General features: G+C 69.7%; 50 protein-coding genes, 1 pseudogene and 1 riboswitch (1 of these 52 running past the window's edge). Of the genes and pseudogenes, 19 read left to right on the forward strand and 32 right to left on the reverse strand.

Annotated features, from left to right (window positions below; all coding sequences use genetic code 11):
* Together ABD817_RS36080 and ABD817_RS36085 are read right to left on the reverse strand one after the other, a co-directional pair.
* The coding region (locus tag ABD817_RS36080) for a hypothetical protein (protein WP_425583445.1) at nt 1-181 on the reverse strand (181 nt) is incomplete at its 3' end.
* A gap of 154 nt (nt 182-335) precedes the next feature.
* Nucleotides 336-977, reverse strand: coding sequence for a protoglobin domain-containing protein (locus ABD817_RS36085; RefSeq protein ID WP_344922915.1), 642 nt, complete (start codon nt 975-977; stop codon nt 336-338).
* Between the two features lie 266 nt (nt 978-1243).
* On the opposite strand from ABD817_RS36085, the gene ABD817_RS36090 reads away from it, so the two are divergent.
* Nucleotides 1244-2011: an ArsR/SmtB family transcription factor gene (locus tag ABD817_RS36090; RefSeq protein WP_344922916.1), complete on the forward strand. Its 768-nt coding sequence runs from the start codon at nt 1244-1246 to the stop codon at nt 2009-2011.
* Nucleotides 2012-2120: 109 nt separating this feature from the next.
* Here ABD817_RS36090 and ABD817_RS36095 read toward each other — a convergent pair whose 3' ends face one another.
* The 3 genes from ABD817_RS36095 to ABD817_RS36105 all read right to left on the reverse strand — a co-directional run bounded on the left by ABD817_RS36095 (nt 2121) and on the right by ABD817_RS36105 (nt 3416).
* Nucleotides 2121-2588, reverse strand: coding sequence for a YkgB family protein (locus ABD817_RS36095; RefSeq protein ID WP_344922917.1), 468 nt, complete (start codon nt 2586-2588; stop codon nt 2121-2123).
* A 322-nt stretch (nt 2589-2910) separates the two neighbouring features.
* Nucleotides 2911-3279, reverse strand: a complete 369-nt coding sequence (locus ABD817_RS36100) for a hypothetical protein (protein WP_344922918.1) — start codon at nt 3277-3279, stop codon at nt 2911-2913.
* Complete coding sequence (locus ABD817_RS36105; protein WP_344922919.1) at nt 3240-3416, reverse strand: hypothetical protein; 177 nt, start codon at nt 3414-3416, stop codon at nt 3240-3242. Before ABD817_RS36105 ends, ABD817_RS36100 begins: the two co-directional genes overlap by 40 nt.
* A gap of 3 nt (nt 3417-3419) precedes the next feature.
* Here ABD817_RS36105 and ABD817_RS36110 point away from each other — a divergent pair, with 3 nt between their 5' ends.
* On the forward strand, nt 3420-3623 hold the full coding sequence (locus ABD817_RS36110) for a hypothetical protein (protein WP_344922920.1): 204 nt from the start codon (nt 3420-3422) through the stop codon (nt 3621-3623).
* A gap of 98 nt (nt 3624-3721) precedes the next feature.
* Entirely contained in the window at nt 3722-3964 is a 243-nt protein-coding gene (locus tag ABD817_RS36115; protein WP_344922921.1) for a peptide deformylase, read from the forward strand.
* On the opposite strand, the gene ABD817_RS36120 is transcribed toward ABD817_RS36115, so the two are convergent.
* The 17 genes from ABD817_RS36120 to ABD817_RS36200 form a co-directional block, all read right to left on the reverse strand.
* On the reverse strand, nt 3878-4342 hold the full coding sequence (locus ABD817_RS36120; RefSeq protein WP_344922922.1) for a nuclear transport factor 2 family protein: 465 nt from the start codon (nt 4340-4342) through the stop codon (nt 3878-3880). The genes ABD817_RS36115 and ABD817_RS36120 overlap by 87 nt on opposite strands.
* A gap of 68 nt (nt 4343-4410) precedes the next feature.
* The gene (locus tag ABD817_RS36125) at nt 4411-4683 is read right to left on the reverse strand and encodes an Atu4866 domain-containing protein (protein WP_344922923.1); all 273 of its coding nucleotides are present in this window, start codon (nt 4681-4683) and stop codon (nt 4411-4413) included.
* 197 nt (nt 4684-4880) lie between these two features.
* Nucleotides 4881-5735, reverse strand: a complete 855-nt coding sequence (locus tag ABD817_RS36130; RefSeq protein WP_344922924.1) for an MmyB family transcriptional regulator — start codon at nt 5733-5735, stop codon at nt 4881-4883.
* A 215-nt stretch (nt 5736-5950) separates the two neighbouring features.
* A complete protein-coding gene (locus tag ABD817_RS36135; protein ID WP_344922925.1) occupies nt 5951-6616 on the reverse strand; it encodes an ABC transporter permease in 666 nt (221 codons plus the stop codon).
* Between the two features lie 36 nt (nt 6617-6652).
* A complete protein-coding gene (locus ABD817_RS36140) occupies nt 6653-7696 on the reverse strand; it encodes a medium chain dehydrogenase/reductase family protein (RefSeq protein ID WP_344922926.1) in 1044 nt (347 codons plus the stop codon).
* Between the two features lie 131 nt (nt 7697-7827).
* Nucleotides 7828-8244: a Dabb family protein gene (locus tag ABD817_RS36145; RefSeq protein ID WP_344922927.1), complete on the reverse strand. Its 417-nt coding sequence runs from the start codon at nt 8242-8244 to the stop codon at nt 7828-7830.
* Entirely contained in the window at nt 8241-9350 is a 1110-nt protein-coding gene (locus ABD817_RS36150) for an MFS transporter (protein WP_425583446.1), read from the reverse strand. Before ABD817_RS36150 ends, ABD817_RS36145 begins: the two co-directional genes overlap by 4 nt.
* Nucleotides 9351-9639: 289 nt before the next feature.
* Nucleotides 9640-11778, reverse strand: coding sequence for a GMC oxidoreductase (locus tag ABD817_RS36155; RefSeq protein ID WP_344922929.1), 2139 nt, complete (start codon nt 11776-11778; stop codon nt 9640-9642).
* A 151-nt stretch (nt 11779-11929) separates the two neighbouring features.
* Nucleotides 11930-12583, reverse strand: a complete 654-nt coding sequence (locus ABD817_RS36160) for a response regulator transcription factor (protein ID WP_344922930.1) — start codon at nt 12581-12583, stop codon at nt 11930-11932.
* A complete protein-coding gene (locus tag ABD817_RS36165; RefSeq protein ID WP_344922931.1) occupies nt 12580-13698 on the reverse strand; it encodes a sensor histidine kinase in 1119 nt (372 codons plus the stop codon). Before ABD817_RS36165 ends, ABD817_RS36160 begins: the two co-directional genes overlap by 4 nt.
* A gap of 242 nt (nt 13699-13940) precedes the next feature.
* The gene (locus tag ABD817_RS36170; RefSeq protein ID WP_344922932.1) at nt 13941-14384 is read right to left on the reverse strand and encodes an SRPBCC family protein; all 444 of its coding nucleotides are present in this window, start codon (nt 14382-14384) and stop codon (nt 13941-13943) included.
* Nucleotides 14385-14443: 59 nt separating this feature from the next.
* Nucleotides 14444-14647 carry a helix-turn-helix domain-containing protein gene (locus ABD817_RS36175; protein WP_344923050.1) on the reverse strand — a complete coding sequence of 68 codons (204 nt, stop codon included), beginning with the start codon at nt 14645-14647 and terminating at the stop codon, nt 14444-14446.
* A 196-nt stretch (nt 14648-14843) separates the two neighbouring features.
* A complete protein-coding gene (locus ABD817_RS36180) occupies nt 14844-15254 on the reverse strand; it encodes a (2Fe-2S) ferredoxin domain-containing protein (RefSeq protein ID WP_344922933.1) in 411 nt (136 codons plus the stop codon).
* Entirely contained in the window at nt 15251-15799 is a 549-nt protein-coding gene (locus tag ABD817_RS36185) for a DUF7676 family protein (protein WP_344922934.1), read from the reverse strand. The genes ABD817_RS36180 and ABD817_RS36185 overlap by 4 nt, the downstream gene beginning before the upstream one ends.
* Nucleotides 15796-17595: an ATP-binding cassette domain-containing protein gene (locus ABD817_RS36190; protein ID WP_344922935.1), complete on the reverse strand. Its 1800-nt coding sequence runs from the start codon at nt 17593-17595 to the stop codon at nt 15796-15798. Before ABD817_RS36190 ends, ABD817_RS36185 begins: the two co-directional genes overlap by 4 nt.
* A gap of 2 nt (nt 17596-17597) precedes the next feature.
* Complete coding sequence (locus ABD817_RS36195) at nt 17598-18608, reverse strand: FecCD family ABC transporter permease (protein WP_344922936.1); 1011 nt, start codon at nt 18606-18608, stop codon at nt 17598-17600.
* Nucleotides 18609-18667: 59 nt separating this feature from the next.
* Nucleotides 18668-19876, reverse strand: a complete 1209-nt coding sequence (locus ABD817_RS36200; protein ID WP_344922937.1) for an ABC transporter substrate-binding protein — start codon at nt 19874-19876, stop codon at nt 18668-18670.
* Nucleotides 19877-20045: 169 nt separating this feature from the next.
* A riboswitch (cobalamin riboswitch) is annotated at nt 20046-20244 on the reverse strand.
* Between the two features lie 378 nt (nt 20245-20622).
* Here ABD817_RS36200 and ABD817_RS36205 point away from each other — a divergent pair.
* The 4 genes from ABD817_RS36205 to ABD817_RS36220 all read left to right on the forward strand — a co-directional run bounded on the left by ABD817_RS36205 (nt 20623) and on the right by ABD817_RS36220 (nt 27004).
* On the forward strand, nt 20623-21330 hold the full coding sequence (locus tag ABD817_RS36205) for a TetR/AcrR family transcriptional regulator (protein ID WP_344922938.1): 708 nt from the start codon (nt 20623-20625) through the stop codon (nt 21328-21330).
* Nucleotides 21331-23895 carry an ABC transporter ATP-binding protein/permease gene (locus tag ABD817_RS36210; protein ID WP_344922939.1) on the forward strand — a complete coding sequence of 855 codons (2565 nt, stop codon included), beginning with the start codon at nt 21331-21333 and terminating at the stop codon, nt 23893-23895.
* Nucleotides 23892-25694: an ABC transporter ATP-binding protein gene (locus ABD817_RS36215; protein ID WP_344922940.1), complete on the forward strand. Its 1803-nt coding sequence runs from the start codon at nt 23892-23894 to the stop codon at nt 25692-25694. Before ABD817_RS36210 ends, ABD817_RS36215 begins: the two co-directional genes overlap by 4 nt.
* 152 nt (nt 25695-25846) lie before the next feature.
* Nucleotides 25847-27004, forward strand: a complete 1158-nt coding sequence (locus tag ABD817_RS36220) for a zinc-dependent alcohol dehydrogenase family protein (protein WP_344922941.1) — start codon at nt 25847-25849, stop codon at nt 27002-27004.
* 37 nt (nt 27005-27041) lie between these two features.
* Here ABD817_RS36220 and ABD817_RS36225 read toward each other — a convergent pair whose 3' ends face one another.
* The 3 genes and pseudogenes from ABD817_RS36225 to ABD817_RS39700 form a co-directional block, all read right to left on the reverse strand.
* Nucleotides 27042-27989: a GlxA family transcriptional regulator gene (locus ABD817_RS36225; RefSeq protein ID WP_344922942.1), complete on the reverse strand. Its 948-nt coding sequence runs from the start codon at nt 27987-27989 to the stop codon at nt 27042-27044.
* 477 nt (nt 27990-28466) lie between these two features.
* Nucleotides 28467-29948 (reverse strand): cryptochrome/photolyase family protein, encoded by a 1482-nt coding sequence (locus tag ABD817_RS36230; protein WP_344922943.1) that lies wholly within the window; start codon nt 29946-29948, stop codon nt 28467-28469.
* Nucleotides 29949-29998: 50 nt separating this feature from the next.
* Nucleotides 29999-30179 (reverse strand): annotated as a pseudogene (locus tag ABD817_RS39700) (hypothetical protein); the annotation flags it as partial.
* Nucleotides 30180-30244: 65 nt separating this feature from the next.
* Here ABD817_RS39700 and ABD817_RS36235 point away from each other — a divergent pair.
* Both ABD817_RS36235 and ABD817_RS36240 read left to right on the forward strand, forming a co-directional pair.
* Nucleotides 30245-30376, forward strand: a complete 132-nt coding sequence (locus ABD817_RS36235; protein ID WP_344922944.1) for a hypothetical protein — start codon at nt 30245-30247, stop codon at nt 30374-30376.
* A 449-nt stretch (nt 30377-30825) separates the two neighbouring features.
* Nucleotides 30826-31410: a dihydrofolate reductase family protein gene (locus tag ABD817_RS36240; RefSeq protein WP_344922945.1), complete on the forward strand. Its 585-nt coding sequence runs from the start codon at nt 30826-30828 to the stop codon at nt 31408-31410.
* 170 nt (nt 31411-31580) lie between these two features.
* On the opposite strand, the gene ABD817_RS36245 is transcribed toward ABD817_RS36240, so the two are convergent.
* Together ABD817_RS36245 and ABD817_RS36250 are read right to left on the reverse strand one after the other, a co-directional pair.
* A complete protein-coding gene (locus tag ABD817_RS36245; RefSeq protein ID WP_344922946.1) occupies nt 31581-32588 on the reverse strand; it encodes an RNA polymerase subunit sigma-70 in 1008 nt (335 codons plus the stop codon).
* A complete protein-coding gene (locus ABD817_RS36250) occupies nt 32524-33225 on the reverse strand; it encodes an alpha/beta fold hydrolase (RefSeq protein WP_344922947.1) in 702 nt (233 codons plus the stop codon). Before ABD817_RS36250 ends, ABD817_RS36245 begins: the two co-directional genes overlap by 65 nt.
* Nucleotides 33226-33298: 73 nt before the next feature.
* On the opposite strand from ABD817_RS36250, the gene ABD817_RS36255 reads away from it, so the two are divergent.
* Both ABD817_RS36255 and ABD817_RS36260 read left to right on the forward strand, forming a co-directional pair.
* On the forward strand, nt 33299-34141 hold the full coding sequence (locus tag ABD817_RS36255) for an alpha/beta fold hydrolase (protein ID WP_344922948.1): 843 nt from the start codon (nt 33299-33301) through the stop codon (nt 34139-34141).
* A gap of 354 nt (nt 34142-34495) precedes the next feature.
* Nucleotides 34496-35182 carry a GOLPH3/VPS74 family protein gene (locus tag ABD817_RS36260; RefSeq protein ID WP_344922949.1) on the forward strand — a complete coding sequence of 229 codons (687 nt, stop codon included), beginning with the start codon at nt 34496-34498 and terminating at the stop codon, nt 35180-35182.
* Nucleotides 35183-35395: 213 nt separating this feature from the next.
* Here the strand turns inward: ABD817_RS36260 and ABD817_RS36265 are convergent, their stop codons facing one another.
* From ABD817_RS36265 to ABD817_RS36270, 3 genes are all read right to left on the reverse strand, one after another.
* Complete coding sequence (locus ABD817_RS36265; protein WP_344922951.1) at nt 35396-35521, reverse strand: hypothetical protein; 126 nt, start codon at nt 35519-35521, stop codon at nt 35396-35398.
* Nucleotides 35522-35632: 111 nt separating this feature from the next.
* On the reverse strand, nt 35633-35797 hold the full coding sequence (locus ABD817_RS39705; RefSeq protein ID WP_425583447.1) for a nuclear transport factor 2 family protein: 165 nt from the start codon (nt 35795-35797) through the stop codon (nt 35633-35635).
* 123 nt (nt 35798-35920) lie between these two features.
* A complete protein-coding gene (locus tag ABD817_RS36270; protein ID WP_344922952.1) occupies nt 35921-36604 on the reverse strand; it encodes a DUF1345 domain-containing protein in 684 nt (227 codons plus the stop codon).
* A gap of 137 nt (nt 36605-36741) precedes the next feature.
* Here ABD817_RS36270 and ABD817_RS36275 point away from each other — a divergent pair, with 137 nt between their 5' ends.
* The gene (locus tag ABD817_RS36275; RefSeq protein WP_344922953.1) at nt 36742-37305 is read left to right on the forward strand and encodes a pentapeptide repeat-containing protein; all 564 of its coding nucleotides are present in this window, start codon (nt 36742-36744) and stop codon (nt 37303-37305) included.
* Nucleotides 37306-37427: 122 nt separating this feature from the next.
* Here ABD817_RS36275 and ABD817_RS36280 read toward each other — a convergent pair whose 3' ends face one another.
* Nucleotides 37428-38357 carry an NADP-dependent oxidoreductase gene (locus ABD817_RS36280; RefSeq protein WP_344923051.1) on the reverse strand — a complete coding sequence of 310 codons (930 nt, stop codon included), beginning with the start codon at nt 38355-38357 and terminating at the stop codon, nt 37428-37430.
* A gap of 139 nt (nt 38358-38496) precedes the next feature.
* On the opposite strand from ABD817_RS36280, the gene ABD817_RS36285 reads away from it, so the two are divergent.
* Together ABD817_RS36285 and ABD817_RS36290 are read left to right on the forward strand one after the other, a co-directional pair.
* Nucleotides 38497-39600 (forward strand): GlxA family transcriptional regulator, encoded by a 1104-nt coding sequence (locus ABD817_RS36285; RefSeq protein WP_344922954.1) that lies wholly within the window; start codon nt 38497-38499, stop codon nt 39598-39600.
* A 579-nt stretch (nt 39601-40179) separates the two neighbouring features.
* A complete protein-coding gene (locus tag ABD817_RS36290; RefSeq protein ID WP_344922955.1) occupies nt 40180-41091 on the forward strand; it encodes a LysR family transcriptional regulator in 912 nt (303 codons plus the stop codon).
* A gap of 190 nt (nt 41092-41281) precedes the next feature.
* Here ABD817_RS36290 and ABD817_RS36295 read toward each other — a convergent pair whose 3' ends face one another.
* Complete coding sequence (locus ABD817_RS36295; protein ID WP_344922956.1) at nt 41282-42148, reverse strand: SDR family NAD(P)-dependent oxidoreductase; 867 nt, start codon at nt 42146-42148, stop codon at nt 41282-41284.
* A 676-nt stretch (nt 42149-42824) separates the two neighbouring features.
* On the opposite strand from ABD817_RS36295, the gene ABD817_RS36300 reads away from it, so the two are divergent.
* The 5 genes in view from ABD817_RS36300 to ABD817_RS36320 are tightly spaced (at most 35 nt apart) and all read left to right on the forward strand, a layout consistent with a single transcriptional unit that may run on beyond the window.
* The gene (locus tag ABD817_RS36300) at nt 42825-43085 is read left to right on the forward strand and encodes an MbtH family protein (protein WP_344922957.1); all 261 of its coding nucleotides are present in this window, start codon (nt 42825-42827) and stop codon (nt 43083-43085) included.
* A 27-nt stretch (nt 43086-43112) separates the two neighbouring features.
* Entirely contained in the window at nt 43113-43526 is a 414-nt protein-coding gene (panD, locus tag ABD817_RS36305) for an aspartate 1-decarboxylase (protein ID WP_344922958.1), read from the forward strand.
* 35 nt (nt 43527-43561) lie between these two features.
* Nucleotides 43562-45157, forward strand: coding sequence for a (2,3-dihydroxybenzoyl)adenylate synthase (locus tag ABD817_RS36310; RefSeq protein WP_344922959.1), 1596 nt, complete (start codon nt 43562-43564; stop codon nt 45155-45157).
* Between the two features lie 33 nt (nt 45158-45190).
* On the forward strand, nt 45191-55330 hold the full coding sequence (locus ABD817_RS36315; protein ID WP_344922960.1) for an amino acid adenylation domain-containing protein: 10140 nt from the start codon (nt 45191-45193) through the stop codon (nt 55328-55330).
* A 34-nt stretch (nt 55331-55364) separates the two neighbouring features.
* Nucleotides 55365-57671: the 5' portion of an amino acid adenylation domain-containing protein gene (locus tag ABD817_RS36320; protein WP_344922962.1), read on the forward strand. Its footprint extends 17871 nt past the window's final position; 2307 of the gene's 20178 nt are visible here — the first part of the coding sequence; the start codon lies at nt 55365-55367; the stop codon falls past the right edge of the window.

A 57671-nucleotide genomic window follows, 5' to 3' on the forward strand; every position in this document is an offset into this window, starting at 1 on the left:
GGCCGAGCCACTCGCGCATCACCCGCCTGTCGCCGAAGATCCGCTCGAAGAGCGGGTTCATCGACTCGAAGTCGATCAGCGTCTCGTTGACGTCGAACACGAGCACCGACGGCTCCCCGCCGATCCATCCGGTGCCGTTTGGCCCCTGCTGAGTCGCGGAGGTCACCAGATTGTGGTTCATGGTTTCGCTCCCCTGTTGAATGATCTTCAGGCGGTCAGCCGCCCGTTCTCGGTTGGCCGGTTGCCGGAATTGGCCGACCGGCCGTTACGCGGTCCGCGTCCCGGGCCTCGCGCGCCTTCGCCGACGAAGACCGCATGTGAGCCCGTGCTGTCCGTCACCAGTCGGCGGCGGCCACGTAGGGCCGGGTCCAGACGGTGACATGCAGCATCACGGACTTGGTGAAGGCGGCGTGCATGCGGTCGACCTGCTCGGCTGGGGCACCGTCGGCCGCGAGATAGTCGCGGGCGGTGGCGATGACGACCGCGGTGAAGGCCAGCAGGTAACGCATCGGGATGTGATCGAGTGAGTCGGCGTGATCGGTGCTGTTCTTCTTGATCCGGGTGTGGCGCAGCCCGATCTCGTGCTGGTAGTTCAGCCAGTCTTGATCCAGCGGGCGGGTGCAGGCGTCGATGATGAAGCGGTCGAAGCGTGGCTTGGACGCGGCGCCGTACTCGGGGTTGGGCGTGCCGTCGGGATGGCCGGAGTAGGCGTGCATGAACGGCAGTTCCCCCAGCCGCTTACGGTAGGCGCTCACCATGTCGTCGGCCTGGTCGGCCAGTACGCGGGCGGCCTCGGTCAAAACCTGCTCGTCCTGCCGGGTCAGCCCCACCACGGCCTTGAGGTGCTCCAGGTCCTCCAGCGTCAACGGCGAGACGGCGGCCTCACCGGTGCCGTAGGTGTAGCCCGGGATCTTCTCAGGCTGCTCGGTGACCAGTTTGGGTGTCGGCGTATGGTCACTCAACGTGTGCTCATCCATGGCAAAGACCCCCTTTTCGTTGGTAGAGCGTTTTAGGTCGCTACGGTGATGTGAATCGCGCTTCGAAAGATCACGGCATGGTGGTCACGGCCATCGACGCCGCGTTTTCGGCCTGTGTGGACTCGCCCGCAGGCACGGCCGGAGACCGTCGCTCCAGGCCTCCGGCTCCCCCGGGAAGAGCTCGGTTCTCGCGGGCCGTCATACCCCGAGGCTAACCGCGGAACGCTTCGACACCGATCAAATCTCAGCGGATTTAGCCTGGTCGTATGAGACAGCCGGAATCCGCCCGTCGGGTGGGCGGAGACACCGACATCGCCGTGATCGGCGCGCTGGTCGCCGACCCACGGCGGTGCCGGATCCTGCTCGCCCTCGACGACGGCCGGGCCCTGCCCGCCAGTCGCCTGGCCGCCGAAGCCGGGGTCAGCCCCGCCACCGCCAGCAGCCACCTGGGCAAGCTGACCGAAGGAGGGCTGCTCGCCGTCGAGGCCCGCGGCCGCCACCGCTACTACCGGCTCGCCGGGCCCGCCGTCGCACACCTCATCGAGGCCCTGCAACAGCTCGCGCCCGCCTTGCCGGTCCGCTCGCTACGCCAGCACACTCGCGCCCGGGCACTGCGCGAGGCCCGCACCTGTTACGACCACCTCGCCGGGCGGCTGGGCGTCGAGCTCATGTCCGCGATGATCGAACGCGGCCATCTGACCGGCGGCGACGGCGTCTTCGACCTCGCACACGCCCGGCGGGACCAGCCCACCGGCTACGGCCACGACGTCGACTACACCCTCACCGAATCCGGCGCGGAACTCCTGGCCGATCTCGGGCTGCACCTGCCGGCGCGCCGACGGCCCGTCCGTTACTGCATCGACTGGAGTGAGCAGCGCCACCACCTTGCCGGAGCACTCGGCCGCGGCCTGCTCGACCGATTCGCCCAAGCCGGCTGGATACGACGCACCGACACCACCCGCGCCATCCACATCACCGACACCGGCAGCCAAGGCTTGCACGACCTTTTCGGCATTGACCTCACGCCATCGTAGGCGAGCTCGCCCCACGCGATGGACGGATCACGGCGAGAACGCGTACGGATCGCGACGACCGGTCAGGCGGGAGACCACTCGCCATCGCCGGCCTCCCGGAACGCGGAGGTCATGAGCGCCGGGCGTCTCGCAGGGATTCGGCGGCCGTGAGCAGAGAGGCTCCCAGCAGCACGGTGTCCTTTATCAGAAACTGGCCCACGAGAGACAGTTTCGGCTCCCGATGTCTCTGCTGCCAGGCCTCCGGCGTGGTGATCAGGAAACTGAGCGTGCTGGTGAACATCCCCACCGCCACCAGACTGCCGAACGCCGAGGCTCTGGGGGCCAGCGGTTTCGCCGCGATCAGCGATCCGATCACGATCTCCGCCGCGCCGATCAGCCTGGCCAGCCTTCGCTCACCGAACACGGCGGCAAGTCGTGAGAACGGCGGGCTCGAAGCGATCAAAGGGCGAATGTTCTCAACCTCGTAGTCCTCGAACTTGAGCCGTCCGATCACCACCAGGTTGAGCGCCAGCCCGGAACGAAGCGTAAAGACCCCCACCGTCCGAAGACTGCCGATGGCCGCAGGTGACGTTCTCATACAGGCACCCCCTCGCATGGTGCATCGCGACGTCCTGCGTGAGGCCAGTTTACGCCGGTCACCGTCGGCAGCACGCTGAGCAGGGCCTTCGATGTGTGGATTCGAGCAAGGAGATCGCCCGGCGAGCCGACCTCCTCGTCCCGCTCGGCTTCGGCCACGTAGCGAACGCGGAGGACGGATCACCACCGCCGCGCGGTGCGATCTCACGTTCTCCCGCCTCCGGCCGTCTACAAGGGTGTGAGGGGATCGTGCAGGCGGTTCCGCTCGGGCTCCGGCGCCTGCCCGAGGCTTACCACGGAACCGCTGCGGCACCCACCGGGCGTCAACAGGTCGTTGACGCGATACGTCCGGCGAGGCGATCGGCGCGCTGGCAGGCGCCCTGTTTGGTCAGGCATAGGGCGGCGCCGACCCTCGACCGGGCCACGCCGTCGGCTCGGACAGCGGTGATCAGGTCGAGCTCCCGGCCATCCAGGGCGGCGAGTTCCTTCTCCAGGTCGGCGCGCACGACCGGGGTGAGAGTCAGCGCGGCCATCCGGGCCGCCGGGGTGGCGCAGGGGTCGGCGGCCGCCGCCGCAAGGGCTTCTCGGGCGGGCATCGGCTGCAGGTGCCGCTGCCAGGCGGCCCGGTGATCGCCTGCGGCGTAGCGGTCGCTCAGGTACTCGGCCGCCCACAGCCGATCGCCCGGCCGCACCTGCTGCAGGTCATCGCCCAGCAGGGCGCCGACAGCGGGATCCGATAGAGCTCCTCGTGGCGGGTGTGGCCCTGGCGGGCCCAGTAGCCGGCGCGTTCAGCCAGGTTCCAGGCGTTGTCGGGCGTCCAGTCCCGCACAGCGTGGAGCACGCCGGGCAGGCGCATTTCGGCATCGCCGCGGCCTCGTACCACCATGTCCTGTGCGAGCGCCGCGGAGTCCTGGCCGATGTGGCCGTCGAGGACCTGGCGCAGACGGCGGCGGGCCTGACGGCGCGAACCGGATTCGAGATCACCCCCTCGGGCCAGGTGTCGCGCGGCCGTTGCCTGCGGTGCCGGACCGGCTGAGGGCCCGCGGTGGCATGCCGCACGCCCCCGCGACCAGTTGCATGAATATTGTTGTTGCGAGAAACATGCATTAGAAGCCGCAGAGGAGACACCCATGGGTGACTACACTGGCGGCCAACCAGATCGGCGTCGGCTCGCAGGTGTTCATCTACGACTGTCCCGACGACAGCGGGGAGTTCCGCGAGGACGTCGTGGTGAATCCAACTTTGATCATGTTCGGGTGGGACACCGCAGGCTGCACGAAGAGGAGCAGATCAGTTCAGCTCGATGCGTTCGACGAGCTCCCGTACGGCGATCATGTCCAGGAAGGCGTGGCAGCGCACAACGCGGCCTCTCCGTAGCCACCAGACCCAGCAGTACTCGTTGTGGTACGCGACGCCGTCGACCGCCGTCGCGTGGCCATCGAAGCGTATGACCACCGTGTCGCCCTCGGTCCAGAGGTCTCGGATCGTCATCACGAGCACCGACGCCAGCCGGTCCAGGACCGGCGCTGACCCCTCCGTCAGGAACTCGGCCTTGGACGTGTAAGTGCGCCCGTTGACGATCTTCCACTCCACGTCGTCGTGGAGGATCTCGTAGAGGTCGCCGCCTGCGTTCTGCTGCTCGAAGGCCCGGATCACCGCCGCCTTGTTGCGGCCTTCTTGGGTCGGCCGGTCCAAGCGTGGCCCGCCGACGGCCTCGCGAGATGCCGCCGAGGCGGTGCCAGCCCCGGACAACATCGTCACTCCTCCGGCGACCGCTGCTGTCATGAATACGCGCCGGCCCTGGTGCGAAGTGCTGTCTGCCATCATCGTCCCTCTCTGATCTGTTGGTGTGCGTCGCTGCCCTCGCGGTAGAAGACGTAGCCCCCGTGGTGCAGCACATCTCCGTCAAACGTCCCGTCCGCGCTGAATCCGGTGTCGTCGACGTACTCGATGCGGGTGCCGACAATCCGGTATGCACCCGTGTAGGCGCTCTCCCGCTCTCCGCGGGCCTCGTCGTAGCGGCCGTTCGCAAGGAGCATCTGACGGATGTGCCCGTCGGCCGTCACCCACATCCCGACGTATGGGTGCGGCGACATCTCTCCGCCCTCGGCCGGCGGCGTCCCCGGTGTCCGCCTGGGCGGTGTCTCCGTCGCGGACGACGGGGAAACCCCCTGCCCTCGCTGAGCGGCGTCGTCAGGAGACGCGGGTCCCCCGCTGCCCGGCCGCACCGAGAATAAGAAGAAAAGCACCGCGACGACGCCCGCGCCACCGAGCATGGTCCAGGAACGGGCCCTCATGAGACCCCCTCGCGTGAGTCGTCGCCGTGCTGGGGCTGGGGCACCGTCAGCGAGCCGAGCAGGCGCAGCGCGTCCGCTGTCCGGGTGCCCTCCTGGGCGTGGTAGACGATCAACTGCTGCCCCGGGGCGGAGCGCACGTCGAAGGTCTCCATGCGAAGGGTGAGCTCGCCGACGTCCGGATGCAGCAGGATCTTCGCCGCGTCGGACTTGCCCCGTGCGTCGCGTCGCCGCCACAGGTCCGCGAACTCGCGACTCTCCTCCATGGCCGTCCGCAGCACCTCCTGAATCCGTGGATCGTGCGGCCGTGCGCCTTCCAGGAAACGGAATCCCGCGACCACGTTGGCCGCGGCCGTCTCCCAGTCGCTGTAGAACGAACGGACCGACAGGTCGAGGAACATCGCCAGCAGCAGGTTCGTGCCGGGTTCGAGGTGATGGAAGACCGCACGCCCCAACGTGTTCGCGGCCAGGACGTCGTAGGCCCGCCCCAGGATCATCGCCGGCGTGCGGTCCCACAGCTCGGCCAACGCCAGCAACCGAGGGGCGGTACGCTCGACACCGCCTTCGCGGCGCGGCAGCGGACTCATCCCCGCGACGCGGTACAGGTGCAGCCGACCGTCGTCGTCCAGCAGCAACGCGTCGCTCAGGGCGTCCAGGACCTGCGGCGACGGTCGCCGCTCACGCCCCTGCTCCAGCCGCAGGTAGTAGTCGACGCTGATGCGCGCCAACAGCGCGACCTCTTCGCGACGCAGGCCGGGGACGCGTCGCCTCCCGTCCTCGGGCAGACCGACATCAGGCGGCATCACCTGCGCGCGCCGACCCCGCAGGTAGTCGCCCAGCCGTGAAATCGTCATGTCGACCAGGCTAGATTCCCCGCCTGCCGGAAGCCTGGTCCCAGTGCTCCCAGTCGGGACACGGCCTGAGAGCCTCCAGCAGAACGCGGTCATCGGTTCAGGCGTCGCCGGCAGACGGGAGCTGAGGCTGGAACCGTGAAGGCTTCGACCGATCCACCCCCGCGTTGGAGGCACGCCGTGGTGCGGCTGAGGCGATATCGCGTCCAGCGGGTACGTCACCGCGGGTGCGACTGGTCCGGCTGCCGTTCGAGGACGGGGTCCTTGCCGGTCCAACGGGCGGCTGCCGTGCTGAGTGCGGCGAGGCGGCGGCGTTCGAGGACGGTGGCGACGGCGTAGCCGCCGCCGGCGGCGACGGCGAGGACGGTGTAGACGCCCAAGATGTCGGTGGTGAAAAGGGAGGCGGCCCCGACAAGCGCGAGCCAGGAGCCGAGGATGTAATGCAGGTTGATGTGGCGTGCGATGCCCTCGGCGATGTTCATGAGGCCGACGATGAGCACTGAACCGGCGGCCCAGAGCATGTCCTGCAGGCCGGGCTGGTCGACTGTTCTGGTCAGGGCGGTGATGGCCAGGAACAGGGCGGTGAACGCGGTGCACCAGGCGATCCCGAGTAGCTTTTCGGCCTGTTTGCGAGATTCGCTCGCGCCCTGCTGAGAGCGGATGCCTGCGCGCACGCCCAGCACCAGGGCAGGTATCAGACCGGCGACGAACAGGGCGATGGGCAGCCACGCGGGCAGGCTGAGCAACGGATCGGCGCCCTTGGAGAGCGCGGCGGTGCCGTGACCGATCACGTAGGCCAGCGTGAAGCTGAGGTAGGCGGCACGGCTGTCGACCTCACCTGCGGGGACCGCGACGGTCGGGGCCGGTGTCGAGGGAGAATTCACGGTGACTGTGTCCTTTGAGGTAAACATGTCGGAGGGTCAGGAGTCCGCGACGATGACGACCTTGCCGAGCACGGTGCGCGACTCGGCGAGCTTGAGTGCGTCGGCGGCGCGACCGAGGGGGATCTGTGCGGCGATCTGCGGTGTCAGCGCGCCGTCGGCGACCAGGCGCAGCACCTGGCTGAGGTCCTCGCTCAGCCGGGCCCGGAAAGTGGCGGGGCGGCGCTTGCCGGACCAGAAGTTGTAGAACGTCGCGCTTCTGCCGTTGGGCAGGTGGTTCCACGCGGACAGGCGGGCGATTAGTTTCAGGAACGGCAGGGCCGCGTTGCCCGCCTCGCCCTTCGCCGACGCCGTGCCGTAGTTGACCAGGGTTCCCCCCTTACGGAGCAGTTGCCAGGACTGTCGTAGACCGGTGCCGCCGACGTGGTCGAAGACCGCGTCCACGCCGTCGGGGGCGAGCGCGCGGATCTGGCGGTACATATCCGGGTCGCGGTAGTCGACCGGGGTCGCCCCCATCTGGCGCACCATGTCGTGGTGGCGCTGGGCTGCGGTGCCGATCACCCTGATCCCGGCGTGGCGGGCCAACTGCACCAGCGTGTTGCCCACGCCACCGTTCGCGCCCAGCACCACGATCGTCCCGCCTCTGCGGACGGATGCCGATCGGTGCAGCATCTGCCACGCGGTGATGCCGTTCAGGACCGCGGTCTCAGCGGCGGCCGCGTCGACTCCGTCCGGTACCGGAACGAGGTCGGCGGCCGCGACGTGCAGGTGGCTGGCCCACCCGCCGATCTTGGTCACCGCGGCGAACCTGCGGTCCTGGAGTGCCGGGTCCACCCCGGCGCCGGTGGCCGCCACCGTTCCCACCACGTCATAGCCGGGGACGAACGGGAAGCTCGGTTGGTCGTAGTACTTTCCCAGGCGCATCTGCTGTTCGGCGAACGACACCCCGGTCGCCTCCATCCGCAGGACCACCTGTCCCTCACCGGGAGGCGGGAGATCACGGGTCCGGACTTCCAGGCCGTCGGACTCGACCGGGCCCGGTAGCACGATCTCAGTGACATGTGTGGTGACAGATCCAGCCATCAGGTACCTCTTCGGCATTCGCGTGTTGACTCAGGTCGGAAGTGCTGCGGGTCTGTTCGCCGTGACCGGCGCTCGGCGGGCGTGCCGTCGGTTTCGCGAGCACGCCCGCCGATGGCGATCGCCGTGGTTCGTCAGTCCGCGTGAGCGCCGGGCGCGGCACTGCCGCTGTACTCGCCCAGGCCGGCGACCAGGTCGGCTACGTCGGGATTGTCGGTGTACCTGCGCCGGTGGATGTCGGCGATCTTCGTACCCAGTTCCGGGTCGGAGTCGTCGGAGACGTCGAACGAGACGAACTTGTCGATCAGCGGCAGTCCGGCGCGGTCGATCTCCAGGTGTGCCGGGTGGTTCATCATCGCCTCGTAGCCGGTAAGGTCCGCGATGACGGAGACGGCCCCGTACTCGTACTCCCCGCCGAAGTCGCGGCCGACAACGAACGACGTGATCGACGGGATCGCGTCGCACGCGTCGCGCATGGCCTGGAGGCCGGCCGTCACCTCCTCCGCCGTGACGCCGGGCCGGAGGGAGAAACGAATGCCGTGATAGATCATGGAACTGCTCTTTCCTTGTTGGGGTTACGTTTCCGCGCGCCGCCGGCGGCGACCGCGCAAGCGAGCATGGCGATTCCGGCCCAGGTGAACGAGTCATCGACGCCGAACGCCTGGACGACGGGCTGAACGACCAGCGGTGAGAGGAACTGACCGAGGAAGATCGCGGCGACGAGTCCACTGAAGATCCGGCCGCGCCATGCTGGTGGGGCGAGCTCGGACAGGCGCAGGGTGAGGTTGGGAATGGCCAACCCGACACCGAGGCCTCCGACGAGCAGACCCGCCGCGATACCGGTGATCGTGCCGGTGCCGCCGGCGAGCAACCAGCCCGCGCCGAGCAGCGCGACGCAGACCACGGTGATGGCCGCGGACCGCAGGCGCCGGCGCAAGGCCGGGAAGGCGAAACCGCCCAGCGCGCTGGCCAGGGTGCCGCTGGCGACGATGACACCGATGAGTACGGGACCGATGCCCTGACGCGCCAGCAGGAACGGCACCTGCGTCGGCGCCATGTAGAAGACCATCGTGGCGACCAGGGCCAGGGCATAGATCCCGAGCACGCTGCCGGTCGCCGTACGGCCACCGCCTTCGACCGGCGCGGAAGCGGCCGGCGACCCCTCCCTTACGGCGAAAACGGCGACCAGCGCGACCGCCGCGGCCAAGCTGTAGAGCCAGAACGGCACCCGCCAGCCGATCGTGGCGAGTACGCCGGCCAGGGGCAGGAACAGCACCCCGCTGAGACTCGCGAACACCTGCTGCAGTCCCAGGAACGACGCACGTCCGGGGCCGTCGAACCAGTCGGTGATGATGGCGTTGACGGCGGTCATCACACCGCCGACGGCGATGCCGAGCAGCGCCCTGCTCGAGAGCAGCGACCACAGATCGGTCAGGAAATATCCGGCGGTGCCGCTGACCGCGTAGAGCACGAGACTGGACAGGAGCAGCGGCCGGCGGCCGACGCGGTCGGCGGCCAGTCCGGACAGCGGGGCGCTGAACGCGACGGTCAGCGAGGTGATCGTCATCGCCAGCCGGACCAGCAGGGAAACCCCGGGCTGGTCGGCGAAGACCCGCTCCATCGCCGGGAGGCTGGGGGCGATGATGGCGGGTGCCATGATCGTCAGTGTCGCCGCGGCGAGAACGGTTCCGCGCGCGGCGCGGCCGGGTCCCCGGTGCCCTGGCGCTGCCGTCGTGCCACCGTCCTCGTGTGGACTCACTCGGCGGGCGGTCTGTGGCTCGGGAGGCACGGGCGACCTTTCGGAATCATCAGGCGATGCGAACGCTGAACGAACCGCCGATGCTCACCGCTCGGCCGATCAACACGCTATGAGCGACCGGATTCGATGTCTTCGGACGCCGGTGCCGACCCGGACGGCACCCTGGTAGGAACAGAACGGCCTGCCGCTACCGCCGTATCGCGGAGGCCGCGAAGAAGGCGGCGAAACGGAGCACCACACGCAGGCGGCGTGCCCGGGTGAACCCGGTTCCGGTGAGGGAGGATCCCAGCCGTACCAGGTCGCGGGGACCGATGGACAGGACGCAGCGCCGGCCTTCGCCGGATGCCGGATGGGCTGGGACGATCTCCGTGTGGAGATTGGTCAATCCGGCGAGCAGCGCCATCGGCGCGCGGGAACGCACGGTTTTCACTCCCCGCACCTGCCACGGAAGACCATCCACGTCGTGGAAGCGCAATGTGTACGACATCGCCACCTGACGGCCTTGGGGGAACAGCGAGAGCGTTCCGGTGACGTCCGCCTGCGAGGTGAGGCCCTCGACCTCGATGACGCCCCGCATCGACACCGGATGTGCCGGATCGGCGAGGAACCGGTCCAGGCCGGGAATCTCCGCTCTCAAGGTCATCACCACCCTCGGATGCTCGTTCCCGTGGGTGCTCATGCGTTCCGTGAAGACGATGCCATCGCCTTTGGTCGAGGCATGGCGCTCGGCCATGAACGCGAACGCCGCGTCCTCGGGGACTTTGGTGTGCGAGACCGAATGCCACTCAGGGGCACGCCATCCGGGACGCCCCGAACGGCGGATCACTGTTTCGATCGAACGTTCCGCCGCCGCCAGGATCGTGGCGGAGGGGTTGACCCCGGTCGCCGCGGGGAGCACCGAACCGTCCACGACGAACAGGCCCGGGTAGCCGTGCACCTCACCGGCCTCGTCGACGACGCCGGTGGTGATGTCACGGCCGGGACGGACACCGCCGAGGGCGTGCACCGTGACGGTGCGGCGCAGCAGAGACCAGGTGACAGGGAGGTAGAGGCGTGCGTGGAGGAGCCGCGCGAGCAGCGGACCCACCCGCGTCTGAGACCGGTAGAGGTGACCTTGCCAGCGATTGCGCCATGACAGGCTGGCTTTGCCCGACCGATCCAGCCGCAGTGTCCCGTTGCCGGAGTCCCTGCCCATCGCGAGAACGGTGAAGGTGTGTCGCGGGGTCGTGCGCCTGACCTTCCGCCGCCACCACGCACGTGCCGCGCGAGCCGGCAGGATGGTGTCGAACAGGGTGTGCAACGGCGGCGGAAAGGCGCCGTCCTGCACCTGGAACCAGACCGACCGTCGCCCCTCGGGCACGTCCAGCACGGTGTTGGTCGTGATGGTGGGCCCGGTCGTCATGTCGTCGTGGTTGTCCCGGAGTTCGGCCAGGGTGAGGAAGTCCCCGTTGCCGGAGAATCCGTGCCCGAGCTGATGGGAGAGATCGGGCAGGGTGCGGTGCACGTCCCGGGACCGCAGCAGAAGCTCGGTGGTCGCGACCGCCCCGGCGGCCAGCACGACCCGGCGGGCGAACCACTCACGTTGGGCGGCGTCGGGATCGGACGGGGTCGAGGCGATTACCGCGTAGCCGCCGTCGCGCGTTTCGATGCGCCGCACCTCCGCGTCGGTCACGGCACGGGCGCCGCAGCGCTCCGCTATGGCGAGGTAGGTGGTGTCCAGCGTGTTCTTCGCGCCGTGGTTGCAGCCGATGACGCATTCCCCGACGAAGGCGCAACCACGCCGTGACACGCCGTGCGCGTTTGGCCGCCATGTGTCAGGATCGCCGAACGTCACCGCCAGATTGGGGCGCACGGTGGCTTCGGACATGGTCATTTCCTGGATGAGCCGTTCGACGAGTTTCGTGCGGGCCGGGGGCTGACCGGTGCGCGGATCATCGCCTACCGGCGCGACACCCATCATGTACGCCGCCAAGTCGTAGTACGGGTCCAGCGCCTCGCGTCGCAGATGGGCCGGCCAGCTCTCGTCCAGCGCCCCCTCGTACGGCCGGGCGAACACGTTCGCGTACACCAGCGAGCCGCCTCCCCAGCCCGCACCGTGGACACTGCCCATGCGCCCGAGCCAGCGGATGTCGTAGAGCCCCTGCCCGACCTCCCACAACCAGCCGTCCTCCAGACGCGGCCGGCGGGGGAAGTCACCTGGCCGCCACCGCCGGCCACGTTCGACGACGATGACCGAGAACCCGGCCTGCGCGAGGCGGGCCGCGGCCACCGCGCCGCCGAACCCGCTGCCGACGACGATGGCATCGGCCTCATCTGGATCGGTCAAAGCCGTTACCTCTCGATCGAAGGCGGTCCGTACACCCGTCGATCGATTCTGCGGACCGCGGACGTGGAAGTCGCCGCCCTCAGGTGCCGGAGCCGATCCCACCCTGGTCGGAAGATCTCGTCCGCGTCGTCCCCCGGTAGCGGGTGTCCGCTCATCTACGGGGGTGGACGAGTCCTGTGTCGTAGGCGAAGACGATGGCCGCGGCTCGGTCGCGGGCACCGAGTTTGGTGAAGATCGTGCCTATATGCGACTTGATCGTGGTTTCGGCGAGGTTCAGGTGGTCGGCGATTTCCCGGTTGGACGCCCCGCGGGCCATGAGGCGAAGGACGTCGAGTTCGCGGTCGGACAGCGCGTTGATCCGGTTGTCGAACCGGGCCGCAGGCCGTGCGAATTGCCGGTAGGAGGCGAGGATCGGGCCCAGCAGGGTGCCGTCGATCCAGGTTCCGCCGGAGGCGACGGTGCGCACCGCTTCGATGAGGTTCTCGGGTGTGGCCGACTTCAGTTCGAAACCCGCGGCGCCGGCGTCAACCGCGGACCAGAGGACGTCCTGGTCGTCGAAGGTGGTGAGGATGCAGACCGGCGGTCCGCCGGTGGCCCGTACCCGCCGGGTCGCCTCGACACCGTCGACGCCGGGCATTCGCACGTCCATGCAGATGACGTCGGGGGCACGATGGGAGAGGCAGGGCACGACCTCGCTGCCGTCGCCGCATTCGCCCACGACCTCGATGTCCGGCTGGCTTCGCAGGATCAGTCCAAGCCCCGCTCGTACCATCGGCTGGTCGTCGACCAGCATCACGCGGATCATGCGGACGCTCCGGCGAGACGGCGGGGCAGACGCGCCTCGACCACCCAGCGTTCGTGGTCCGCCCGGGCCCGGAAGGTCCCGCCGATGGCCGCCACCCGGTGATCGAGGCCGGCCAGTCCCATGCCCCCGCCGGCGCGTCGGCGACGCGGCCCCAGCGCGTTCTCGATCCGCACCTCCACCCCGTCGTGGCCAATGCCGATGCGGATGGTCGCCTCGGCGGATCGGGCATGTTTGGCGACGTTGGTGAGGGCCTCGCGGAGCACGTCGTGCAGCACGATCAGTGGCGCCGCCGACACGCGTTCGATGTCGCCGGCGACGTCGATGCGAATGTGCATCCCGGCATCGCGGTACGTGCTCAGAAGATGTTCGAGCTGCCCGGGGCCGACCGGCGTGAGCGAGTGGGAGCCCCCGTGCATGAGCATCAACGCCTGGCGCAGCTCGTCCATGCCCTTACGACCCAGATCCTCGGCCTGCCGCAGGGCGTCCGCGGCTTCCTCGATCGCCGTGGGCGAGGAGGCGAGCAGCATCCGCACCCCGGACAGGTGCAGCAGCACGACGCTGAAACTGTGCCCCACCAGATCATGCAGGTCCCGGGCGATGCGCTGCCGATCCTCGGCCAACTCGGCCTCGGTCAGCCTGATGGGAGTACGTTTCAGCTCCTCGATCAGCGCGAACTGCCGGCCGACGACATGACCGAAACCCCATCCGATCAGCAGGCCGCCGAACCAGAGCCACGCACCCAGCCCCCGGTGCCAGTCATTGGTCTCAAGTAGCCAGATCAGAAACGGCGACAACAGACAGACAACCATCATGACCGTGTCGAGCCGTCGCGGACGACTGGCCGCGACCACGGCCAGAGCGGTGGTGACCACAAGATAGGCACTGCGGGTGACGACCGCCGCGTCGCCGACGAGCGTCGGGAACATAACCCACGACAGGAGAAGCCACCCCGGCATCGACCGCCAGACCACCCGCACGATCAGCGCCGGAAGCATCAGAACCGCCAGAATCCAGCCCCACTCCAGCGAGTAGTACAGGTTCAGCACCCCCAAGCCGGTGCTGAGGACAGCCGCTCCGATCAAGAACTTGTCGCGGTCGCGCAGCAGCAAGCGCATGTCAGAAATATAGGTCAGCACCGCCGCCGGCGACTCCGACCACGGTGCCACGGCACCTCCTACCAGAGAAAGAGCGGAAGGCGATCTTCCGACCGGAGAACGAGCGGAAGGCGATGTCCGCTCCTGGGTCGCCGCCGCCCGCATGATCGAATTCACTGTCCCGGATGGTCGCGGAACGGCCGCCGGCCGCGGCGAGGGACGCGTCGTGCCCCGGGCCTCGCCGCCGCATGAGGAGGTGCCGATCACCCGTCGGTGGCGTTGGCGTTGGCGTAGGCGGCGAGACCGTCGGCCATGCGTTGCATGAAGCGGGTCAGGTACCACCGCCAGAAGCCTCCCGAGAGCGGCATCCTGGGGTCGAAGGTGGCGGACCACGCGATGTGCGTGCCCCCGCCGGGCACCGGGGTGAGTTCGATGGTCCCGCGGTACGAACGGAAGGCCCCGTTCACGGTGTCGTAGACGAACCGCCGGTTGTCGATCAGTTCGACGATCCGCTCCCGGGAGACGCTGCGGCCGGTGCGGAAGATCCTGGTGTCGCCGACCTCCTGCCGGTCTTCGGGATCGCCGCTCTCGACGTCGGCGGAGTCGATCGGCGTCCACCGGGGCCAGGTGGCCGCGTGGGTGAGCGCCGCGAAGACGGCGTCGGGAGTGGCCCGCGAGCGTGCGGTCACGCCATAGGAGTACGGCATGCGCCCAAACGTAGGCACTGCCGACTTCGCTGGACATGCGGGCGATTGCGGTCGATCGATCAGTTCTTGCGGTACGTCGAGGGGCGGACCCCCGTATGGCGCAGGAAGGCCGACGACAACGCGCCCGAAGCGGCGAACCCGCACCGCGCGGCGATCCGCTCGATTGGCACTCCCTGTTCAGCCAGGTGCGATTCAGCGCTTTTCGGCGGATTCCAACACCTCTCCCTTACCTCCACAGATCGGTCTCGGCCTGTCGGTCCCATAGATCGTCGAGCGCCGGTACGGCCGTACGGCAGGCCGCTCCGGCGGACCCGCGAGTACGTCGAGATCGTCCGTCGGAGCCGTGCCGCATATGCCGGGCTCACCACCGGTCACCACTCCCCCGGGCAACCGGATCCTCGACGATGAGCCGGCGACCGGTTCACGAGCGAGGGCTCGGGCCGAAGCGCTGATCCGGCATCACGGTTTCCTGTCCGCCGAGACGCCTTTCACGGGGCTCACCACGGAAAGCCCTGGGACGCGAGGGGCTTTTCCCGCTCTGGCCAGGCCGGGTGGAGTGAAGACGTGCAGGGTGAGGATGTCGGGTATCGGGGCGAGGCCGGGGCCGCCGGCCCGGATCCAGGCGGCGATGTCCTCGGCGGCGTCGGGGTGGTTGACCAGCCCGAGCCACACCGGCCGGCCGCCCGCGGCGCGTCCGGCGGGCGAGGGGCGGACCACGACGACGTTCGCCTGCTCGCACACGTCCAGGCAGTCGCTGACGTGAACGTCGGCGATCTCCGACAGGCGGCGGAGCTGCTCGTCGTGGTCGAGGGCGGGAACCTTCCGGACGCTGCCACAGCAGCAGTCCCGGCAGACGGTGAGCCTGCTCATGCGTGGGTGAATCCCTTTCCGGCGCGATCCAGCGGGTCGGGTTCCAGCCCGAGGTAGGTGGCGCGCAGGTCGTCCCACGCGGCGAGGCGGCTGTAGTCGGGCGGGGAGAGGATCTGCTGACGGTCGGTGAGAAACGGGTTGGGCAACAACACGGTCATCAGCTGGTCACCACGGCCGTTGAACATCCGCACGCCCCAGGAGACGGGGCTGCCGTCGGCGCTGATCGAGCGGTAGAGCTCGGCGCGGGCGCAGCGGCGGACGGCACCGAGTTCGGGACCGCTGGCGGTGTGCTCGCCGATGCACAGGTGGAAGTGCCAGCGACCGAAGTCGACGGTGACGTAGCCGTCGTACAGGCTGATGCGTTCGGGGGCGTTGGGGGCGGCGACCTCCCAGGCCGCGCCCTGGACGATGACACCGAACCAGATGTGCTCCCAGTGTTTCTCGAAGATGCCGGTGACCAGCGACAGCAGGGTGCGCTCGTCGGTGGGCAGCTTCCACACGTGCAGGGTGCCGGTGCCGTGTTCCTCGACGACGGTGTGGCTCATGCGGGTCCTCCGGTCTGTCGCAGGGTCAGCGCCCACTGCTCGCGGCGCGTGTCGGGGTCGATCAGGGCGCAGTCGCCGCACTTGCCGCCCTCGGGCAGGCGGTAGTACAGGCAGCAGCTGCGCCGGACGAAGAACGGCTGTCCGGGAGCGGGTTCGACCAGGTCACCGCTGCCCTGAAGTGCTCCGATCGTGAGCAGCTCGCGGCCGAGCGCGATGGCCCGCGCGGTGAGTTCGGGGCGCTGCCGGGCGATGGTCCGGACGGTTCCGGCCAGGGCGGAGGCGGCGTTGCCCCACAGCAGCCCGGGGGCGATCTTCACGATCTCCTGTACGGCCTGTGCCAGCGGTTCCAGCAGTTCGGTCAGTACGTTGTCGTGCAGCGGTCCGGCGATCCGGGCGGGGTCGAGGATCTGCGAGCCGGTCGGGCGCTCGGCTCGCAGCGGCAGCGGCCCGCTGGGCGCCGCCCGCCAGTGGACGCGGGCGGGATTCAGGTCCAGGAGCAGGTCGTGGGCCACCGCCGCGCCGATGACGGGTGACCACAGCCGGGCCGCCAGCCCCTGGAACAGGATGGAGGCCGCCACCCGGAGCTCGCAGGTCCCCAGGCGCCCGGCGACGTCGGTGATCCGCTGCCGCAGCGGCTCGGGGTCGGCCAGCAGGTCGGCGAGCGGCCGCCAGCCCGCTTCGGTGTCGATCGGGCCGATTCCGAGTTCGAAGTAGCCGCTGATCGTGGAGATGTCGGCGACCGCCGACGACACCGTCGACGGTGCGGCGGGAAGCAGTCCGGGCGGGGCGGCGGTGAGCCGGGAGCGCGCCGTACGTATCCAGGTGGCGAGGTCGGGCAGGGTGGCGAACCGGTGGACGGTGCCGTCGTAGGCCGCCTCGTAGCCGTCGCCCGTCCATTCCACCGCCAGCTCGGCGGGCCCGTCGCCGGCCGTACGCCAGCCCTCCCTGGCCAGCGCCCGCTCCAGCAGCGGAACATGCAGCCCCTCGGCGAGGACGCGGACGGTGCCGCCGGTCCCGTTCCGGAGCACGAACATGCCGGAGGCCGCGTCGAAGGCCAGTTCGCCGCCGTCGAAGGAGGCGCCGATCACCTCGCGCAAGGTCAGCTCCTCCGGGGTGCCGGTGTGCAGGCGGCCCGCCGGGTCGATGAGCCACATCCGGTCGGCGACCCGCAGCGCGAGCTCCAGATCGTGGGTGGAGACCACGATGACCAGATTCTTTTCGCGGGCCAGGCTGCGTAGCAGGCCCATGAGCGCCACCCGGGAGGTGACGTCGAGGAAGGCGGTCGGCTCGTCCAGCAGGATCGCCGCCGGTTCCTGGGCCAGGGCGCGGGCGACGAGCACCCGCTGGCGCTCGCCGTCGGACAGCTCGGTCACCGCCCGGTCGGCCAGGTGGCCCGCGTTCACCGCGGCCAGCGCCCACGTGACGATCTCGTGGTCGCCGGGAGAGAGCCGCCCGGTGAATCCGGTGTGCGGGTGGCGGCCCAGCCCGGCCAGCTCGCGGGCGCTCAGCAGCGGCGGCAGGTCGCGTTCGGTGAGCACGACGGCCAGGCTCCTGGCGAGGTGGGCGGCGGGCAGGGTGCCGACGCCGACGCCGCCGACGAGCACCTGGCCGCCCAGCGCGGGCTGGAGCCCGGCCATGGTGCGCAGCAGCGTGGACTTTCCGGTGCCGTTCGGGCCGATCAGCACGGTCAGCTCGCCCGCCGGCGCCTCGGCGTCCAGGCCGTCGAGCACGCGACGCTCCCGATGCCCCCGCCGTGCGGGGTATCCGGCGTGCAGTCCGCGCAGTTCCAGGCTCATGTTCACACCGCCAGTCCGGTCCGGGCCGCGCGGCTGCGCAGCAGTACGGCGATCACCACGGGCGCGCCCAGGATGGTGGTCACGGCGTTCAACGGCAGCACGACCCCGCTGCCCGGCGCCTGGGTGGCCACACAACACGCCAGCGCCACGGCGGCGCCCAGCAGGACGGCCGCGGGCATGAGCACCCGATGGTCGGCGGTGCCCAGCAGCAGCCGGGCCACGTGCGGCACCGCCAGGCCGAGGAAGGCGATCGGCCCGCAGTAGGCGGTCACCGCCCCGGCCAGCACCGAGGAGGTCAGCAGGGTCAGCGTACGCACCGCCCGGACCCGTACACCCATCGTGCGGGCGTAGTTCTCGCCCAGCAGCAGCGCGTTGAGCGGTTTGACCCCGGCCAGCGCACCCGCCAGTGCGGCCACGCAGACCGGCGCGAACACCCCGAGGTCTCCCCAGGTGGTGCCGGCGAAGCTGCCCAGCCCCCACATGATGAACTGCTGGGCTCGTTGCGGGTCGGTGTAGACCAGCAGCAAGGTGATCAACGAGACGGCGGCCGACCCCACCATCACGCCGATGATCAGCAGCGTCACCACCGACCGGACCCGCCGCGACAGCACCAGCACCAGCCCGAGCACCGTGGCGGCGCCGGCCGAGGCGGCCACCACCACGCCCGCGCGGCCCAGGCCCGCGACGCCCGCGGTGAACGCGCCGGCCGCGCCACCCCACCCGATGATCACCAGGGCGACGCCCAGGCTCGCGCCCGAGCTCACCCCCAGGATGTACGGCTCGGCCAGCGGGTTGCGAAACAGGGTCTGCAGCTGCACGCCGGAGACCGACAGGGCGGCTCCGGCCAGGGCCGCGGTGATGGCGCGCGGCAGTCGCACCGTCCAGATGATCTCCTGAACCCCGGGGTCCGCGCCGCTGTCACGCACCAGCGCGAGCAGTGCCTGGTTCAGCGGGATCAGGGTCGAGCCGAGCAGGACCGCCAGCGCGAACGTCAGCGGCACCGTGACCCCCATGGCGGCCAGGACAACGCCCCGGCGGCGCCGGGACGCCACCGGAACGTCGGCCGGAGCCGTCACCTGATCAGCCGCTGGTAGAAGGTGAAGGCGTGCTCCGGTGCGAGGTCGGAGTGCAAGATCGCGACCAGGTCGGCCAGGATCAGGTCCGGGTGGCCGACGCCGCGCTCGAAGAAGTCGTTGCCGCCCCCGGGGCCGAGCGTCCTGTTCGCCGACCAGACGCTCCCGGCCTCGAACGCGCCGAACTTGGCGTAACGCGGGTCGGCCTTCTCCACATCGGTCAGGCTCCTCCACTCGTTCACGGTGGCCAGCCACACCTTGGCGTCCCTGGCCTTGGACAGCACGGCCTCCAGGTCCAGGGTGGTGCTGCCGGATCCCGGCGTGTCCGCCCACGGGTAGGTGCCGCCCGCGTCCTTGATCAGCCCCGCGACGTAGCTGCCGCCGTTGGGCACCGACCACTGCCCCTCGTACATCTGGCCCGGCAGCACGGTGACCGGCGCGGCCGCCTTGGCCTTGGCGGCCAGGGCGGTGTAGTCGGCCTCGACCTTGCCGAACACCTCGGCGGCCCTGGCCTCGGTACCGGTCAGCGCGGCCATCACCTTGATCCACTCGGCGCGGCCCAGTGCGGTGGACTCCAGCCATTCGGCGTTGGCCACCACCTTGATCCCGGCCTGGCGCAGTGGTCCGTAGGACTTGTCCTCGGTGCCGCCGCTCATCAGCACGTCCGGTTTGGCGGCGATCACCTTCTCGGTGTCGACCTCCTGCCCCTTGGCGTACTCGGTGATCTTCCCTGCCTTCACCTGGGCCAGCACCTGGGCGGAGGTGATGTACCCGGCCGAGGAGACGCCGGTGAGCCGCTCCAGCACGCCCAGGTCGGTGACGAACGGCAGGTGGGTCGTCGAGGCGGAGAACAATCGCTCGATCGGGGTCTCGACGGTGACGGCCCCGGCCAGTTCGCCGGTGAGCGCGGGAGCGGGGGTACCGCACCGCACCAGCACGTAGGTCTCCGGTTTGGCGCCGGGGGCGGGCTGTTTGACGGTGAGGACCTGATAGTTGTTGGCATAGGTCAGGGTGAAGTTCGTCGCGTGCCCCACCTGCTGCTTGACCGGGAAGTAGTCGCGGCCCGCGTCGAAGGCGGTGACGCAGCGGCCCTCTGCCGCCGGAGCCGCGTCCGGGGCCGCGGGCGGAGTCGCGTCCGGGGCGCCACAGGCGGCGACAGCGAGTAAGGACGCGAGCAGTGCTGCGGTGACCGGGCGGGGGATGGCCATGCGTGCTCCTGACGGCGGGCCGCGGACGCCGTTCCTCGACGGCCTCCGCGACAAGTGGGAGGCCGGGTCGACCAGGAGAGTCCAGCACGCCGAGCACGCCCAGGGCCGGCAGGCCGAGGTCCAGGCATGGCGATCACCGTTCCTCCCTTGGGGAGATCCGCCCCAATTTCTGCGAGGAGGCGACCGCGTGAGTCTCCTGGCTCTCGGGTCGAGGCTCGTCCCGGCCTTCCCACCCGTTATCCGGGCAGTGGCTTCGTCGGGATTCGCTCGCCGATCACAGTGGCGGGACCGCGCCGGATTCACACCGGCTTCCTCAGTCCGCGCTCGCCTACGCCGACCATGCTCGCACACCACTCATCAACGACAAAGCGCGCGCCACCCATCAGACCCGGTACGCCTCCTCGCGTTCGACAGGTGCGCCGACGGGTACCCCGTGGAGTACCTGGGCGAGGACCTCCGCCCCCCCGGACCACGCGAGGTCCGGGCCTGTTGAAGTACGCCGGACCGTCCAGCACCCACACCTGGCCCGCGCGGACCGCCGGCAGGCCGGCCCAGCCCGGCAGGCGGGTCAGCAAAGGCCACTCCGCTCGGGTCCGCTCGGGCGGAAAGCCGCAGGGCATCATGTACCGCTCTTCGCGTACGCCCGGTCAGCACCACCTCGCATGCTTGCCGGAACACCGTTGCGGCCAGGCCCACCCTTAGTTAGGGTACCCTTTGTTACCCCCTATAACAAAGGAGCCCGGACAGTGGCGTCGACAGCCCGCAGTGGTGGGCGTACTCCCCGTATCGGCACGCGGGACATCGTCCGGGCCGGTCGCGCGCTGGGCATGAGCGAACTGAGCGTGAAGGCGGTCGCCGCCGAACTCGGGGTCACCGCGGCGGCGTTGTACCGTCACGTCGACGGGCGGTGGGGCCTGGAGCGGCTGGTGGGAGAGAGCATCCTCGCCGATCTGGTGCTCCACGACGACCCTCGACACGGCCTTGAACCGCACCTGCTGTCGTTCGCGTCGCAACTCCGGGCGTTCACCCTCGATCACCCCGGAATGGCCCGTTACCTGCAGGTGCTGTTCCCGCGAGGCGAGGCCGGGCGGCAAGTGCTGAGCGCCGAGGTCGAGGCCCTGATACGGCGCGGCTACACCCCGGAGGGAGCCGTGGTGGTCAGCGGCGCGGTCGCGTCGCTGACGATCGCGATGGCGGCCTCGGAGGAATACGGCGTCGCGATGGAGCGAGAGGACGCGGGCGGCCTCGACCGGGAGCGCCGGGCCGCGACCGCCGGTGTCGAACTCGACGAAGGGCTCGGCGCCGCCCACGCCGTGCTCCCGCAGATGGGACGCCCCGAATACGTACGGCTGGTGCTGACCGGCGCGATCCGGGGGGTGCTCGGCGTCGCCCCGCCCGGCCGCCCCGTCGCCGACGTCATCGCCGACCTCGCCACCACACAGAAGGAGTTGTGAATGGCCAGGCGTGGATTCACGGGTGTGGTGATGCGGGGCTACGGCGCCCGCGATCACCAGGCCACCGTCGTGGGCACGGAGACGCTGGCCCCGCACTTCGTGCGGGTGCGGCTGAACTCGCCGACCCTGTTCCAGGACGCGATCGCCGTGCCCACGGCGTGGTTGCGGTTCTGGTTCCCCGACCCCGACGGCGGTGACGCCGAGCACCAGCGGGCGTACACGATCTCCTGGGCGGACGAGTCCACCGGCGAGTTCACCATCGACATGGTCCTGCACGAACCGGCCGGCCCGGCCTCGGTGTGGGCCAGGGACGTCGAGCCGGGTCAGACGATCATGGCCACCTCGCTCGGCTCGTCGAAGTTCGACGTCCCGCAGGAGCCTCCCGCCGGCTACCTGCTGATCGGCGACTCGGCGTCGATCCCCGCGATCAACGGCATCCTCGCCACGGTGCCGGCGGACGTGCCGATCGAGGTCTACCTGGAACAGCACGACGACGCCGACCTGTCGATCCCGCTCACCGCCCACCCCCGGGCGCGGATCCACTGGGTGCCCCGCAACGGACCGGCGTCGCTGGCGGGCGCGATCGAGGCCAGGGACTGGTCGGACTGGTACGCGTGGGCGGGCCCCGAGGCGGGCTCACTCAAACACCTGCGCACCCGGTTGCGTGAGGAGTTCGGGTTCCCCAAGTCGGAGCAGTACGCCCAGGCGTACTGGTATCACGGCCGCGCGTTCGGCAAGAGGCGCGGCGGACCGGAGCCGGAAGCGGAGCCGCAGCCGGGGCCGCAGCCCGTGCCGGGGCCGGTCCAGGCGTCGCGAGGGCGGTGGCGGGCGCAGGGCGCGGGCCGGTTGCTCGCGCCGCTGAAGCCGACCCTGTTCCTGGCCGGCGCGCTGCAGGCCGTGGTCACGCTCGTTCAGCTCGCTCCCTTCGTCGTGCTGGTCGAACTGGCACGGCGGATGGTGCTGGGGGCGGGTGAGGGGAGCCTGTGGGCCCTCGGCGCGTGGGCACTGGGCCTGATCGGCGCCGGCACGTTCCTGGGCGCGGCGCTGACGTTGTGGCTGCACGCCGTCGACGCGCGCTTCGCCCGTGATCTGCGGCAGCGCGTGCTGGGCAAGCTGGCGCGGCTGCCGCTGGGCTGGTACACCGCACGCGGCTCCGGTCATGTGAAGCAGGTCGTGCAGGACGACACCCTCGCGTTGCACTACCTGGTCACCCACGCCGTCCCCGACGCCGTGGCGGCCGTCGTCGCCCCGGTCGCGGTCCTGGTGTACCTGTTCGCCGTGGACTGGCGGGTGGCGCTGGCGTTGTTCCTGCCCGTGCTGGTCTACCTGGTGACGACGGCGGTGATGGTGGTGCAGTCCGGCGTCCGTACCGCCCAGGCGGCGCGGTGGTCCGAACGCATGAACCGGGAGGCCGGCGGATACCTGGAGGGGCAGCCGGTGATCCGGGTGTTCGGCGGCGCCGCCGCCTCGCCCTTCCGGGCCCGGCTGGATGAGTACATCGCCTTCCTGGGCGACTGGCAGCGCCCCTTCACCGGCAAGAAGACGCTGATCGACCTGGCCACCCGGCCGGCCACCTTCCTGCTGCTGATCGCCTTCCTGGGCACGTGGCGGATCGGCTCGGGCGCGATGGAGCCGGTGTCGCTGCTGCCGTTCCTGCTGCTCGGCACGGGATTCGGCGCGCGCCTGCTCGGCATCGGCTACGGGCTGGCCGGCTTGCGTACCGGCCTGCTGGCCGCCCGGCGCGTCCAGACGACGCTCGACGAGACCGAGCTGGTGGTCCGTGAGGAACCCGCCGCCCCCGTGGACGAGCAGCCGGGGACGGTCGTGTTCGACCGGGTCGGCTTCTCCTACCGGCCGGGGGTGCCGGTCATCGGTGACGTCTCGCTCGAACTGCGGCCGGGGACCGTCACCGCGCTGGCCGGGCCGTCCGGATCGGGCAAGTCGACGCTGGCCGCGCTGCTGGCCCGGTTCCACGACCTCGAATCGGGGGCGATCCGCATCGGCGGCCGTGACCTGCGCGACTTGACCACCGACGAGTTGTACGCCCGGGTCGGCTTCGTGTTCCAGCAGTCCTGGCTGGTCCAGGGGACCGTGCACGACAACATCGCGCTCGCCGTGCCCGACGCCACCCGCGAGCGGGTGGAGGCCGCCGCCCGCGCGGCGTACCTGCACGACCGCGTTCTGCGGATGCCGCACGGCTACGACACCGTGCTCGGGCCCGACGCCGCCCTGTCCGGCGGTGAGCGGCAGCGCCTGACGATCGCCCGCGCGATCCTCGCCGACACCCCCGTGCTCGTCCTCGACGAGGCCACCGCCTTCGCCGACCCGGAGTCGGAGTACGCCGTACAGCAGGCCCTCAACCGGCTCACCGCCAGGCGCACCGTCCTGGTCATCGCCCACCGGCTGCACACCGTCACCGGAGCCGACCGGATCGTCGTGCTCGACGGCGGCCGGGTCGCCGAGAGCGGAACCCACGACGAACTGCACGCCGCAGGCGGCCGGTACCGGCGGCTGTGGGACGCCGACGCGAGCCGCACCACCGCGCACGAGGAGGCGACCCTGTGATCCGCACCCTGTTCCACCTGCTGCCGCCCGGCAGGAGGGGCCGCGCCGCCGGTCACGCCGCCCTCACCGTCCTCGGGGTGGTGCTGCGGGCGGCCGGGGTGGTGCTGCTGGTGCCGCTCGTCGCCGCCCTGTTCGGCGCCGACCCCGGCGCGGCGTGGCCGTGGCTCGGGCTGCTGGCCTCGGCGACCGTCGCCGGTTGGGTGGTGGACGCGGCCGCCGCGCGCATCGGGTACGACCTCGGCTTCGCCCTGCTGGACCACACCCAGCACGACGTCGCCGACCGGCTCTCCCGGGTCCGGCTCACCTGGTTCACCGCCGGGCACACCGCCACCGCGCGGCAGGCGATCTCGGCCACCGGGCCGGACCTGGTGGGCCTGGTCGGCTACCTGATCACCCCGATCGTCGGCGCGGTGCTGCTGCCCGCGGCGATCGGGATCGGGCTGCTGCCGATCGCCCCGCCACTCGGCCTCGCCGCCCTCGCCGGGGTGCCCCTGCTGCTCGGGGCGTTCTGGGCCGCCCGGCGCGTCGGCGCGGCGGCCGACCGGGCCGCCGCCGACGCCAACAGCGCACTCACCGAGCGCATCGTCGAGTTCGCCCGGACCCAGCCGGCGTTGCGGGCCGCCCGGCGCGCCGAGCCCGCCCGCGGCGCTGTCGGCGCGGCGCTGACCACCCAGCACTCCGCCACCGTCCGGCTGCTGCTCCTGCAGATCCCCGGCCAGTTGCTGTTCGGCCTGGCCAGTCAGGCCGCTCTGGTGCTGCTCGCGGGCACGACCACCTTCCTGGCCGTAGGCGGCGAGCTGAGCGCGCCCGAGGCGATCGCGGTCATCGTCGTCGTCGCCCGCTACCTGGAGGCGTTCACGACGCTGAGCGAACTCGCGCCCGGCATCGAGAGCGCCACGACGGCCCTGCGGGGCATCGAGACGGTGCGGACCGCGCCGGCCCTCTCCACCGGGCCGCCCGCGCCTTCGGCCGCGACGCCCACCGCGCCGGGGATCCGGCTCGACCGGGTCACCTTCCGCTACGCCGACGACACGCCGCCGGTGCTCGACGGTCTGGACCTCACCCTGGAGGCGGGCACGACGACCGCGATCGTCGGGCCGTCGGGATCGGGCAAGAGCACCGCCTTGGCCCTGCTCGCCGGGCTGCACGAGCCGACCTCCGGCCGGGTCCTGGTCGACGGCACCGACATCGCCGACCTGGGTCCGGAGGCGCGCCGGGCGCTGGTCAGCGTGGTGTTCCAGCACCCGTACCTGTTCGACGGCACCATCCGCGACAACATCCTCGCCGGTGACCCCGGCGCCGATGACGACCGGTTCGGCCACGCCGTCACCCTCGCCCGGGTCGACGAGATCACCGACCGGCTCCCCGACGGCGACCGCACCGCCGTCGGCGAGGCGGGCGCCACCCTGTCGGGCGGGGAACGCCAGCGGGTGAGCATCGCCCGCGCCCTGCTCAAGCCGGCGCCGATCCTGCTGGTCGACGAGGCGACCAGCGCCCTGGACACCGAGAACGAGGCCGCCGTCGTCCGGGCGCTGGCCGACGACCGCATTCCCCGTACCCGCGTCATCTCGGCCCACCGTCTCAGCAGCATCAGGCACGCCGACCGGGTGATCTTCCTGGAGGACGGCCGGGTCGTGGAGGACGGCACGGTCGACGATCTGCTGGCGGCCGGGGGCCGGTTCACGGACTTCTGGCGACAGCAGGAGCAGGCGGCCGGATGGCGCATCGCCGCACCCGACCGTGGGGAGCACCCGCTTCTCCAAGACGGCCGCCCTCCGGCCCGTCCGAGACCGGCGTAGGAGGTGACTTCACGGATGATGGCGGCCCGATCGCGGGAAACAGATCAGCATTCCGGTCAGCCTGCGGCCCCGCCCCTACGCGTGCAGGGCCGACTCTCAGGTTGACCAAGGAACTGATCCCGATCGGGGGCCCGAGCATCCGTGGAAGGAGCATGCCCGAGCACCGCGCGACAGGCGTGTCACTATCCTTGCGGATATTGGCATTGCCGCCACTGGGGTGTGTGGATCGTGCGCGCGACACTGAGAGAGAACCGCCCGTCCCGACGCGTCGCGCACCCAGAACCACGATGAGGAACACCGATATGACTGATCCGATGAAGGCCGTTGTGCTCGTCCGTTTCGGAGGGGTCGATGCTTTCGAGCTGCGCGACGTCTCCGTACCGCACGTCGAACCCCGCCAGGTACGGGTGCGCGTCCATGCGACCGCCGTCAACCCGCTCGACTATCAGATCCGTCGCGGAGACTACGCGGATCATGTGCCGCTCCCGGCGATCATCGGGTACGACATCTCCGGCGTGATCGAGGAAGTCGGATCCCACGTGACCGAGTTCCGCGCCGGCGATGCGGTGTACTACACGCCCCGGATCTTCGGCGGCCCCGGCTCCTACGCCGAGCAGCACGTCGCCGACGTCGACCTCGTCGGCCGGAAGCCGGAGAACCTCAGTCACCTGGAGGCGGCGAGCCTGACTCTCGTCGGTGGAACGGTCTGGGAGGCCCTGGTGACGCGAGCTCAGCTCACCGTGGGAGAGAAGATCCTCATCCATGGAGGCGCGGGTGGTGTCGGCACGATCGCGATCCAGATCGCGAAGGCGATCGGCGCACGAGTGATCACCACCGCGAGAGCCGGCGACCATGAGTTCGTGCGCTCTCTCGGAGCGGATGCGGCGATCGACTTCACTTCGACGGACTACGTCGATGCCGTGGCCGAGATGACGCGAGGCAAGGGGGTCGATGTCGTCTTCGACACGATCGGTGGCGACACGCTCACACGAAGCCCGCTGACGCTCGCCGACTTCGGACGCGTCGTCAGCATCGTCGACATCGCGCAGCCGCAGAACCTCATCGAGGCGTGGGGCAGGAACGCCGCCTATCACTTCGTCTTCACACGACAGAACCGAGGAAAGCTGGACGCGCTCACCACGCTGGTCGAGCGCGGTCTCGTGAAGCCGGTCATCGGCGCGACTCTTCCGCTCGCTCGAATGGGCGAGGCTCATGAACTCCTGGAGAACAGGCGGTCGTACGCACTCCGCGGCAAGGTCGCGATCGATGTGGCGGGCGAAACTGTTGAGCTTCCCCCTCGCATCTCGTAGCGGAACGCTCCAGGCGCTCGGGCGATGATCGCGGTGGTCAGCTCCGCCCGGAGAAGGTGGCGCGGTACTCCGAGGGGGACACATCCAGGAGCCGGCGGAAATGCAGCCGGAGGTTCGATCCGGTTCCCAGGCCGACCTGGTCCGCGATGCGGTCGACCGACAGCCTCGTGCTCTCCAGGAGTTCGCGGGCGGTGTCGACCCGCGCCCGGAGGATCCACTGCAGCGGGGTGCTGCCGGTCTCTTCGGTGAAGCGGCGCAGGAACGTGCGGGGCGACATCCGCGCGTGTGCGGCGAGTTCGGCGATCGTGAGCTGCTGGTCGAGCCGCGTCATGGCCCATTCGCGCGTCGCGGCGAGGGTTTCGCCATGGGCTGCCGAGCTGGTCTTCGGCAGGTACTGGGCCTGACCCCCGGTCCGGTAGGGCGCGGTGACGAGTCCTCGTGCGATCTCGTTCGCCGCGCCCACGCCGAGGTCGCGCCGAACGATGTGCAGGCACAGGTCGAGACCGGCGGCGGCCCCCGCCGAGGTGAGGATGGATCCCTCGTCGACGAAGAGCACGTTCGGCTCGACCGTGATCTGCGGATGCCGCTCCGCGAGCTTCTCCGCCGCGTCCCAGTGCGTCGTCGCCCGCAGGCCGTCGAGCAGGCCGGCATCCGCGAGGGCGAACGCGCCGTAGCAGATCGACGCGATGCGTGCCCCGCGGGATGCGGCGCTCCGGAGCGCTTCGCGCACCTCCACCGGTATCGGCCGACCCGCCGGAGCGTACCCCGGGACGACGATCGTGTCCGCGTCGGCCAGTGCGTCCAGGCCCCGCGGGACCGCGTAGCCGAACCCCCCGTGGGAGGGCACCGTTCCGGCGGTGACCCCGCAGGCCGACACCTCGTAGGGGAACCCCGACTCCGGATGGAACACCTCCGCCGGGATCCCGACGTCCAGCGGGAGCGCCCCGTCGAGTACGAGGACCACCACCTGATGCGGTCGCTGCATCACCCGGCTCCGATCTGGTCGACGCGTGCCGACCGCGTCACTATCCTCGCATGTATGCGCATTACCGCCATCCGTGCGCATCCGCCTCGGGGGGCTGCGGGTCGGCTACGCCATCGCGCGCCCGGAGGTGGTCATCTCGATCCGCAAGGCGACGCCACCCTTCGCGGTGACGGACCTCTCGCAGGCCGCCGCCGGCGCCTCGCTGGAGTCGCAGGCCGCGCTCGGCGAACGCGTCGAGGCGATCGTCCAGGGGCGTGTCGGTCAACCTGGGCATCGCGGCTGCCACCGACCGCGGGTTGGTCGTGCCCAACATCGTGGCCGCCCGTTGGGTGAGCCGGCTACGGCGCTCGGCGGAGTCCGCACGGGCTACGGCCCGGCGATACCGGGACTCACCGGCCGGCGGCACGACCAAAAAAAGGGGCCCGAGGATTGGGAGATCGTCGCGGTGCGCTACGTGGGCGACGGGCGGCGGCGGGGTCAGGGGGGCGCGTCGCCGCGGGCGGCCTCCTGGGCGCACACCTCGTCCAGGTCATCGAGCCGCCGCATGCCGTGCACGCCGCGGGCCGTGCGCGGGTTGGCGGCCAGCCACTCCTGGTTGCGGGCGAAGAACCACCAGTAGCCCGCGGTGAACGGGCAGGCGTCCTCGCCGGTCCGCCGGGAGGGCCGGTAGCGGCACGGCGCGCAGAAGTCGCTCATGTGGTTGATGTACGCGCCCCCGGCCGCGTACGGCTTGGTCGCCAGCATGCCACCGTCGGCGTGCTGCGACATGCCGATCACGTTGGGCACCATCACCCAGTCGTAGCCGTCGACGAAGCAGCGGTGGAACCAGTCGGTCAGCCGCGCGGGGTCATACCCCCGCTGGAGCGCGAAGTTCCCGAGCACCATCAGCCGGACGATGTGGTGGGTGAACCCGGTGTCACGCACCTGGGCGAGCGCCCACGACAGGCAGCGCGCCTCGACGGCGCCGGCGTCCAGCTCCTCGAACCAGGCGGGCGGTGCCTCGCGGGCCGACAGCCGGTTGAGGTCACGGTAATCCTCGCCGAAGTACCAGTACAGGTGCCAGATGTAGTCGCGCCAGCCGATGAGCTGGCGCACGTACCCCTCGACGCTCGCGAGCGGGGCGTGGCCCGCCCGGTAGGCGGCCTCGGCGGCCCGTACGCACGTCATGGGGTCGAGCAGCCCGAGGTTGATGGCGGGCGAGAGCATGCTGTGGGCCATGAACGGGTCGCCGGTGAGCATCGCGTCCTGGTGCGGGCCGAAGGCGGGCAGCCGGTGACCGACGAAGCGCCGCAGCGCGCTGCGGGCTTCCGCGGCGGTGGCGGGGAAGACGCGCGGGCCGTCGCGCCCGACGAAGGACACCTCCCCGTCGCGTTCCCACCGGTCGAGGTCGTGGCGCACCCGCTCGTCGATCTCGTCCTCCTCGGCCGTCCAGGGGCCGGGCACGTCCAGCCCTCCGGCGGGCGGCGGCTCACGGTTGTCCGCGTCGAGGTTCCACCGGCCGCCGGCGGGCTCGTCGCCGTCCATGAGCACGTCCAGGCGGCGCCGGGCGTCGCGGTAGAAGTCCTCCATGAGCAGCCGGTGGCCGTCCCTGCCCTTGGCCCAGGTGGCGAACTCCCGCGCGGTGCTGGTGAACCCGCGCGAGGGCAGGACGCTCACCTCGGCGCGGCCCCGGACGAACGCGTCGGCCGCGTGGCTGGTGGGCCCGCAGACGCTGACCCGGCCGCCGGCGCGGTCGAGCGCCTCGGCGAAGGTGTCGGTCCGCAGGAACAGCGCGCGCTCACCCAGCTCGGCCGCCCGGTGCCGCAGCGCCGAGAGCACCAGGTGCGCTTTTTGCCGGTGGTAGCGTCGCCGCCGCAGCACCGACCTGGCCTCGATGAGCAGCACCGGCTGGTCGTCGGAGTCGAGGAAGTGCTCCCCAAGCTGATCGGCGAAAAGCCATCGCCTGCCGTGTTCCCCCATACCGCCATCTTGGCGGCTCGGCGCACCGTTTCCCGCGCGCCTCGCTGGCCGAACCGTGTGCGCTGCAGCTCCTCGTAGCGGCCTCGCCCGGCTGGCAGAGCGGTGTGCGTGCCGCGCTTCCTCGATCATCACGATGAGGTCCGCAGCCCTGATGGTGGACAGCCGGTGCGCGATGACCAGGGCGGTCCGCCCGGCCAGCGCCTCCTGCGCCACCGCCGCGGAACTGGAGTCCTGCCTCGGGGGACAATCTCCGGGGAGCCCACGCCGCTCGACGGGACGCCCGCCACCGGGTGACCATGCCGATCAGCACAGAGCACATCCGCCGGTTCGGCGATCGGACCCTCAACCTCAACCCGCCCGATCAGGCACTCGCCACCCGGCTGGACCTGGAACCGCGTGTCCTGTTCGGAGCCTCACCCGCCCCCTGACGGCGGCGAAACGCACTCGCTCGACCCATCGGGGCCCGCTTTTGGCGAGACGGCGGTAACAGATGAGGGCTGCGGCGATGGCGACGAAGGACGCGAAGTGGTCTGCGCACGCCGGTGCCGAGCACGACCACATCCGGGGCGGTCACCGGGTGCCTCCCGTCGCGAGCGTGCTCTTCTGGGCCGGAGCGTTCCCGACATAGCGGGCCTTGGCCTGCAGCACCTCACTGGCCCTTCAGTTAGCAGGTGATCTCCAGCGCGGTGAGAGAGCTCGGCGCTGTAGCTGTGTGACCAGGCGTTTGCGAAGCCGGTGGGTGCTGCTCGAGCCCGCCGAGTACGCCGTGCCCAGCCCGGAAGGCGAGGAATATCCGCGGACGCGGATCGCGCACCGATTAGGTTTCCACGCCGCGCTCGTCTGTACGTGTGAGATCGACTCACGAGAGGCTGACACGATGCGGAAACTGATCTTCGCCATGAACGTGACCCTGGACGGCTACATCGCCGCGCCTGGCGACGACCTCGGCTGGAGTGGGGGGGAGGGACCGGACTCATCGTCGAGCGACGAGCTGTTCCAGTGGTGGTCCGACCGGGTGGACGCGACGGGCCTGGCGCTGTACGGGCGCAAGCTGTGGGAGGCGATGAGCTCCGCCTGGCCGACCGCCGACAAGCAGCCGGGTGCCACACCGGCGGTGATCGAGTTCGCCCGCCGCTGGCGGGACATGCCGAAGGTGGTGTTCTCCTCTACGACCAGCACGGTCGACTGGAACACCCGTCTGGTCACCGGCGACGCGGTTACCGAGATCACCAGGCTCAAGGCCGACGACGGCGGCCCCATGGATATCGTCGGCGCCACACTCGCCGCGGCGGCCATGCGGGCCGGGCTGATCGACGAGTACGCGATCGTCACCTATCCGGTCCTGGTGGGCGGCGGCACGCCGTTCTTCACGGCCCTGGACAACTGGGTATACCTGAACCTGGTCGAGACGCGAACGTTTCCCGGCGGCGTGGTGCTGACCCGATACGAGACGAGGCGATGAGCACGGGCCGAATGCTCGGTGCGTGGCTCACCGTGACCCTCGGCGATGAGGGAACCTTTTCCCGGCCCTTCCTCGCGTTCCGAGTGAGCTGTCGACCGGCTCGCTGAAGATGAGGACGCCGGTGGCGCCTGCCCGTGCGCTGGACTCGTCGACGATGGGGACGTGTCTGATCACAGCGTCGCGGGCAGGCTCAGCCACGGTTTGTCGCTGGCGTCGAATCCGGTGAGCTCGGCGATCTTCCCGTCGACGATGCGCAGGACCGCGATGGTGAACAAACGGTATTCCGGGTCGTCGGGGGTGCGGAGGTACAGCGCGGCGGCAGGCATGCGGTTGACCGTCGTGGCGATGCAGCGCCAGTCGTCGTAGCCGCGCTGGAAGAGCCCACCGGAGACCCAGCCGTCCACCGCCTCCTTGGCCGTGACGACCAAGGTGCCCGGATCGGGCAGCATCGTGAAGCGCAGGTCGTCGCGCAGCAGGGCCATCAGCCCGTCGAGGTCGTTGCGCTCATGGGCGTCCATATACGACTTCACCACGCCGCGCTCGTCATCCGACAGCTCGTGCGTGGCAGGGCTCCGCCAGTCAAGGCGTCGGTCGGGCAGCTGCTCGCGCATCGTCACGCGCGCCCGCTGCAGCGCGCTGGTCACCGACGCGACGGTCAGCTCAAGGGCGTTGGCGGCCTCCGACGCCGGCCAGCCGAGGACGTCGCGCAAGATGAACACAGCCCGCTGCCGCGGCGGCAGATGCTGCACGGCGACGATGAACGCCAGCTCGATCGTCTCCCGCGCCACCACCGATTCCTGCGGATCCTCCGGGAGCATCCGGTCCGGGTAGGGCTGCAGGTAGTGCACTTCCGAGCCCGCGCCGGGCAGCTCGGCAGGCACGGGTGTGCGGTCGTTGCGCTTCTTCAGGAAGTCGAGGCAGGCGTTCGTCGTGATCCGGTACAGCCAGGTCCGCAGCGCAGCGTGGCCCTTGAACGACTCCCGCTTGTTCCACGCCCGCAGGTACGTCTCCTGCGTCATGTCCTGGGCGTCCTCGTAGTTCGCGAGCATCCGGTAGCAGTGCACCTGCAGCTCACGCCGGTAGCGCTCCGTGATGAGCGCGAACTGTGCCGCGTCATTTGAGCGGGCCGCCGCGATGAACGCGGCCTCGTCGTCGCCTGGCAGTCTGGCGTCGGTCATGGTCGTCAATCCTTCCACGGGTGCGAGGGGCTGCCAGAACTGACGACGTGGCGGAGGATTTCTGAGCGGTGAAGCCGCCGACACCGGGCCGTTCGCCAGGCCGGATGGGTCGGGTCGATCCAGGGGCCGTGCTCGGGCCGGGCACACCCTCGATGTCGAGGTGGGGTCCTGGCGGCCCAGCAGACGCAGCAGGCCGAACACGATGTCGCTGGAGGACCCGGTATCGGTGATGATCGCCTCCGGCGCCACGCAGCTGACGGGAGGTGTAGGCCGTGGCCACCATTCCGCCCTGCGAGTGGCCCACGACCAAGGGAGGCTGTTCGAGCCCCAGGGCGCCCAGGAGCGCGTGCACGTCGCCGGCCATGGTCAGCGGGTCGTACGGCGTCGCGTGCGGAGACTCGCCATGGCCACGTAGATCGACGCGCAAGGTGCGGAAGCGCTCGGCGAGCGGCACCAGGTCCCAGAGGTGGCGGTCCTCGGTCATTCCGTGGATGGCCACGAGAAGCGGCCCGGAGCCGTCGACGTCGTAGGCGAGGGAAACGGTCTCGGTCACCCGTTCGACGGTGCACCGCGTCATACGTCGCACATGGACGGTCAGAACAAGCGTTTGACCCTGTTCTGACAACACGGTCTTCACTCAAGGGGAATGCGTCTCACCCCTCGATGAACCCACCCGATGCCGGACGACCACATCTGACAAGACGGGAATCATGATGATCGACGGTTTCACCAGCGATTTCGCCGAGGTCAACGGCACCCGGCTGCACTACGTCTCCGGCGGCCGGGGTGAGCCCCTGATCCTGCTGCCTGGATGGCCCCGGACCTGGTACCAGTTCCACAAGATCATGCCGTCGCTGGCGGAGAAGTACCGGGTGATCGCCGTTGACCTGCGCGGCATGGGCCGGTCCGACAAGCCCGCCGACGGGTACGACAAGAAGACCATGGCCCGTGACGTCCACGAGCTCGTCCGGACGCTCGGCCACAACCAGGTTCACGTCGCGGGCGAGGACATCGGATCCATGGTGGCCTTCAGCTTCGCCGCGAACCATCCGGAGGCGACCCGCAAGCTCGCCCTGTGGGAGACCGGCCATCCCACCGAAGTCTTCAACGAGATCCGCATGCTGGCCCAGCCGGGACAGCCGGCACCGTGGTGGTGGGCGTTCAACCAGGTCGACGGACTGCCCGAACAGCTGCTCCGGGGCCGATTCCGGTTCATCATCGACTGGTTGATCGACTACCAGGCCACGAATCCCGAGGCGTTCAGCGATCAAGCGCGAGCGACGTACGCCGCCGCCTACGACACGCCCGACGCGATCCGCGCCGGCAACGGGTGGTACAAGTCCTTTCAGCAGGACATCGCCGACAGCGGGGAATACCCGCCGCTGACGATGCCGGTGCTCGCGATGGGCGGGATCTACTTCCCGTACGTGGTCGCGCAATTGGACGGCAAGGCCAAGGACGTACGTTTCCTCGAACTCAAGGGAGCCGGACACTACCTGGCCGAGGAACGACCCGATGACATCGTGCGCGCATTGACCGACTTCTTGGGGTGACCGGCCATCCGCCTCTTGGGTGTGTCCCCAAGGACACGGTGTCGCATTGGTGCGATCAATGACGACGAGGCAAGAGACCGGATCTGCTGAGAAGGCGCCGCGCCGCGGTGGGGGGCACACTCGCTCTGATCGGTGCTCTGGCCGCGGCGCCGACGGCTCTGGCGGCTCTGGCGGCTCTGGTGGAGGGATCGGTGGCGCTCCCGCGTCGGCCCGCGGTGGCCGGCCAGGTGCGAGTTTCAACGGCTCCTTCTTCAGATGGACACGCCTGCGCTGAAGGTCCAACTCAGAACAGGGTCAACCGGAGAGCGGGACTCGGCTGGACTGTGTGGTGACCACAGCCTTTCTACTGGAGTCATGTCGATCTCCCAGCAAAACGGTCCGCTGCCGGCGTCGAAGCCCCTGTCGCTGCCGCAGCGGCTCTTCCTTCTGAGCCTGCGGCCGGGGAAGGCGAAGCTCGACGACGACAGCGCCGCGGTCCGCGGGTCGCTGCTGTCCGCCGCCGCGCTCGCCGAACTGTGCATCACCGGCCTCCTGCGCGACAACGACGGCAAGGCCGAACGAACGAACGCCGCGGTGACGGCCCCGCTCGATCCGTTCCTCGCCCAGGTGCTCGACGACGTCCCGGCGGATCGTCCACGCCGCTGGTTCGACGTACTGGAGAAGCGATGGTTCGAGGCCGAGGAGGTCGTCCGTGACCAGCTCGTCGCCGCCGGAGTCATCGCGATCGAGCATCGCCGGATCCTCGGTCCCATCGGGACGAAACGGTTCCACGTCACCGATCCCGCGACGGCGGAGACTCTCCGCGCCCGGGTGCGCGACGCGGTGCGACAGGAGCCCGGTCCCGAGCCGGTGGCCATCGGCGACGCCGTGCTGGCCGTGCTCGCGGTCGACGGAAACGTGAGCACCGTCTTCGGGTGGGCGGATCTGAGAGGCCACAAGCCCGCGGTACGCGCGCTGACCGCCCGGATCGACGGTGACCTGCCGGGCCTGCGCTCGGCCCTGTCCGGATCGCTCGCCCTGCGGCGAACTCCCTCTTCGTGAGCCACGCCTCGCGCTCGGCGGCCCGATCGGTGCGGGCGTCCCACAGGGCCGCCGGGAGCCGATGCCGAGCATGAGGCGTTCCAGGTGATTCACGGCATCGGGCTTCCCCAGTTCAGCCTGGAAGCGAGCCGCGGAGCCCGGTCCCGTGGTGGACGCGATTCGCCGTCCCGGCTCCTGCCGGCTGGTTTCGCCGATCCTTTGGTGCGAGCCCCTTCATTTTTGCCCGGGGAGGACGCTGGGCATGGGGTGCGGTATCGCGGTGTCTTCGACCTCCTCCATGTGGAACCGCGTCTGGACGATCTCGTCCTCGTGCACCTTGATGATGATCACGCCGCGCATGTCGGCCGCACCCGGCCGGAGGTAATGGAACTCACCCCAGAACTCATCCGCCGACTCGACGAACTCGGCCGCCGCGATCTGGATCTCCGGGAACTTCGCGAAGATGAACTCTCAATTCTCGCGGACGTTTTCGGGGCCGTTGAAAGAACGGGCCGGATGCGCGGGCCACGCGCTGGTGTAGTCGTGCGCGAAAGTGGCGGTGAGCGCGTCAAGGTCGTGCGCGTTGATGGCTTCGATCAGTCTGTTGACGACAGGGAATCTCGTAACCGATACCACGATCGTGCGCTGACGGGGGTTCGCGCGAACGCTATCGCCTTGATCACGCTCATGAGCGTGCGCCCAAGGCGACCCTCGGTGACCAGCCGCTCCGCCCCAGCGGCATCGGAGGGGGACAGGCGGTCATGGCCTTGCGACGTACGAGCTCAGGGAAGTGACCGTCACGGCGAGCACCAGGGTGTTGAACATGAATGCCATGACGCCGTGCGCCAGGACCTGGCGGCGCATCCGGCTCTGCGTGACGTTGACGTCCGTCGTGCCGAAGGTGGTGCCGACCGCGACCGAGAAGTACAGGAAATCGACGGTTTTTGGCTCCTCGTCCCCGGGGAAGTCCAGGCCGCCGCGCTCGGCGTACATCCGGAGGTAGCTCATGCCGAAGCCGGCCTGCAGCACCAGCCAGCAGGTGAGCACCGCGACGGCACATACGGCGAGCACCACCGGCAGCGGCGCGCCGAACTGCCGGGCCTGCGGGATCGCGACGACGGTGGCCACCAACGCGGTCGCCGCGGCCGCCTGCGAGAACTGTTCCGGCGCGGCGACCAGCAGACGGTCGGTCACGCTCCGACGGCGCTTGGTCAGGACGATCGCCTGCGATTCGCTCGGCGTGCGGCCGCGGAAGGCCAGCCAGGTAAGAACCAGATACGTCGCGGCGTAGAAATCCCAGGCGGCCAGCCATCTCACCACCACCTCGCCGGGGACGAGCAGGCCGAATACGATCGCCGGCGCGGACAGGAGCTGTCGTGACGACTCGCGGGTCCACCAGTGCATCGTTCGCGTCCCCCGGTTGAGCTTCAGGAATCCGTTCACACGGCCGCCCAGCCTTCGCCGCGTGTCCACGCGGATCAGTGAATACCGTGTTCCTACAACACGGTCAAATCGCCCATGCCCGGATCCGCCGAGTCCGACGCCGAGCCGCGTGTCCCACCGGCCGTTGTCTTGGCTGTGTGCAGCGCCTGGCCGCCGACTCCCCCCGCGACAGGAACACCATCCGCGAAGTCCTGTCCGCCTACGTCCGCAACCACGACCTCTGCACACCCGACCCTGGCACCAAACCCCCCGGCCAATGCACAACCACCGGTATCAAGCGCGCCCAACAACCCCACATATCCCCGTCTACCGACACGATCGCCGCACTGACTGTGGCGCTCCTGCTGAGAGACGGCTCACCTGACAAGCCCCAGCTCGTGAATTTCCGGGGCGTCCGCTTCCCTCGTGCCGACCTCGCTGGTCTGTCCCTGGACGGCGTGAACCTGAGCGGTACCGACCTATGGGGCGCGGACCTCAGCCATGCCGACCTGGACAGCGCCGACCTGAATGGGGCGGACCTGCGCGGCGCAATCCTGGGCGAGGCGACCCTGATAGATGCAACCCTGAGTAGCGCGAACTTCAGCGACACAGACCTGAGCAAGGCGTACCTGCTCGACGGGGACATGTTCGACCTGTCAACCGGGATCGTTGAAAAGATGGTCAGGCAAGAGGCGATCGTCAACGAGAACACCAAGTTCTAGAACCTGGCACCCCCGACCATCTCGTCTTCTTCGAGCTCCCTGCCGTCTTGAGGCGTGGGCGCGGACCGTCGGAGCACGCTCGGCACGGGACACGTCCACCGCCTGCGCCGGAGCCATCCGCCTCAGCGCACGGTGATGACCAGCTTGCCCGTGGTGCGGCCCGTCTCCCCCAGAACGTGGGCCCGGGCGCCTTCGGCGAGGGGGAAGGTGGCGGAGACGTGGGCGCGGAGCCTGCCCCGGTCGACGAGGTCGGCGATGGCACGCATCCCGGCCTGGTCGTGCTCAACGATCAGGGTGACGGCGCGGACCTGTGCCTTCTCGGCCGCGGCTCGGGTGTCCTCGGCGCCCGGCACCAGGGAGATGAGGACGCCGCCAGGGTGGAGCACGTCCACGGAACGGGTGGCGGTCTCCCCGCCGAGGGCGTCGAGGACGACGTCGTAGCGCTCCTCGGTGTCGGTGAAGTCCTCGGAGCGGTGGTCGATGCAGGCATCCGCGCCGAGCTCGCGCAGGAAAGCATGCTTGGGGGCGCTCGCCGTCCCGGTGACATGAGCCCGGCGTTCCTTGGCGATCTGTACGGCGAGGTGACCGACACCGCCTGCCGCGGCGTGGATCAGCACCCGCTGCCCGGCCCGTAAGCCCGCGGTCTCGACGAGGGCCTGCCAGGCGGTGAGCGCGGCCAGCGGCAGAGCGGCCGCCTGGATGTGGTCGATCCCGGTGGGCTTGGCGACGAAGGCGCGGGTGGGACCGGTCACGTACTCGGCGTGGGAGCCGGCCCCATACGGGTAGGGCAGCATGCCGAACACCTCGTCACCGGGCTGGAAGAGGGTGACGCCCAGGCCAGTCTCCACCACGGTGCCGGAGACGTCCCAACCGAGGATCAGCGGCGGGGGTGGCAGGAAAATACTCAGGGCGCGATGCTTGAAGTCCGTGGGGTTGAGTCCGGCCGCGTGCACGGCGACGAGGATCTCCCCGGGGCCGGGCGCGGGCCGCGGAAGTTCGGTCAACCGCAGAACCTCAGGGCCGCCGAGGGCCGTCTGGTGCAGGGCGAGCATCACAGGGGCGCTGTGCGGGGCAGCGGGGCCCGGGGAGCCGAGATTGTCAGGGGTGTCCGTCGGAGTCATGCCTCGATCCTGGCTCTACGGTCCAGCCCGGGGCGATGGCAAGAAGGTCAGCCTCCGATACATTCTTGCCATGTCCATCGACCCTGCCGCCCACCGCGTTCCCCGTGCCCTCCCCGCGTCCGCCGCGCCCGCTCGGGCCCGTGACCTCGCTGATCGCGCGGCCGAACTGGACCCGGCCCCGCGGCACGGCGCGCACAAGGTCGTCGTCCTTGCCCTCGACGGCGTCTACCCCTTCGAACTCGGCATCCCGCACCGGGTTCTGGGATCCGCCGATGGCCGCTACGAGGTGCTGTCCGCGAGCGTGGACGGGCAACCCGTACGTACCGACGCGGACCTGACCGTCACCCCCGGGCACGGTCCCGAGGTGCTGGCCGAGGCGGACACCGTGATCATCCCTCCGTACGGGATCTCGCCGGCCTCGGTCGCCGCCCCGGACCCGCAGGCCCTGGCCGCCCTGTCCCGTGTCCGCCCCGGCACCCGCCTGGTGTCCATCTGCACCGGTGCTTTCCTGCTGGCCGCCGCCGGTCTCCTGGACGGACGCCGAGCCACCACCCACTGGGAGCTCACCGACATCTTCCAGGAACTGTTCCCCCGGGTCGAGCTGGATGCCGGCGTGCTCTTCGTCGACCACGGTGACGTACTGACCTCCGCGGGGGCGGCGAGTGGTGTCGACGTCTGCCTGCACCTGGTGCGCCAGGACCACGGCAGCGAGGTCGCCAACCAGGTCGCCCGCCGCTGCGTCGTGCCGCCGTACCGGGACGGCGGGCAGGCGCAGTACATCGAGCGGCCGCTGCCGCCGGCGAGCGAAACCGGCACAGGACCGACCCGCGACTGGGCGCTGCAGCGGCTGGAACTGACGCTTTCGCTGGAGGAGTTGGCCGCGCACGCGGCGATGAGCACCCGCACCTTCGCCCGACGCTTCCGGCAGGAGACCGGTCTGAGCCCCGGCCGCTGGCTGACCCAGCAGCGGCTGAGGCGGGCGCGGCACCTGTTGGAGTCCAGCGACCTGCCGGTGGAACGGGTCGCCCACGAGGTCGGCTTCGCCACCGCCACCTCGCTGCGGCGGCACCTGGCAGCGGAGACGGGGGTCGCCCCATTGGCGTACCGGCGCACCTTCCGCGTCTCGGATCCGGCCGCGGGCGACGTCAGGGAAGCATCAGGACCTGGGCGCTGAGAGGTCGTTCTCACGCGAGAGCGGGCCTGCCCTGCTGCTGAGACGTGCATTGCGCGAGATGCGGCACTGTGACGGACTCAGGACCCCTCGCTGAGCGACTCGGAGACATCGAGCGCCACTCTGCCTCCGCTGCGGCGTCCAGCCGGGATCGCCGCCGTTCGCGCGGCGGTGCGATTGCCGCCACGTACCACACCGTCCGGCTCGCAAAGTCGCCGCGGGTGCCGGTATCGGCGCTCCGCAGGCCCGGACCAGCTCAGGACGGGTTTGGCGGCTCATCGCAGAGTTCTTAACGGCACCCCAACCCCCGCAGCCCCAACGATCAACCGTCAGCCACGCGGCCCCTTTCCGGCGTATTCCGGCCGCCCGTATTCCGGCCGCCCCCTGGAGGGCGTCCGAGGCCGCCGGGACAGGGACGGGATGACAACCAGGGCGCGTACCTGCAGATCTCGCCCGAGCGGGAGCTGATCGCCTGACCTCATCCCGCAGATGACACTTTGTCGCTCCTCCCCCGGTCCAGTGGCCCCCACGCGAGGGGGGCATGCCTTCCAGGCCTCGCCGCTGTCTGGCAAGCTGGGGTGAATGGACTCGGGAATCGAGCTGAGACACTTCCGATACGTTCTGGCCGTCGCCGAGGAGGGCACCTTCACCGCGGCCGCGGCACGTTTGGGCATGACCCAACCGGCGCTCTCGCGCGCCATCCGGGCCCTCGAGCAGGTCATGGGCACGGCCTTGTTCGAGCGGGGGCATCACGGGGCGACGCTGACAGAGGCCGGCAAGACCTTCCGGGACGACGCCCGCGCTGTGGACGCACTCGCCCGCAAGGCGCTCAACCGCACCGGCCAGCGAAGCAACGGTCCCCGTCATCTGCGCATCACGGCGCGCGGTTGTGACGTCGGCACCCTGGAGACCCTCGTCGCGTCCTACAACTCCACTCGCGGCGATCACGCGCCGGCTCGCGGGGCGATCGTGGGATTGCAGACACGCGTCGAGGAGGTCCACGCCGGCGAGGCCGACGCGACCCTGATGCGCTCCCCCGACGACCTCTCCGGGCTCGACAGCGATGTGGTGCGCACCGATCCGCGTGTCGCCCTACTGCCGAACGCCCATCCACTCGCGACACGGCGGATGATCAAGCGCGCGGACCTCGTCGACGAGACGTTCACGCTGTGGTCGGGGCACACCCCGGAACAGATCGCCTACTGGACGGCGACGGACCTGGCACGACACGGCTGGAGGCCGGGCCCGACCGTGTCGGACGCGGCCCAGTTCGGCGCCTGCATCCGGCTGGGGGAAAGCGTCGGATTCATAGCGGCCGATCTGCTGCCGGAGATGGTGCTGACCGGGATCAGCGTCGTCCCGGTCGCCGACATCTCGGTCAGTGAGTTGCGCATCGCCTGGCCAAGGTCCGCGACCTCACGCGACATCGCACACTTCGTCCGGCACGCGACCAGCACAGCCGAGGATTGCCCTCCGCTCTCCCGGATCACTTAGAACGATTTCACAGGATCGCGATGACGGCCTTGATCGCCTCGGCCATCAGCGCGTCGTCCGAGGACGCGTCGGCACACCGCGGTCCGGCCGGAGGCGATGACGAGAGGGCGGCCGACGGCAAGCCTGGCGGCGCGCCCCACCACGTCGCTCCGGTCGACCTCCACGACGGTCGTCTCGGCTCACCCCCGGCTCATGGACGCTCGGCCTCGGCGAGCACGCGACGGGTCAGCGTGCGGACGGATGCCGAGATCTCCGGACTCAGGTACTTCAAAAGATCCTGCGACGGAGCGCCATCCGGACCGACAATCAGGCCGGCCGCGTCGTCGAAGGCCGGATTGATGGCGGCGGCGACGATCGGCCCCGCGCTCTCCGGCGCCGGCCGCATTCCCGCTTGGATCGCGTCCCACAGGTGCCGCACCGCGGGCGGGAGAATCTGCGGGGTCATCGCCGCCGCGTTCGGCGTCGCGGCTGCGGCCGGACCGAGCGGATCCACGGAGAGCACCGTGATCCCGCTTCCCTTCAGCTCCTCGGCCAGGTCCTGACTGTGTGCGAGCCGGGCAAGCTTGGCCCGGCCGCACGCCGCCATGCCGTAATAATCCCCGGCCTGCTCGATCTCTTCGTAGTCCAGCGGCCCATCGACCTCCGCGACCGTGATCGACGACGACGTGACCTCGACGATCCGGCTGGGCGCACCCGCCCGCAACACACCGAGAAGTTCCCGGGTCAGAACGACCGGAGCGAGATGGTTGACGGCCAAGCTCGCCTCGATCCCGTCGACCGTCTCCCACCGTGTCGACCACATGCCACCGACATTGTTCACCAGCAGGTGCAGCGGGCCTTCCTGCGCAAGGCGTGCGCCCAGCTCCCGCGTCTGCCGCAACGAGGAAAGGTCGGCCTGGAGGAACCGGGTGCCCTCCCCGATCAGGCGGGCCGCCTCTTGGCCACGGCCGACGTCCCGGCCGACCACAGTCACGGCGAAGCCGAATTCTGCCAGCTGGCTCGCCACGTAGAAGCCGATGCCTCCCGTGCCGCCGGTGACTACCGCTTTCCTAACCACAATTCTCCTCCGATCCTGGTAACAGCTCCCATCACAATGTGTGGTCTCGTCGGCGTCCAATGCCTGCACAGGGTGGGCCCATGCCCTCACGACATCGGGGCCGGACAGCCAGCCGCCCGGTGGAGCCGTCGATGAGATCGATCAGCAGGGTGAGCTCCTCCCCCGCCTCCGGCAGGGCCGGGACCGTCTTCCATGCGGGCCCGCGCGTATGGCGGTCCTTGCGCGGTCGATGTGGTGGGGGTAGGAGCGGCGCCGTCGGACTGCTTGTCCTACGACATGAGTACGTCCGGTTTCGGCAGGTGCGGCAGGTGGGTGGTGGTGTATTCGGTTGCGCGCGAGGTGGGGGGAACACTGCGCGGGTCATTGGCCGATGCGGGTAGTGGGGGGGCGGGGAGGTGCGGCGGCTCGGAAGCACATCTTGTCCGGTGGGCGGTGAGCTTCGTCTCACTCCTGCCCGGAGGCACGTGCCGGGGGGCGGTGCAAGAGCAGCTCCATGGCCGATTTTACGTATCCGTAACCGGCCGGACACAGGGGGGCGCAGGGCTTGACGATGAGGCAAGTGCGATCCCAAGATAGGCAAGGCTTACCTAAATAAGACAAGTGACAACGCTTCGGTCTTGTCGCTGCACTCCGCGCTGCCATTGAACTCCGCACAGTAAGTACATGGGGAGGAACCATGCCTCAAAACCCCTTTGACGATGACAGCGGCAGTTTCTACGCCCTCGTGAACCATGAGGAGCAGTACTCCCTCTGGCCGACCTTCAAGCCGGTGCCCGGTGGCTGGACGATCGTCTTCGGCGCTCCCGACGGGGCTCCCCGTCAGGAGGTCCTCGCCTGGATCGACAGGACCTGGACCGACCTTCGTCCCAAGTCCCTTCGAGACTTCATCGCCGAGCAAGAGGGCGTGTCTCAGAACGTGGCTCACACCGGCAACTGACCGACTTCTCGTTCCAGGGAGAACATCATGTTCCGTACCGTCCTCGGCGGAAAGATCCACCGCGCCACCGTCACCCAGGCCGATCTGCATTACGTGGGCTCGATCACGATCGATGAAGATCTGGTCCGGGCCGCGGGTCTCGTCGAAGGTGAGAAGGTCCAGGTCGTCGACATCACGAACGGCGCCCGTATCGAGACCTACGTCATCACCGGGACCGCCGGAGGGGGGCAGATCTGCATCAACGGCGCCGCGGCGCACCTGGTGAAGCCCGGCGACCTGGTGATCATCATGTCCTATCTGCTCGCCGAGGAGAGCGAGCTGATCACTCACGAGCCGCGCGTCGTGCACGTCGACGCCGACAACCGGATCGTCAAGCTGGGACACGACCCCGCGGAACCGGTGCCCGGCGCGGTCGACCAGGTCTCGTCGCGGGGGCTTTGATGGCCGTTCTCGGGCCACTCCCCCTCGATGGTTTCGTGCCCTACCCCGCCGAGACCGCCGCCCGCTATCGCGACGCGGGGTACTGGATCGACCAGACGCTTCCGGAGCCGTTGTTCGCCACCGTCGCGCGAGTCCCCGGAAAGGTGGCGATCGTCGCGGGTGAGACCAGCCTCACCTACGCGGAGCTCGGCGACCGGATCCTCCGGATCGCCGCGGGCCTGCGCCACCTCGGCGTCGGCCGCGGCGACCGGGCTGTCGTGCACCTGCCGAACATCCCCGAGTTCATCGCGTTCGTCTACGCGTTCTGGGAGATCGGCGCCATCCCCGTCTTCGCACCGGCGGCGCACCGGCGTACGGAGATCGAGCACTTCGTCGAGGTGACCGAGGCCCGCGTCTACGTCACCGTCGCGAAGCACGACGGCGCCGATCTGGCCGCGTTGGCGGCGGAGCTGAAAGCGACGTGGCCCAGCCTGGAGCACACCGTGGTGCTCGATGCCGACGGCGGCGGCGCCGACCTCGACCGCTTGCTGGCGCACGATCCGCTGCCCCACGAGCGGCGGTCCCTGCCGGGCGACGTCGCCCTGCTGCAACTGTCCGGCGGCACGACGGGGCGGCCCAAGCTGATCCCGCACACCAGCGAGACCTACCTTCATTCGGTACGGGCGAGCATCCCGCTCTGCGGCATCACCGAAGCCTCCGTGCAGCTGACCGCGGTGCCGATCTGCCACAGCATGTCGGTGCGGTCCCCGGGTTTCCTGAGCGTTCTCAGCGTCGGCGGAACCGTGGTGCTGGCCCACGACGGCAGCCCCGACACCGTGTTCCCGCTCATCCAGCGGCACCGGGTCACCCAGTCGTCGATCGTCCCGCCGCTCCTCCTGGCCTGGCTGAACTCCTCGCTCAAGGACCGCTACGACCTGTCGAGCCTGGAGAGTCTGCACGTCGGCGGGGCGAGACTCAGCATCGAGGCGGCACGGCGAGTGCGGCCCGAGCTCGACGTCATCCTGCAACAGGGCTTCGGCATGGCCGAGGGGCTGGTCAACTACAACCGGTTCGACGTCGACGAGGAGACGAGCGTGCGGTGCCAGGGCCGCCCCATCTCACCGGGCGACGAACTGCTCATCGTGGACGACAACGGGCAGCCGGTGCCGCCCGGCGTGCCGGGGCATCTGCTGACCCGCGGTCCCTCCACCATCCGTGGTTACTTCCGCAATCCCGAGGAGAACGCCCGCAGCTTCACCCCCGACGGCTTCTACCGCACGGGCGACATCATCGAGCGTGGCGAGAACGGCTATCTGGCCGTGGTGGGACGGTCGAAGGACCAGATCAACCGGGGTGGGGAGAAGGTCGCGCCCGAAGAGGTGGAGAACCTCATCCTCGGGCACGAAGGAGTACACGACGTGTCCGTCATCGGGATCCCCGACGCCATCCTGGGCGAACGCGTCAAGGCGTTCGTGATCCCCCGGGCGGAGGCCGACCCGGCCACGCTGAAACTGCCCTCCATCCGGAAGTTCCTCCGCGACCAGGGCCTCGCCTCGTACAAGCTGCCGGACGCGCTGGAGGTCGTCGCCGAGTTCCCGCAGACGGCGGTCGGCAAAGTGAGCAAGCGGCTGCAACGAGTTCGACAGAACTGAAGTTCGCCAGAACTGAGAGGACGAACGTTTCCGGTGGACGCCGACGAGCGGGTAGCCCTGTCCGCTAGCCAACGGGGTATTTGGGCCGCCCAGAAGTTGTTCTCCGCGTCGGCGGCGTTCCGGGCGGCCGAGATCACCTGGCTGCCGGGCCCGGTGGACACGGCCGCCTTCACCGCCGCGGTCAGCCGTGCCTTCGCGGAGACCGACGCCTTGCGCGTCCGTTTCCACGAGGAGCAGGGCACCCCGTACCAGCGCGTCGACGCGGCGAGGCGCCTAGAAACGACCGTGGTGAACGAGCCGCACGGCGATGCGGCGATCCGTGACCTGGTTCGCGCCTCGCTCGACGATCCCGGCGCGGCCTCGGTGGAGCTGTCCACGGCTTCGGTGTTGCTGCGGCGTGCGGACGGCACCTGGGCGTGGGTCTTCGCGGCGGACAACATCCTGCTCGACGGGTACAGCGTCACGCTGTTCATCCGCCGCGTGGCGGAGATCTACTCGGCGGCCGTCCGGGACGAACCCGTTCCCGAGGCCTGGTTCGGCAGGCTGGCGGACGCCCTGCCGTCGCCACACGCCCCGGTGAGCCCCGAGCCCGGCGCGATGGAGTACTGGCGCCGGCTGTTGGATGTGGACGTCGCTCAGGAGCGGCCCTCGACCGTCGCGGCCGAACTCTTCTCCTTCTCCTACCGGCCCGTCCGGCTACCGACGGCCGACGGCGTATTCGACCGTCTGCGGGCGTTCTCGCGGAATGTCCGCTCGAACTGGACCGACACGCTGATCGCCCTGTGGGGGCTCTACACGTCGCTCGCCGAGCGGCGGTCCGACATCGCGGTACGGGTGCCGTTCATGATGCGGGACACCCCCGGCCTGCTGCGGACGCCCAACGCGATGTCGCGGGTGCTGCCGGTGGTGGCCCCGATCGGTCCGCGCCACACGCTCGCGGAGCTGATGAAGGCCATCGGCCGGCGGATGCAGCAGGCGAAGGCGCATTCCTCGGTGGAGGACCACCACATCGCCCGGAGCTGGCCGGGGAGCGAGTCGTCCTACTTCCTGCTGCCGTCCATCAACATCAAGATCTTCGAGTACGTCGCACGATTCGATCAGGTCACCGGAACGGTGGAGACCGTCAACCCGGGGCAGATCGGGAAGCTGGACCTGTCGGTCTACCGCGATCCGGTGTCCGGGCTACGCCTGGAACTGGCCGGACACGAGTCGATCATCTCGGTGGCGGACGTGGAACGGCACGCGGCCGCCTTCGCCCTGTTCCTTGAGCGGGCGCTCGACGCGGGGCCGGACACCACCCTCCACGAACTCGCCGAAACGGCCCTTCCCGTACGGAACACTCCGGCCGGTGTGGGAAGGGCGCCGGATGTCGCTGCCGACGTGTCGGTGGACGGGTTGCTTCGGCGGCAGATCGCGGCGACTCCCGATGCCACGGCGGTGATAGCGGACGAATTCTCGCTGTCGTACGCGGAGTTGGACGAGCGGGTGGGGGCGTTCGCCGGTGTTTTGGCGAAGGCGGGGGTTCAGGCCGGTGGCCGGGTGGCGGTGGTGTTGCCGCGTTCGGTGGATCGGGTTGTCGCGGTGCTGGGGACGATCCGGGCGGGTGCGGTGTGCGTGCCGGTGGATCCTGGTTATCCCGTTGAGCGGGTACGGCAGATCCTTGAGGATTGCGGCGCTGTTGTCGTGGTGACCGGCTCGGGTGAGCTTCAGGTGACCGGCCGGATCGCGGCTCCAGCGGGGGATGCGGCGTTTGTGATCTTCACGTCGGGGACGACCGGCCGCCCCAAGGGTGTGGTGTTGTCGCATCGGGCGGTGGTGAACCGGCTGGTGTGGGGCGCCGATCTGCTCGGGTTCGGTGCCGGGGATCGGGCTCTGGTCAAGAGCAGTGTTGGGTTCGTCGACGCGGTCACCGAACTGCTCACTCCCCTGGCCGCTGGCGCCGCTGTGGTGGTCGTTGACGACGAAACCGCTACGGATCCGGTGGCGTTGGCTGGGATCGTGGAGCGTCACCAGGTCACGCACTTGCTGACGGTGCCCAGTCTGGCCGAGGTGCTGGTCCGGGTTCCAAACGCGGTGGGTTTTCTGGGGTCGTTGCGGCAGTGGGTGTGCTCAGGTGAGGTGCTCGCACCGGCCACCATCGAGGCGATGCGGCAAGCCGCGCCGGGCGCGGTGTTGCGGAACTTCTACGGGTCGACCGAAGTCACCGGTGATGCCACCACCGCTACCGCTGATGGGGCGAGTATCGGTGATCCGGTGCCCGGCGTCCGGGTGCGGGTGCTGGACGCCTGGCTGCGGCCAGTCGCCTCCGGTGTCGTAGGCGAGCTGTACGTGGGTGGGGTACAACTGGCCGACGGTTATGAGGGCCGTCCTGGCTTGACCGCGGACCGATTCGTCGCCGACCCCTTCACCGGCAGCGGCGAGAGGCTGTATCGCACCGGTGATCTGGTCCGCTGGGACACCCACGGCATGCTCGAGTTCGTCGGTCGCGCGGACGACCAGGTGAAGATCCGCGGATACCGGATCGAACTCGACGAGGTCCGCAACGCCCTGGAACAACACCCGGCGGTCACCGGCGCCGCGGTCGTCGCGCTTGAGCATTCCGCCGGTGGCAGCTACCTGGCCGCTTACGTCACCGCCACCGGGAACGTCGACGATCTCCGCGATCATGTCGCCGGGCTCCTGCCCGACTACATGATCCCGGCCACTTTCACCGCCCTGGAGGCCTTCCCGCTCACCCCGAACGGCAAGCTCGATCGCAGAGCACTTCCTGTTCCCGCACTCGTCAGCACGGGTGGGCGAGCACCCGAGAGTGAAACCGAACGCGTCCTGGCCGACATCTTCCGCGATGTCCTGCACCTCGACCACGAACCGTCAGCCGACGACGACTTCTTCCGGCTGGGCGGGCACTCACTGCTCGCGACGCGGGTGGTCGCGCGGCTGGGATCAGGACTGTCGCTGCGAGATCTGTTCGACGCCCCGACGATCGCGGCGCTGGCACCGATCGTTGACGCCTGTCGTGCCGCCCGGCCGCGAACGGTACGGGTGGGTGAGGTTCCGCGGCCCGCGGCGTTGCCTCTTTCGTACGGGCAGCAGTCGTTGTGGATGATCGACCAGCTCGGCGGGCCCGGTTCGCGATACGTGGTTCCGCTGGTGCTGCGGCTGTCCGGGAGGGTGGACGGGGTTGCGCTGGGGGCGGCGGTGCGGGATGTGGTGTCCCGTCATGAGGTGTTGCGGACTCTTTTGGTGGAGCGGGACGGGCAGCTGTGTCAGGTCGTCGTTCCGGTGGAGGAGGTGGCTGTTCGGCTTCCGCTGGTCGTAGAGGACTTCTCGCAGGCGCGGCTCGCGGAGATCGTGCGGGCGAGGTTCCTGTTGGGGGCGGAGATTCCGATCCGTGCGGCGTTGTTGCGGGTCAGCGACGCCGAGTGGGTGCTGGCGCTGGCGGTGCACCACTCCGCGGTGGACGAGTGGTCGTTCCCGGCGCTGTTGGGTGACCTTTCGCTGGCGTATGGAGCGCGAGTCGAGGGTGGCCACCCAGAATGGGCGCCGTTGCCGGTGCAGTACGCGGACTACGCGCTGTGGCAAAGAACGGTGCTCGACGGCGCGGAGCTGGATCGGCTGCTCGACTTCTGGCGTGGCGCTATGGCGGACGCCCCACCGGAGTCAGGAATCAGCCCGGATCGGTCACCCTCGGCGGTGCCGTCGCATGTCGGCGCCGACATCGAATTCACTGTGAACCCGGTAGGGGTCACCGCGTTGCGTGCCCTGGCCGAGGCGCAGGGCGTGACGATGTTCATGGTCGTTCAGGCCGCGGTGGCGTTGGCGGTGTCAGCGCTGGGCCGTGGCGACGATGTGGTGGTCGGTTCGCCTGTCGGCGGCCGGACCGAGGACGGCCTCGAAGACCTGGTCGGCTATTTTCTGAACACCCTGCCGTTCCGGCACCGGATCAAGTCGGATGACCGGCTCGTCGATGTCCTCCTCCGGGCTCGTGGCGTGGTGCTGGACGGGTTGGCGCATCAAGCGGCCCCGTTCGAGCAGATCGCGGCCGCAGCCGGTGGCGGGGAACGCGCGGCGGGTCGCAACCCTGTGTTTCAGGTGTTGTTGACCTACCGGCATCTGGCCGACCGCGCCGTGCTGGAACCGGAGTTCCCGGGTGTGGAGGCGCGCTTGGAGAGGGTGTCCCTCGGCGCGGTGAAGACGGATCTCGACCTGTATCTGACCGAGACCCCGGAAGCGGTCACCGGTTTCCTGACCTACTCCGTCGATCTGTTCGACCCGGCCACGGCTGATCGGTTCGTGACGGTGTTCCAGAAAATCCTGGACGCGTTCGCGGCGGACCCGCAGACCCGCGTCGCCGACCTTGACCTGCACCCGGCGCCCTCACACATCGAGGTACCGGCCACCTCCGTCAACGTGTCGGTGGATGGGTTGCTTCGGCGGCAGATCGAGGCGAGTCCGGATGCGGTCGCGGTTTTGTCGGGTGATGGGATTTCCCTGTCGTACGCGGAGCTGGATGAGCGGGTGGATGCGTTCGCCGGTGTTTTGGCGAAGGCGGGGGTTCGGGCCGGTGGCCGGGTGGCGGTGGTGTTGCCGCGTTCGGTGGAACGGGTTGTCGCGGTGCTGGGGACGATCCGGGCGGGTGCGGTGTGCGTGCCGGTGGATCCTGGTTATCCCGCTGAGCGGATACGGCAGATCCTTGAGGATTGCGGCGCTGTCGTCGTGGTGGCCGGCTCGAGTGAGCTTCAGGTGACCGGCCGGATCGCGGCTCCAGCGGGGGATGCGGCGTTTGTGATCTTCACGTCGGGGACGACCGGCCGCCCCAAGGGTGTGGTGTTGTCGCATCGGGCGGTGGTGAACCGGCTGGTATGGGGCGCGGACCTGCTCGGGTTCGGTGCCGGGGACCGGGCTCTGGTCAAGAGCAGTGTTGGGTTCGTCGACGCGGTCACCGAACTGCTTACTCCCCTGGCCGCTGGGGCCGCTGTGGTGGTCGTTGACGACGAAACCGCTACGGATCCGGTGGCGCTGGCTGGGATCGTGGAGCGTCACCAGGTCACGCACTTGCTGACGGTGCCCAGTCTGGCCGAGGTGCTGGCCCGGGTTCCGGGGTCGGTGGGTTTTCTGGGGTCGTTGCGGCAGTGGGTGTGCTCAGGTGAGGTGCTCGCGCCGGCCACCATCGAGGCGATGCGGCAGGCCGCGCCGGGCGCGGTATTGCGGAACTTCTACGGATCGACCGAAGTCACCGGTGACGCCACCACCGCCACCGCTGACGGGGCGAGCATCGGTGATCCGGTACCCGGCGTCCGGGTCCGGGTGCTGGACGCCTGGCTGCGGCCAGTCGCCTCCGGTGTCGTAGGTGAGCTGTATGTGGGTGGGGTACAACTGGCCGACGGCTACACGGGACGCGGTGCCCTCACCGCCGACCGATTCATCGCCGACCCCTTCACCGGCACTGGCGAGAGGCTGTATCGCACCGGCGATCTCGTCCGCTGGGACACCCACGGCATGCTCGAGTTCGTCGGCCGCGCGGACGACCAGGTGAAGATCCGCGGATACCGGATCGAGCTCGACGAGGTCCGCAACGCCCTGGAACAACACCCGGCAGTCACCGGCGCCGCGGTCGTCGCGCTTGAGCATCCCGCCGGTGGCACCTACCTGGCCGCCTACATCACCGCCACCGACAACGTCGATGATCTCCGCGACCATGTCGCCGGGCTCCTGCCTGACTACATGATCCCGGCCACTGTCACCGCCCTGGACGCCTTCCCGCTCACCCCGAACGGCAAGCTCGACCGCAAAGCACTACCCACACCGCAAATCCCCACCGCAGGTGGGCGAGCACCCGAGAGCGAAACCGAACGCGCCCTGGCAGACATCTTCCGCGACGTCCTGCACCTCGACCACGAACCGTCAGCCGACGACGACTTCTTCCGGCTGGGCGGGGATTCGCTGCTCGCGACGCGGGTGGTCGCGCGGGTGAACGCCCGGATGAGCTCGGGACTGTCGCTACGGGATCTGTTCGACGCCCCGACGATCGCGGCGCTGGCACGGGTCGTCGGCACCGGGCCTGCGGAGGGCCCGGCACCGGTACGGATAGGTGAGGTTCCGCTGCCCGCGGTCGTGCCGGTCTCGTTCGGGCAGCAGGCGTTGTGGCTGGTGGATCAGCTGGGTGGGCCGGGTGGGCGTTATGTGGTCCCGGTCGTGCTGCGGCTGTCTGGAAACGTGGACGGGGCTGCGCTGGGGGCGGCGGTGCGGGATGTGGTGTCCCGTCATGAGGTGTTGCGGACTCTCCTGGTGGAGCGGGACGGGCAGCTGTGTCAGGTCGTCGTTCCGGTGGAGGAGGTGGCTGTTCGGCTTCCGCTGGTCGTGGAGGACTTCTCGCAGGCGCGGCTCGCGGAGATTGTGCGGGCGAGGTTCCTGTTGGGGGCGGAGATTCCGATCCGTGCGGCGTTGTTGCGGGTCAGCGACGCCGAGTGGGTGCTGGCGCTGGCGGTGCACCATTCCGCGGTGGACGAGTGGTCGTTCCCATCCCTGCTGAAGGATCTGTCGACCGCATACCGGGCCCGAGTCGAGGGCGGCCCCCCGGAGTGGGCGCCGTTGCCGGTGCAGTACGCGGACTACGCGCTGTGGCAAAGAACGGTGCTCGACGGCGCGGAGCTGGATCGGCTGCTCGACTTCTGGCGTGGCGCTATGGCGGACGCCCCACCGGAGTCAGGAATCAGCCCGGACCGGTCACCCTCGGCGGTGCCATCGCATGTCGGCGCCGACATCGAGTTCGGTGTGAACACGGGCACGGTGGCGGCGTTGCGAACGCTGGCCGAGACGCGCGGCGTGACGATGTTCATGATCGTTCAAGCCGCGCTCGCCCTGAGCGTATCGGCTCTCGGCGGCGGAGACGATGTGGTGGTCGGTTCGCCTGTTGGCGGCCGGACCGAGGACGGCCTCGAAGACCTGGTCGGCTATTTTCTGAACACCCTGCCGTTCCGGCACCGGATCGAGTCGGATGACCGGCTCGTCGACGTCCTCGTCCGGGCTCGTGGCGTGGTGCTGGACGGATTGGCGCATCAAGCGGCACCGTTCGAGCAGATCGCGGCCGCGACCGGTGGCGAACGGGTCGTGAACCGGAACCCGGTGTTCCAAGTCCTGCTCACCTACCGGCACCTGGCCGACCGCACCGTACTGGAACCGGAGTTCCCGGGCCTGCAGGCCCGGATGGAGCGGGCCTCTCTCAGCGCGGTGAAGACGGATCTCGACCTGTATCTGACCGAGACTCCGGAAGCGGTCACCGGTTTCCTGACCTACTCCATCGATCTGTTCGACCCGGCCACGGCCGACCGGTTCGTGGCAGTGTTCCAGAAAGTCCTGGACGCACTCGCGGCGGACCCACAGACTCGTGTCGCCGACCTCGACCTGCACCCGGCGCCCTCACAAGCCGAGGTACCGGCCACCTCTATCAGGAAGTCGGTGGACGGGCTGCTCCGGGAGCGGTTCGCGGCGACTCCCGATGCCACGGCGGTGATCGCGGACGAATTCTCGCTGTCGTACGCGGAGTTGGATGAGCGGGTGGATGCGTTCGCCGGTGCTTTGGCGGAGGTGGGGGTTCAGGCCGGTGGCCGGGTGGCGGTGGTGTTGCCGCGTTCGGTGGATCGGGTCGTCGCGGTGCTGGGGACGATCCGGGTGGGTGCGGTGTGTGTGCCGATCGATCCCGTCTATCCCGCTGAGCGGATACGGCAGATCCTCGAGGATTGCGGTGCCGCGGTCGTGGTGACCGGCTCGGGTGACCTTCAGGTGACCGGCCGGGCCATGGCGGTGTCGGGGGATGCGGCGTTTGTGATCTTCACGTCGGGGACGACCGGCCGCCCCAAGGGTGTGGTGTTGTCGCATCGGGCGGTGGTGAACCGGCTGGTGTGGGGCGCCGACCTGCTCGGATTCGGTGCTGGGGACCGGGCCCTGGTCAAGAGCAGTGTCGGGTTCGTTGACGCGGTCACCGAACTGCTTACCCCCCTGAGCGCCGGGGCCGTCGTGGTGGTCGTCGATGACGAGGCTGCCGGAGATCCGGTGGCGCTGGCCGCAACCGTGGAGCGTCACCAGGTCACGCACCTGCTGACGGTGCCCAGCCTGGCCGACGTGCTGGCCCGGGTCCCAGACGCGGCGAAAGCCCTGACATCACTGCGGCAGTGGGTGTGTTCGGGTGAGGTGCTCGCACCGGCCACCATCGAGGCGATGCGGCAGGCCGCGCCGGGTGCGCTGTTGCGGAACTTCTACGGGTCAACCGAAGTCACCGGTGATGCCACTACCGCTGCCGCTGATGGGGCGAGTATCGGTGATCCGGTGCCCGGCGTCCGGGTGCGGGTGCTGGACGCCTGGCTGCGGCCAGTCGCCTCCGGTGTCGTAGGCGAGCTGTACGTGGGTGGGGTACAACTGGCCGACGGTTATGGAGGCCGTCCTGGCTTGACCGCGGACCGATTCGTCGCCGACCCCTTCACCGGCAGTGGTGAGAGGCTGTATCGCACAGGCGATCTCGTCCGATGGAACACCCACGGCATGCTTGAGTTCGTCGGTCGCGCGGACGACCAGGTGAAGATCCGTGGATACCGGATCGAACTCGACGAGGTCCGCAACGCCCTGGAACAACACCCAGCGGTCACCGGCGCCGCCGTCGTCGCACTCGAGCACCCCGCCGGTGGCACCTACCTGGCCGCCTACGTCACCGCCACCGAGAACGTCGACGATCTCCGTGACCATGTCGCCGGGCTCCTGCCCGACTACATGATCCCGACGACCGTCACCGCCCTGGACGCCTTCCCGCTCACCCCGAACGGCAAGCTCGACCGCAGAGCACTACCCACACCGCAAATCACCACCGCGGGTGGGCGAGCACCCGAAAGCGAAACCGAACGCGCCCTGGCCGACATCTTCCGCGACGTCCTGCACCTCGACCACGAACCGTCAGCCGACGACGACTTCTTCCGGCTGGGCGGAGACAGCATCCTCGCCGCGCGTCTCGTTTCCGCCGCGCTCGCCCGCAAGCTGCCGCTGACGCTCCGGGACGTCCTCGAGCACCGGACCGTGGGTGGGCTGGCCGGCGCGCTGCCCGCTCCCCCGGCCGAACAGGTCGAGCAGGTCGAGCAGGAGCCCGTCCCGGCCCCGGTGTCCGCGACCCTCGATCGTCTCCGGGAGTCGGGCGCCGACCCGAACGCCTGGGTGTACACCGAGACCTTCGAGGTCCCCGGCCATCCGGAACTTCGTACCGCATACGCCGCTGTCGTCGCGGAAACGGACGCGCTGCGCATGTCCGTGCAGTGTGTCAACCGGCGCCTGTGGCTCAGCCACATCCTGCCGACGGCGTCGGCGGCGGTCACCGAACTCGCGCCGGCCGACGACGCCGACCCGGCGGCACTGCGCGCGGCGGCGACGGACCTGGTGGACATCACGATCGGGAGCCCGTCCGCCCTGGCCTTCGTCCGGACGCCGACCCGTACGGCCGTCTCCCTTGCCGTCCACGCCGGTGCAGCGGACCGTGCCTCGATCCATCGTCTTGCCGACGCCCTGCGGTCCGGCGTCCCGGCGGAACGGACGAACACCGGGCTGGCGCCGGCCCTTGAGGCCGTCGAGGAGGCCGGTGTCGCCATTGGCACGTCAGGCGTGGACGAGTGGCTGGACCTGCTGAAGAACCGTGCGGAAATTGACCAGAACGTCTTGGCGCCGGGCCGGGCCGAGACGTTCGGCTGGGCGGGGCCGTGTGGCGAGGGCGCCGTCCGGAACGCTCTCCGTCGCGCGCTGTGGGCGACGGGAGCGAGCACGACCGGTGGTCTTGTCGACGAGGAGGTCGCTTTGGTCGCCGGGACCGGCTCGACGCCGCCGGGTCCGTTCACGGCGACCGTTCCCCTGCCCGTCGACGACGAAGAGCGGACGGCGACCGTGCGGTTCCCGCTGCTGCGTCACCACAACCAGGCCGGGCGCCGAGCCCTGCGGCGCGCACCGGCGCCGCACGTGCTCATCACCCGTGTCCACGGGCCGGCGGCGGACCGGCCGGAAGGCGTCGAAACGCTTTACCGGGCGGTGATCCGCTATCACCTCGGCCCGGACGCCACCACGATCACGATGCTCGGTTTCGACGCCTCGGTCACAACGGCCGTGCGCGACGCCTTGACCGGCACCGTCGTGACCTCGATCTGATCTACCCCCTGCACTGCACGACCTTGGAGGATTCATGTCTGGCCGACTCGTCCCGTTGACCCGCGCCCAGCGCGGAGTGTGGGCGGCGCAGCGTCTGGTCCCCGAGGCGACGGCGTTCCGGATCGGCCAACTGGTGTGGTTGGACGGCCCGATCGATGCCGCGATCTTCGCGGACGCGGTCGAGCAAGCCTTCACGGAGTCCGAGGCGCTTCGCACCCGATTCACCGAGGTGGACGGCACGGCGTACCAGATCGTCGAGGAGGCCGCATCGTTGTCGACCACGGTCGTCGACGAGCCGGCCGGCGACGACACGATCCGGCGCCGTGTCCGGGCCTCCTACCGTACGGTCATCGACGTCACCGAGCCGTCCCGCTCGGAGTCCGTCCTGTTTCGGCGGGACGGCGGCTCGTGGGTCTGGGCGTTCACGACGCATCACCTCGTGCTGGACGCGTACGGTCTGTCGCTGTTCACCCGCCGGGTCGCCGAGATCTACACGGTCCGGCTGCGCGGCGCCGCGCCCGCACCACGCTGGTTCGGCGGCTTGTCGGACGTCGTCGGAGCCGAATCCGCACCGGCTGCGGACCATCGCCTTCCCGACGACTGGACGTCACTGTTCGCGGAGGCGGAGCCACTCGGTCACGCGGCGAACGTCCGCGTCGACGAGCTGTTCGAGCTTTCGCAGCAGCAGGTCGCCGTTCCACTGCCGGCCGACGCGTGGGGACGGATGCAGGACCGCGCCCGACGGTCACGGGTGAGCTGGGCGGCCTACCTGACCGGTCTGTGGGGCGTCTACACCGCCCTCGGCGAGAACCGCCGCGAGCTGATCGTGCGTGTCCCGTTCATGATGCGCGACGACGCCGCCGCTCTCCGTACCCCCGGCATGCTGGTGAATTCACTGCCGGTCGCGGCACGACTGGCCGGTGCGTCGTCGCTTGAGGAGATCGTGCACAGCGTGGCGCGGCAGCTGCGCACGACGAGCCGCGACCGGAACCTGACCGAGGAACAGGTGGCCCGCGGCTGGCCGGGCGGCGAGTTCGACTACCTGTGCCTCCCGGTCATCAACATCAAGGCGTTCGACTACACGGCCCGGTTCGGTGACGTGACCGGCCGACAGGAGACCGTCAACGCCGGCCCGGTGGGACGTCTCGAGCTGGTCGTCTACTCGGACCCGGTGCACGGTTCCCGGCTTGAGCTCGCCGGCCACGAGTCGCTGATCGGGCCGGCCGAGCTGGCGGAGCACGCGGAGCGCTTCGCCGGCTTCGTGGCGGCCACCCTCGACCGGGATGCCGACACCGCGATCGTCGCGTTGCCGGACACGATGACCCCCGCCGAACAGGCTCTGCTGGACGATCGCGGCGCAGGCGAGGCGCTGGAGGTGCGGCCGTTCACTCTGGACGGGTTGATCCGGGAGCAGGTGGCCGCGACCCCGGACGGGGTCGCGGTGATCGACGACGACGGTACGGAGGTGACGTACGCGCAGTTCGATGACCGGGTGAACGCGACAGCTCAGGCGTTGATCGACCGGGGTGTTCGGGTCGGTGACCGGGTGGCGGTGATCTTGCCTCGGTCGGTGAATCTGGTCGTGACCCTGGCCGCGATCGTCCGGGTAGGTGCGGCGTTCGTCCCGATCGACACCTCCTACCCCTCCGGCCGGATCCAGACCATCCTGGAAGACGCTGCTCCTGTTTTGGTGGTTGAGAAACCGCTGGAGGGCGTGGCGGCAGAGCCGGTGTTGTCGCGGTCGTTGTCGCCGCTGGATACCGCGTATGTGATCTTCACCTCCGGGACGACCGGCCGTCCCAAGGGGGTGGCCGTCTCCCATCAGGCGATTGTTAACCTGATCGCCTGGCGGCAGGACACCTTCCCAATCATGCGGTCCGAGCGGGTTCTGCAGAAAACGTCCGTCGGGTTCGATGTCGCGGTCCCCGAGTTCTTCTGGCCGCTCACCGTCGGTGCCGCGGTCCGTCTGATCCGACCTGGTGGTGAACGCGACCCCGAGTACTTGGCCGCCATCCTCACCGGTGAGTCGATCGGGTTCGTCGAGTTGGTGCCCACCATGCTCCAAGCCATGCTCGACACCGGATTCGACCCCGCCACCTCGCCGTTGAGGCACCTGTCGATCGGCGGAGAGGCACTGCCCGCCGCACTGGGCCGCCGCCTGCAAGGCGTTGGTGGGGTGAATGTGTGGAACACCTACGGGCCCACCGAAGCAGCTGTCGACACCACCGGGATCAGTCTCGCTGATGTGGATCTCACCGGTGTCCCTGTCGTTCCGATCGGCGGGCCGGTCGCCAACGTGCGAGCGGTCGTCCTTGATGCCTGGCTGCGCCCCACCGCGCCC

Origin of the sequence: Streptosporangium oxazolinicum (genome assembly GCF_039537505.1) — a bacterium.
GTDB classification, from domain to species: Bacteria; Actinomycetota; Actinomycetes; order Streptosporangiales; family Streptosporangiaceae; genus Streptosporangium; species Streptosporangium oxazolinicum.

Bases quoted from the DNA above. Each gene is read 5' to 3' on its own strand.
- ABD817_RS36290 (WP_344922955.1), top strand. From the start codon at position 40,180: ATGGACTCGGGAATCGAGCTGAGACACTTCCGATACGTTCTGGCCGTC.
- ABD817_RS36185 (WP_344922934.1), bottom strand. From the start codon at position 15,799: ATGAGCCACACCGTCGTCGAGGAACACGGCACCGGCACCCTGCACGTG.
- ABD817_RS36300 (WP_344922957.1), top strand. From the start codon at position 42,825: ATGCCTCAAAACCCCTTTGACGATGACAGCGGCAGTTTCTACGCCCTC.
- panD (WP_344922958.1), top strand. From the start codon at position 43,113: ATGTTCCGTACCGTCCTCGGCGGAAAGATCCACCGCGCCACCGTCACC.
- ABD817_RS36195 (WP_344922936.1), bottom strand. From the start codon at position 18,608: ATGGGGGTCACGGTGCCGCTGACGTTCGCGCTGGCGGTCCTGCTCGGC.
- ABD817_RS36175 (WP_344923050.1), bottom strand. From the start codon at position 14,647: ATGGGACCGACAGGCCGAGACCGATCTGTGGAGGTAAGGGAGAGGTGT.
- ABD817_RS36090 (WP_344922916.1), top strand. From the start codon at position 1,244: ATGAGACAGCCGGAATCCGCCCGTCGGGTGGGCGGAGACACCGACATC.
- ABD817_RS36235 (WP_344922944.1), top strand. From the start codon at position 30,245: ATGCCGATCAGCACAGAGCACATCCGCCGGTTCGGCGATCGGACCCTC.
- ABD817_RS36160 (WP_344922930.1), bottom strand. From the start codon at position 12,583: ATGATCCGCGTGATGCTGGTCGACGACCAGCCGATGGTACGAGCGGGG.
- ABD817_RS36210 (WP_344922939.1), top strand. From the start codon at position 21,331: ATGGCCAGGCGTGGATTCACGGGTGTGGTGATGCGGGGCTACGGCGCC.
- ABD817_RS36225 (WP_344922942.1), bottom strand. From the start codon at position 27,989: ATGCAGCGACCGCATCAGGTGGTGGTCCTCGTACTCGACGGGGCGCTC.
- ABD817_RS36265 (WP_344922951.1), bottom strand. From the start codon at position 35,521: ATGCGCGGCGTGATCATCATCAAGGTGCACGAGGACGAGATCGTCCAG.
- ABD817_RS36220 (WP_344922941.1), top strand. From the start codon at position 25,847: ATGCCCGAGCACCGCGCGACAGGCGTGTCACTATCCTTGCGGATATTG.
- ABD817_RS36165 (WP_344922931.1), bottom strand. From the start codon at position 13,698: ATGCGCTTGCTGCTGCGCGACCGCGACAAGTTCTTGATCGGAGCGGCT.
- ABD817_RS36260 (WP_344922949.1), top strand. From the start codon at position 34,496: ATGTCGATCTCCCAGCAAAACGGTCCGCTGCCGGCGTCGAAGCCCCTG.
- ABD817_RS36150 (WP_425583446.1), bottom strand. From the start codon at position 9,350: ATGGCACCCGCCATCATCGCCCCCAGCCTCCCGGCGATGGAGCGGGTC.
- ABD817_RS36245 (WP_344922946.1), bottom strand. From the start codon at position 32,588: ATGACCGACGCCAGACTGCCAGGCGACGACGAGGCCGCGTTCATCGCG.
- ABD817_RS36130 (WP_344922924.1), bottom strand. From the start codon at position 5,735: ATGACGATTTCACGGCTGGGCGACTACCTGCGGGGTCGGCGCGCGCAG.
- ABD817_RS36200 (WP_344922937.1), bottom strand. From the start codon at position 19,876: ATGGCCATCCCCCGCCCGGTCACCGCAGCACTGCTCGCGTCCTTACTC.
- ABD817_RS36145 (WP_344922927.1), bottom strand. From the start codon at position 8,244: ATGATCTATCACGGCATTCGTTTCTCCCTCCGGCCCGGCGTCACGGCG.
- ABD817_RS36255 (WP_344922948.1), top strand. From the start codon at position 33,299: ATGATGATCGACGGTTTCACCAGCGATTTCGCCGAGGTCAACGGCACC.
- ABD817_RS36280 (WP_344923051.1), bottom strand. From the start codon at position 38,357: ATGCTCGCCCTGCACCAGACGGCCCTCGGCGGCCCTGAGGTTCTGCGG.
- ABD817_RS36240 (WP_344922945.1), top strand. From the start codon at position 30,826: ATGCGGAAACTGATCTTCGCCATGAACGTGACCCTGGACGGCTACATC.
- ABD817_RS36230 (WP_344922943.1), bottom strand. From the start codon at position 29,948: ATGGGGGAACACGGCAGGCGATGGCTTTTCGCCGATCAGCTTGGGGAG.
- ABD817_RS36170 (WP_344922932.1), bottom strand. From the start codon at position 14,384: ATGCCGTACTCCTATGGCGTGACCGCACGCTCGCGGGCCACTCCCGAC.
- ABD817_RS36085 (WP_344922915.1), bottom strand. From the start codon at position 977: ATGGATGAGCACACGTTGAGTGACCATACGCCGACACCCAAACTGGTC.
- ABD817_RS36095 (WP_344922917.1), bottom strand. From the start codon at position 2,588: ATGAGAACGTCACCTGCGGCCATCGGCAGTCTTCGGACGGTGGGGGTC.
- ABD817_RS36285 (WP_344922954.1), top strand. From the start codon at position 38,497: ATGTCCATCGACCCTGCCGCCCACCGCGTTCCCCGTGCCCTCCCCGCG.
- ABD817_RS36125 (WP_344922923.1), bottom strand. From the start codon at position 4,683: ATGTCGCCGCACCCATACGTCGGGATGTGGGTGACGGCCGACGGGCAC.
- ABD817_RS36180 (WP_344922933.1), bottom strand. From the start codon at position 15,254: ATGAGCAGGCTCACCGTCTGCCGGGACTGCTGCTGTGGCAGCGTCCGG.
- ABD817_RS36120 (WP_344922922.1), bottom strand. From the start codon at position 4,342: ATGTTGTCCGGGGCTGGCACCGCCTCGGCGGCATCTCGCGAGGCCGTC.
- ABD817_RS36190 (WP_344922935.1), bottom strand. From the start codon at position 17,595: ATGAGCCTGGAACTGCGCGGACTGCACGCCGGATACCCCGCACGGCGG.
- ABD817_RS36140 (WP_344922926.1), bottom strand. From the start codon at position 7,696: ATGGCTGGATCTGTCACCACACATGTCACTGAGATCGTGCTACCGGGC.